Origin of the sequence: Bacteroides caecigallinarum (assembly GCF_021531075.1) — a bacterium.
Taxonomy (GTDB): domain Bacteria; phylum Bacteroidota; class Bacteroidia; order Bacteroidales; family Bacteroidaceae; genus Phocaeicola; species Phocaeicola caecigallinarum_B.
Map to the genome: position 1 here is coordinate 1 of NZ_JADYTJ010000016.1, position 56,055 is coordinate 56,055.

General features: G+C 39.1%; 48 protein-coding genes and 1 pseudogene. 29 read left to right on the plus strand and 20 right to left on the minus strand.

What is annotated here, in order from left to right; all coding sequences use genetic code 11:
* The 3 genes from I6E11_RS06095 to I6E11_RS06105 form a co-directional block, all read left to right on the plus strand.
* Positions 1–1,276, plus strand: a 1,276-nt coding sequence (locus I6E11_RS06095) for a DUF3078 domain-containing protein (protein WP_235337046.1), incomplete at its 5' end; no start/stop codon positions are given.
* 27 nt (positions 1,277–1,303) lie between these two features.
* The gene (locus tag I6E11_RS06100) at positions 1,304–1,927 is read left to right on the plus strand and encodes a trimeric intracellular cation channel family protein (protein WP_235337112.1); all 624 of its coding nucleotides are present in this window, start codon (positions 1,304–1,306) and stop codon (positions 1,925–1,927) included.
* A gap of 103 nt (positions 1,928–2,030) precedes the next feature.
* Positions 2,031–2,756 carry an N-acetylmuramoyl-L-alanine amidase-like domain-containing protein gene (locus I6E11_RS06105; RefSeq protein ID WP_235337047.1) on the plus strand — a complete coding sequence of 242 codons (726 nt, stop codon included), beginning with the start codon at positions 2,031–2,033 and terminating at the stop codon, positions 2,754–2,756.
* Positions 2,757–2,809: 53 nt separating this feature from the next.
* Here the strand turns inward: I6E11_RS06105 and I6E11_RS06110 are convergent, their stop codons facing one another.
* The 6 genes from I6E11_RS06110 to pyrB all read right to left on the minus strand — a co-directional run bounded on the left by I6E11_RS06110 (position 2,810) and on the right by pyrB (position 7,669).
* Positions 2,810–3,526: an OmpA family protein gene (locus I6E11_RS06110; protein ID WP_235337048.1), complete on the minus strand. Its 717-nt coding sequence runs from the start codon at positions 3,524–3,526 to the stop codon at positions 2,810–2,812.
* Positions 3,527–3,606: 80 nt separating this feature from the next.
* The gene (gene glyA, locus I6E11_RS06115) at positions 3,607–4,887 is read right to left on the minus strand and encodes a serine hydroxymethyltransferase (RefSeq protein WP_235328414.1); all 1,281 of its coding nucleotides are present in this window, start codon (positions 4,885–4,887) and stop codon (positions 3,607–3,609) included.
* A gap of 40 nt (positions 4,888–4,927) precedes the next feature.
* Positions 4,928–5,665 carry a porin family protein gene (locus I6E11_RS06120; RefSeq protein WP_235337050.1) on the minus strand — a complete coding sequence of 246 codons (738 nt, stop codon included), beginning with the start codon at positions 5,663–5,665 and terminating at the stop codon, positions 4,928–4,930.
* Between the two features lie 7 nt (positions 5,666–5,672).
* Positions 5,673–6,239, minus strand: coding sequence for a flavin reductase family protein (locus I6E11_RS06125; RefSeq protein ID WP_235337051.1), 567 nt, complete (start codon positions 6,237–6,239; stop codon positions 5,673–5,675).
* Between the two features lie 2 nt (positions 6,240–6,241).
* The gene (pyrI, locus tag I6E11_RS06130; RefSeq protein ID WP_204400978.1) at positions 6,242–6,700 is read right to left on the minus strand and encodes an aspartate carbamoyltransferase regulatory subunit; all 459 of its coding nucleotides are present in this window, start codon (positions 6,698–6,700) and stop codon (positions 6,242–6,244) included.
* Positions 6,701–6,727: 27 nt separating this feature from the next.
* On the minus strand, positions 6,728–7,669 hold the full coding sequence (gene pyrB / locus I6E11_RS06135; RefSeq protein WP_235337053.1) for an aspartate carbamoyltransferase: 942 nt from the start codon (positions 7,667–7,669) through the stop codon (positions 6,728–6,730).
* 170 nt (positions 7,670–7,839) lie between these two features.
* Between pyrB and I6E11_RS15195 the strand changes: the two are divergent.
* Positions 7,840–8,660: pseudogene (locus tag I6E11_RS15195) on the plus strand (alpha-L-rhamnosidase N-terminal domain-containing protein); the annotation flags it as partial.
* A gap of 235 nt (positions 8,661–8,895) precedes the next feature.
* Here I6E11_RS15195 and I6E11_RS06150 read toward each other — a convergent pair.
* The gene (locus I6E11_RS06150; protein WP_235337055.1) at positions 8,896–9,744 is read right to left on the minus strand and encodes a helix-turn-helix domain-containing protein; all 849 of its coding nucleotides are present in this window, start codon (positions 9,742–9,744) and stop codon (positions 8,896–8,898) included.
* 257 nt (positions 9,745–10,001) lie between these two features.
* Here I6E11_RS06150 and I6E11_RS06155 point away from each other — a divergent pair, with 257 nt between their 5' ends.
* The 9 genes from I6E11_RS06155 (at position 10,002) to I6E11_RS06195 (ending at position 22,361) form a co-directional block, all read left to right on the plus strand.
* Positions 10,002–10,820 carry a DUF4493 domain-containing protein gene (locus I6E11_RS06155; RefSeq protein WP_235337056.1) on the plus strand — a complete coding sequence of 273 codons (819 nt, stop codon included), beginning with the start codon at positions 10,002–10,004 and terminating at the stop codon, positions 10,818–10,820.
* Positions 10,821–10,830: 10 nt separating this feature from the next.
* Positions 10,831–12,171 (plus strand): DUF4493 domain-containing protein, encoded by a 1,341-nt coding sequence (locus I6E11_RS06160; protein WP_235337057.1) that lies wholly within the window; start codon positions 10,831–10,833, stop codon positions 12,169–12,171.
* Between the two features lie 89 nt (positions 12,172–12,260).
* Positions 12,261–13,874, plus strand: coding sequence for a DUF4493 domain-containing protein (locus tag I6E11_RS06165; protein WP_235337058.1), 1,614 nt, complete (start codon positions 12,261–12,263; stop codon positions 13,872–13,874).
* Between the two features lie 3 nt (positions 13,875–13,877).
* A complete protein-coding gene (locus I6E11_RS06170; protein WP_235337059.1) occupies positions 13,878–14,606 on the plus strand; it encodes a hypothetical protein in 729 nt (242 codons plus the stop codon).
* A 12-nt stretch (positions 14,607–14,618) separates the two neighbouring features.
* The gene (locus I6E11_RS06175) at positions 14,619–16,214 is read left to right on the plus strand and encodes a PCMD domain-containing protein (RefSeq protein ID WP_235337060.1); all 1,596 of its coding nucleotides are present in this window, start codon (positions 14,619–14,621) and stop codon (positions 16,212–16,214) included.
* A complete protein-coding gene (locus I6E11_RS06180; protein ID WP_235337061.1) occupies positions 16,207–17,979 on the plus strand; it encodes a DUF4493 domain-containing protein in 1,773 nt (590 codons plus the stop codon). Before I6E11_RS06175 ends, I6E11_RS06180 begins: the two co-directional genes overlap by 8 nt.
* 9 nt (positions 17,980–17,988) lie before the next feature.
* Positions 17,989–18,771 carry a DUF4493 domain-containing protein gene (locus tag I6E11_RS06185; RefSeq protein WP_235337063.1) on the plus strand — a complete coding sequence of 261 codons (783 nt, stop codon included), beginning with the start codon at positions 17,989–17,991 and terminating at the stop codon, positions 18,769–18,771.
* A 135-nt stretch (positions 18,772–18,906) separates the two neighbouring features.
* Positions 18,907–20,220, plus strand: coding sequence for an ATP-binding protein (locus tag I6E11_RS06190; RefSeq protein ID WP_235337064.1), 1,314 nt, complete (start codon positions 18,907–18,909; stop codon positions 20,218–20,220).
* A gap of 167 nt (positions 20,221–20,387) precedes the next feature.
* Positions 20,388–22,361 carry a M64 family metallopeptidase gene (locus I6E11_RS06195; RefSeq protein WP_235337065.1) on the plus strand — a complete coding sequence of 658 codons (1,974 nt, stop codon included), beginning with the start codon at positions 20,388–20,390 and terminating at the stop codon, positions 22,359–22,361.
* Between the two features lie 94 nt (positions 22,362–22,455).
* Here the strand turns inward: I6E11_RS06195 and I6E11_RS06200 are convergent, their stop codons facing one another.
* The 3 genes from I6E11_RS06200 to I6E11_RS06210 form a co-directional block, all read right to left on the minus strand.
* On the minus strand, positions 22,456–23,790 hold the full coding sequence (locus I6E11_RS06200; protein ID WP_235337066.1) for an NADP-specific glutamate dehydrogenase: 1,335 nt from the start codon (positions 23,788–23,790) through the stop codon (positions 22,456–22,458).
* 165 nt (positions 23,791–23,955) lie between these two features.
* Positions 23,956–24,135 carry a hypothetical protein gene (locus tag I6E11_RS06205; protein ID WP_235337067.1) on the minus strand — a complete coding sequence of 60 codons (180 nt, stop codon included), beginning with the start codon at positions 24,133–24,135 and terminating at the stop codon, positions 23,956–23,958.
* A 102-nt stretch (positions 24,136–24,237) separates the two neighbouring features.
* Complete coding sequence (locus I6E11_RS06210; protein WP_235337068.1) at positions 24,238–26,523, minus strand: NADP-dependent malic enzyme; 2,286 nt, start codon at positions 26,521–26,523, stop codon at positions 24,238–24,240.
* A 313-nt stretch (positions 26,524–26,836) separates the two neighbouring features.
* On the opposite strand from I6E11_RS06210, the gene I6E11_RS06215 reads away from it, so the two are divergent.
* The 7 genes from I6E11_RS06215 to I6E11_RS06245 all read left to right on the plus strand — a co-directional run bounded on the left by I6E11_RS06215 (position 26,837) and on the right by I6E11_RS06245 (position 37,425).
* Entirely contained in the window at positions 26,837–28,045 is a 1,209-nt protein-coding gene (locus tag I6E11_RS06215) for an efflux RND transporter periplasmic adaptor subunit (RefSeq protein ID WP_235337070.1), read from the plus strand.
* A gap of 51 nt (positions 28,046–28,096) precedes the next feature.
* Positions 28,097–31,321: an efflux RND transporter permease subunit gene (locus I6E11_RS06220; RefSeq protein ID WP_235337072.1), complete on the plus strand. Its 3,225-nt coding sequence runs from the start codon at positions 28,097–28,099 to the stop codon at positions 31,319–31,321.
* Positions 31,322–31,332: 11 nt separating this feature from the next.
* Positions 31,333–32,709 carry a TolC family protein gene (locus I6E11_RS06225; protein ID WP_235337073.1) on the plus strand — a complete coding sequence of 459 codons (1,377 nt, stop codon included), beginning with the start codon at positions 31,333–31,335 and terminating at the stop codon, positions 32,707–32,709.
* A gap of 23 nt (positions 32,710–32,732) precedes the next feature.
* A complete protein-coding gene (gene lpxA, locus I6E11_RS06230) occupies positions 32,733–33,500 on the plus strand; it encodes an acyl-ACP--UDP-N-acetylglucosamine O-acyltransferase (protein WP_235337076.1) in 768 nt (255 codons plus the stop codon).
* A gap of 104 nt (positions 33,501–33,604) precedes the next feature.
* Positions 33,605–34,981 carry an SGNH/GDSL hydrolase family protein gene (locus I6E11_RS06235; protein ID WP_235337114.1) on the plus strand — a complete coding sequence of 459 codons (1,377 nt, stop codon included), beginning with the start codon at positions 33,605–33,607 and terminating at the stop codon, positions 34,979–34,981.
* Positions 34,950–35,933, plus strand: coding sequence for a GDSL-type esterase/lipase family protein (locus I6E11_RS06240; protein ID WP_235337078.1), 984 nt, complete (start codon positions 34,950–34,952; stop codon positions 35,931–35,933). The genes I6E11_RS06235 and I6E11_RS06240 overlap by 32 nt, the downstream gene beginning before the upstream one ends.
* Positions 35,911–37,425 (plus strand): MBOAT family O-acyltransferase, encoded by a 1,515-nt coding sequence (locus I6E11_RS06245; protein WP_235337080.1) that lies wholly within the window; start codon positions 35,911–35,913, stop codon positions 37,423–37,425. The genes I6E11_RS06240 and I6E11_RS06245 overlap by 23 nt, the downstream gene beginning before the upstream one ends.
* Positions 37,426–37,491: 66 nt before the next feature.
* Here I6E11_RS06245 and rfbB read toward each other — a convergent pair whose 3' ends face one another.
* The 6 genes from rfbB to I6E11_RS06275 all read right to left on the minus strand — a co-directional run bounded on the left by rfbB (position 37,492) and on the right by I6E11_RS06275 (position 43,323).
* On the minus strand, positions 37,492–38,631 hold the full coding sequence (rfbB, locus tag I6E11_RS06250; RefSeq protein WP_235337081.1) for a dTDP-glucose 4,6-dehydratase: 1,140 nt from the start codon (positions 38,629–38,631) through the stop codon (positions 37,492–37,494).
* Positions 38,632–38,697: 66 nt separating this feature from the next.
* Positions 38,698–39,189 (minus strand): metallophosphoesterase family protein, encoded by a 492-nt coding sequence (locus tag I6E11_RS06255; RefSeq protein WP_235337082.1) that lies wholly within the window; start codon positions 39,187–39,189, stop codon positions 38,698–38,700.
* A gap of 11 nt (positions 39,190–39,200) precedes the next feature.
* Positions 39,201–40,148 (minus strand): M48 family metalloprotease, encoded by a 948-nt coding sequence (locus I6E11_RS06260; protein WP_235337083.1) that lies wholly within the window; start codon positions 40,146–40,148, stop codon positions 39,201–39,203.
* A 163-nt stretch (positions 40,149–40,311) separates the two neighbouring features.
* Complete coding sequence (gene recA / locus I6E11_RS06265; RefSeq protein ID WP_262911680.1) at positions 40,312–41,361, minus strand: recombinase RecA; 1,050 nt, start codon at positions 41,359–41,361, stop codon at positions 40,312–40,314.
* 17 nt (positions 41,362–41,378) lie between these two features.
* Positions 41,379–41,828, minus strand: coding sequence for a thioredoxin-dependent thiol peroxidase (bcp, locus tag I6E11_RS06270; RefSeq protein ID WP_235337084.1), 450 nt, complete (start codon positions 41,826–41,828; stop codon positions 41,379–41,381).
* A gap of 301 nt (positions 41,829–42,129) precedes the next feature.
* Positions 42,130–43,323 carry a saccharopine dehydrogenase family protein gene (locus I6E11_RS06275; protein ID WP_235326314.1) on the minus strand — a complete coding sequence of 398 codons (1,194 nt, stop codon included), beginning with the start codon at positions 43,321–43,323 and terminating at the stop codon, positions 42,130–42,132.
* 215 nt (positions 43,324–43,538) lie between these two features.
* Here I6E11_RS06275 and I6E11_RS06280 point away from each other — a divergent pair, with 215 nt between their 5' ends.
* Positions 43,539–44,324, plus strand: coding sequence for an META domain-containing protein (locus I6E11_RS06280; protein WP_235337085.1), 786 nt, complete (start codon positions 43,539–43,541; stop codon positions 44,322–44,324).
* Positions 44,325–44,511: 187 nt separating this feature from the next.
* On the opposite strand, the gene nadD is transcribed toward I6E11_RS06280, so the two are convergent.
* Genes nadD through I6E11_RS06300 form a run of 4 tightly spaced genes read right to left on the minus strand, consistent with a single transcriptional unit; the run spans position 44,512 to position 46,706 of the window.
* Entirely contained in the window at positions 44,512–45,099 is a 588-nt protein-coding gene (nadD, locus tag I6E11_RS06285) for a nicotinate (nicotinamide) nucleotide adenylyltransferase (protein ID WP_235337087.1), read from the minus strand.
* The gene (locus I6E11_RS06290; protein WP_235337089.1) at positions 45,081–45,263 is read right to left on the minus strand and encodes a hypothetical protein; all 183 of its coding nucleotides are present in this window, start codon (positions 45,261–45,263) and stop codon (positions 45,081–45,083) included. The genes nadD and I6E11_RS06290 overlap by 19 nt, the downstream gene beginning before the upstream one ends.
* A 1-nt stretch (position 45,264) precedes the next feature.
* Complete coding sequence (gene gmk, locus I6E11_RS06295; protein ID WP_235337091.1) at positions 45,265–45,828, minus strand: guanylate kinase; 564 nt, start codon at positions 45,826–45,828, stop codon at positions 45,265–45,267.
* Between the two features lie 2 nt (positions 45,829–45,830).
* On the minus strand, positions 45,831–46,706 hold the full coding sequence (locus I6E11_RS06300) for a YicC/YloC family endoribonuclease (protein WP_235337093.1): 876 nt from the start codon (positions 46,704–46,706) through the stop codon (positions 45,831–45,833).
* Positions 46,707–46,812: 106 nt separating this feature from the next.
* On the opposite strand from I6E11_RS06300, the gene tsaB reads away from it, so the two are divergent.
* From tsaB to I6E11_RS06340, 8 genes are all read left to right on the plus strand, one after another.
* Positions 46,813–47,502 (plus strand): tRNA (adenosine(37)-N6)-threonylcarbamoyltransferase complex dimerization subunit type 1 TsaB, encoded by a 690-nt coding sequence (gene tsaB, locus I6E11_RS06305; protein WP_235337095.1) that lies wholly within the window; start codon positions 46,813–46,815, stop codon positions 47,500–47,502.
* A 19-nt stretch (positions 47,503–47,521) separates the two neighbouring features.
* Positions 47,522–48,127 carry a DUF4290 domain-containing protein gene (locus I6E11_RS06310; protein WP_235337096.1) on the plus strand — a complete coding sequence of 202 codons (606 nt, stop codon included), beginning with the start codon at positions 47,522–47,524 and terminating at the stop codon, positions 48,125–48,127.
* A gap of 88 nt (positions 48,128–48,215) precedes the next feature.
* Complete coding sequence (murA, locus tag I6E11_RS06315; protein WP_235337099.1) at positions 48,216–49,520, plus strand: UDP-N-acetylglucosamine 1-carboxyvinyltransferase; 1,305 nt, start codon at positions 48,216–48,218, stop codon at positions 49,518–49,520.
* 98 nt (positions 49,521–49,618) lie between these two features.
* Positions 49,619–50,134, plus strand: coding sequence for a ribosome maturation factor RimM (rimM, locus tag I6E11_RS06320; protein ID WP_235337102.1), 516 nt, complete (start codon positions 49,619–49,621; stop codon positions 50,132–50,134).
* 12 nt (positions 50,135–50,146) lie between these two features.
* On the plus strand, positions 50,147–51,004 hold the full coding sequence (locus I6E11_RS06325) for a murein hydrolase activator EnvC family protein (protein WP_235337104.1): 858 nt from the start codon (positions 50,147–50,149) through the stop codon (positions 51,002–51,004).
* Between the two features lie 4 nt (positions 51,005–51,008).
* The gene (locus I6E11_RS06330; RefSeq protein ID WP_235337106.1) at positions 51,009–52,166 is read left to right on the plus strand and encodes a 1-deoxy-D-xylulose-5-phosphate reductoisomerase; all 1,158 of its coding nucleotides are present in this window, start codon (positions 51,009–51,011) and stop codon (positions 52,164–52,166) included.
* Positions 52,167–52,200: 34 nt separating this feature from the next.
* Complete coding sequence (gene rseP / locus I6E11_RS06335; RefSeq protein ID WP_235337108.1) at positions 52,201–53,541, plus strand: RIP metalloprotease RseP; 1,341 nt, start codon at positions 52,201–52,203, stop codon at positions 53,539–53,541.
* A gap of 14 nt (positions 53,542–53,555) precedes the next feature.
* Complete coding sequence (locus I6E11_RS06340; RefSeq protein ID WP_235337110.1) at positions 53,556–55,982, plus strand: S9 family peptidase; 2,427 nt, start codon at positions 53,556–53,558, stop codon at positions 55,980–55,982.
* The last annotated feature ends 73 nt before the right edge of the window (positions 55,983–56,055 follow it).

Sequence of the window (56,055 nt, forward strand, 5' to 3'; positions counted from 1 at the left end):
GTCTGTTTTAGACCTAAGGAAAATTTATTCTGATTACAGAAAATATTCAGAATGGGCACAGGAAAGATGGGATGATATTTATTTGTCTTTATCAGAAATAAAGATGAGTCCGGACTATTATAAATTTGTTGTACCATTAACATATTATTCAAAACCTTTTGTTGAGGCTTCGAGTGTGAATGAATGGTATCCAAAAGATATATTGGTGGAGGATTCTGTACGTAAAGCAAATATGCTTGAAAAAGGTATTCCACATATGTATATATCTTCGGAACTGGATAAAAAGATAAACCGACAATTATTGGATTTTTATGTTAATTATCCGGAATTGGTATTACAGAATGAAACAAAGCTTGACAGTCTTGAGTTTCTTTCTTTAGAAGACATGACATCTGCTCATAAAAAAGACAATATAATTGAATTTGTTCAAAATAATGCCGGCTTTGGACAAATGTCCGATTCGGAATTATTGGTTTTAAAACCTAATTTTTGGACTTATGGTGGTAGCGGATATCTGCAGTTCTCTCAAAATTATATATCAGAAAACTGGTATAAGGGAGGTGAAAGTACAAAATCGTTGTTGTCAGGTTTTACTTGGCAAGTAATGTATGATGATAAACAGAAAACACAATTTGAAACCAAGTTGGAGTGGAAACTAGGCTTTATAACAGCACCTTCGGATACTGTCCATACATACAAGGCTAACAATGATTTGTTGCGTTTAACGTCCAAGCTTGGTTATAAAGCTATACAGAACTGGTATTATACGCTTTCTGCGGAATTTCAAACACAGTTCTTCTCGAACTACGCAACTAATTCTGATGATTTGGTTTCAACTTTATTCTCTCCTGCTACATTGAACGTCGGTGTCGGTATGGACTATAAATATACCAAAGACGGAAAAGTCAATCTTTCTGTTCTTCTGAATCCTTTAAACTATACTCTTTATAGTGTTAGAAGTGACGAGGTAGACCCGACCAAGTTTAATATAAAGGAAGGACACAAAAAGGAGAATGTGCTTGGTTCTCGTATTAACGCAACACTTACATGGAAAATAATACCGACATTGTTGTGGGAATCTAAATTCTCATACACCACAAACTATGAGAAGGTATTGAGCGAATGGGAAAATACGTTCACTTTTGTGGTTAATAAATATCTGTCAACAAAACTTTTTATGCATGGAAGGTTTGATGATGGTGTATCCAAAGAACCGGATGACAGCTATTTCCAGTTTCAGGAATTATTTAGTTTTGGCTTGAATTATACATGGTAATTTTTTATTATAATATATATGTTTGAAATACCGTCTTTTGTAGAAATACTTGATTTTGTTGGAACATTTGCCTTTGCTATAAGTGGTATTCGTCTAGCTTCAGCTAAAAGGTTCGATTGGTTTGGTGCGTATGTTGTAGGGCTGGCCACAGCTATCGGTGGTGGAACATTGCGTGATTTGCTTCTAGATGTAACACCAGCATGGATGACCGACCCTATATATCTCGTCTGTACAGCAATGGCAATGGTTTTTGTGATATTGTTTCGTCAGTATCTTATACATTTAAATAACACATTCTTTATATTCGACAGTATAGGATTGGCTTTGTTTACGGTGGTTGGTGCCACTAAAAGTCTTGATTTGGGATATTCTTTTTGGGTTGCTATTATCATGGGAAGTATCACAGGTGCAGCAGGAGGAGTAATAAGGGATGTATTTATAAACGAAATTCCTCTTATATTCAGAAAAGAGATATATGCTATGGCTTGTGTAGTAGGAGTAATGGTCTATTGGCTGTGCGATTATGTGGGAATGGAAAACTATTTGTCCCAGATAGCATGCGGTGCCTCTGTCTTTATAGTACGTATTATTGCAGTGAAATATAAAGTAACATTACCAATACTGAAAGGTGAACCGGAAGATGTTAAATAGAGTTTTGTCTATATTATTGGGGGTATTGATAAGTACCCCTTTTTGTTTTTCCAGTCAATCGGATTCTTCGTTTATAGATAGTTTGTTGCAGAAATCTGTTCAAATGCATTTCCAAAACGGCACTGAACGTCTTATGTTTTTTGCCAAAAGTCTGATTGGAACTCCTTATAAAGGAGGAACTTTAGACGTAGCAGCGGATGAAACTCTTATTGTGAGAACAGATTCATTGGATTGTACTACTTTCGTGGAAACAGTATTGGCTTTGTATGTATCGTCAGAAAAAGTAACTCCTGAATATAAAGATTTTTCGGATGCATTGACAAATATAAGATATAGAAATGGTATTATATCCGGATATTCTTCCCGTTTGCATTATTTTTCGGATTGGGTGTCCGACAATGTTCAAAAAGGAATAGTATGTGAGGTTACGGAAAACAATGAACATGAACAGAGATGTTTATCGCTGAATTACATGACTGAACATTCCGATTTGTATAGAAAATTGAAAGATAACGACTCGCTGGTAAGTGAAATGCGGTGTAATGAGAAAAAATGGAAAAACTATAAAATGCCATATATCCCTAAAAGGCTCTTGAATTTACAGGATACGGATATTATAATTAGGGAAGGGGATATTCTTGCACTGACTACAAGTATATCAGGACTGGATGTCGTTCATCTGGGATTTGCTGTTTGGGTTGACGGACGTTTGCATCTTTTACATGCTTCTTCCACTCATGGAAGAGTTCTTTTAGATCCTTCGCCATTGTATGATTATCTTAAGAATAAGAAAAAACATACAGGTGTAAGAGTTATCCGCGTAAAATAAAGAAGAGTTGTACAGGGAGATTATCATGCCTGTGCAACTCTTTTTTATGTGTATTATTGCAGTGTTCCGTTTTCTGCTTGCTTTATCATTTCCGCACTGGCGTACATGTATATTTCCACACGTCTGTTTTCCTGGCGTCCTGCTTCTGTACTATTGCTGGCTACCGGATTCTCTTCTCCCAGGCCTTCAACAGTCTTTATCTGGTTTCCGGATACCCCACAAGCCATGAGATAACCGGAAACACTTGCAGCACGCTGTTTGGAAAGTTCTATGTTTTTCTGAACACTTTCTGCAGCAGTAGAATTCTTCCATCCTGTATTGTCTGTGTATCCATATATTGATACATCCATGTTAGGATTCTGTTTGAGTACGTTGTTTGCAAATTCTGTCAATGAGTTTTTTGCAGATGTACTAAGTGTTGAACTGCTGGTGCTGAACAATATTCCCGATGCAAATGTCACCTTTACGGCTTGCAGTCCATTGTTGTCTGTCACCTGTTCTACCTGTGCGTTTTCAATCTTGGCAGCTTCGGCAGCAGCTTTGTCCATTTTCTTTCCAATCAGCACACCGGCACCTGTTCCTACAGCTGCTCCTACAGCAGCACCTATGGCTGCTCCTTTGCCTTTTCCTGCTAGTCCTCCTATAAGAGCTCCAAGTGCAGCTCCGCTACCGCCACCTATCATACCACCTTTAGCTGTGTTTGTCATCCCACAGCTGCCCATCATCATTCCGGCACATAGGATTAATGCAACATGTTTGTAAGTTTTCATCTTTTAATTAAGTGTTTAGTTATATTTATGTTATTATTGAAAGTCCGGTGCAATTTACTTACACCGGACTTATAGTTTTATCAATAAGCGAAGATAGGATAATCCTTCATCTTGTCGTTTACTCTTGCTCTTACAGAAGCAATAACTTCTTCATTGTCTACGTTAGAAAGAACAGTTTCAATCATTTCTGCTATTTCGTACATCAAATCCTCTTTTGCACCGCGTGTAGTGATTGCAGGAGTACCCAGACGTATACCTGAAGTCTGGAATGCAGAGCGAGTGTCAAATGGAACCATATTCTTGTTTACGGTAATGTCTGCCGATACTAATGCCTTTTCAGCAACTTTACCAGTCAAATCAGGATATTTAGTTCTAAGGTCTACCAGCATTGAATGGTTGTCTGTACCTCCTGAAACGATAGTAAATCCTCTGTCCATAAGAGCCTGTGCCAATGCTGCCGCATTCTTCTTAACCTGCATCTGATATTCCTTATATTCAGGTTGCAGACATTCGCCAAATGCAACAGCTTTAGCTGCTATGACATGTTCAAGCGGACCACCTTGAATACCTGGGAATACAGCTGAATCCAATAACTGGGACATCATCTTGATTTCGCCCTTTGGAGTAGTTTTTCCCCAAGGGTTTGGGAAGTCTTTGCCCATCATGATAACGCCACCGCGAGGACCGCGCAAGGTCTTGTGAGTAGTCGATGTAACGATGTGAGCATACTTAACAGGATTGTCCAGCAATCCGGCAGCAATAAGTCCTGCAGGGTGAGCCATATCAATCATCAATAAAGCACCAACCTTGTCGGCAATATCTCTCATTCTCTTGTAGTCCCATTCTCTTGAATAAGCCGAGCCACCACCAACTATGAGTTTTGGTCTTTCTCTAAGAGCTATTTCTTCCATTTGGTCGTAATCCACTCTACCGGTTTCCTTGTTCAGGTTATATTCGCAAGGAGTGTATAGGATACCGGATGTGTTTACAGCCGAGCCGTGTGACAGATGTCCTCCGTGAGCAAGGTTAAGCCCCATGAATTTGTCGCCAGGATTTAATACTGCCAAGAATACAGCAGCATTGGCCTGTGCTCCAGAGTGTGGCTGTACGTTTGCCCATTCGGCTCCGAAAATCTGTTTCAGTCTGTCTATTGCTATCTGTTCGCTCTGGTCAACAACTTCGCATCCTCCGTAATATCTTTTGCCAGGATATCCTTCGGCATACTTGTTTGTGAGGCATGAACCCATAGCTTCCATAACCTGATCGCTTACAAAGTTTTCAGAAGCAATCAGTTCAATACCTTTAAGCTGACGCTGATGTTCTTTTTCTATAATTCCGAAAATCAAATCATCTCTTTTCATAGTTGTAATAATATTATATATGTTAATAATTGAGTTTCAATCAGAAAATTGCACCTACCGAAAAACTGAGAATGTTTTTTCTTCTTTTTAGAATCAGTTCCTTTTCATTGTAAGGCTCTATTGTCAGTTCCTTGTCGTAGGTTACGGATTTAGTTATGTTGTTGCATCCTATTTCATATCTGAAATCGAAAAAAATATTCGAGATATTTACTCCCAATCCGATAATGGCACTGTAATTAAGAGGTCTGATATATTCTTTTATTCCTTTTTGATAGAATCCTGAGTATTCGCTCGAAGATTGTTTCTTAATGGTCCATGCTACTTTAGGACCTAGAAAAAAGGACATCCCGTATGGATAAGAGTCTATGAATTTATAACCATATAGCAAAGGAATCTCCAATGACGATATTTTGGCTTTGATAAGTGCATTGTCTTCCAGTATGGTTGCATTCTCTCTTAGATTGCTCATGCTTATACTGCCTTGTGAAATGGCATACGAAACTTCCGGCTGTAGAAAATGTTTGTTTTTCACTGGAATTCTTACAAAGAGTGTAGAAATGTATCCTACTTTGTAGTTGTTTTGAATATCAGTTATTTCCTGTTCCCCATAGTAAAGCTCGTCAGTAAACATCATGGTAGAGTTAAATCCTGCTTTAATACCGATGCTTATTTTTTGTTTTTCCTGCTTGCTGTCATACAGCATAATATCCTGTGCATACAGATTAGCACTGCACGCAAGCAATAACACTGCAAGTATTGTCAAGCATATTTTTTTCATTTACGGATTATTTCTTTTTCTCAACTGACCATCCGAATTTACCTATTTTCTTTCCTGTTTCATAATATCCTCCATGTGTATATACCAGAAGGTTTGATTTTGCCAACTCAAATTTCCCTGTTTCAGAATCAAGGTATTTTTCGTCGGCCTTTACGTTTACTACCTCGGCAATGAACATGTCATGTGAGCCAAGCGATATAACTTCTTTCACTCTGCATTCTATGCACAAGGGTGATTCTTCTATGATAGGAGCATTCACTATCGAGGCTTTTCCGGGAGTAAGTTTCATCTCGCTGAACTTGTTGTAGTTCTTTCCGGATCTCACTCCGCACCAGTCCGTTGCATAAGCCATGTCTTTTGTAGTAAGGTTTATCACAAACTCCATATTCTTTTTCAGAATAGGATAGGAGTGCCGTTCCGGCCTTACCGATATGTAACACATAGGTGGGTTGGTACATATAGTACCCACCCACGCTACAGTTATAATATTATATTCTTCTTCACAACTTCCGCAACTCACCATAACGGCTGGCAGCGGATAAACCATTGTACCCGGTTTCCAGTCCTGCTTCATTATCAGATAAGTTTTATATTATCCTTCTGCTGTTCTTTTTCGCAGTAGTGGCATTTCAGCAGACCTTTCTCCTTGTCAGTCACATGAAACCATGTCTGCATAGGCTCATTGTTTGTGATACACTTCGGATTGTTGCATTTTACTATACCTTTCAGTTCGTCCGGCATGATTGCTTCTTTCTTTTCCACTACAGCATAGTTTCTGATAACATTCAGTTTTATATTCGAAGCAACTACTGATATGCGGTTTATTTCTTCGTCAGTGAAAAACTTGTCGGCTATCTTTATGATACCCTTTTTGCCAAGTTTCTTGCTTTCAAGGTTATATCCTATAGTTATGTTGCTATCCATGTCCTTTAGGTTCAGCAGTGAAACTACAGTAAATAGTTTGTCTGACGGTATATGGTCTATTACAGTGCCGTTTTCAAGAGCGGCCACCTGCAGTTCTTTTTTTTCGTTCATATTCATGTCAATGTTTATATTCTGTTATTATTTTTCTGTATCGGCTTTTACTTCGTTAAGTGTAATTCCCAATACGTCGCAAAGAATAGCCTGGCGGGCATACAGACCGTTTTGAGCCTGCTGGAAATAGTAAGCCTTTGGATTGTCGTCCACATCGTAAGCTATTTCGTTTACTCTTGGCAGTGGATGCAGGATACGCAGGTTTGGGCGTGTCTTGTCCAGCATCTTGTTGTTCAGAATATATACATCTTTTACTCTCTCATACTCCATCAGGTCGGTGAAGCGTTCTCTTTGCACACGTGTCATGTATAGAATATCTGCATCAGCTATTATATCCTCGTTGAATTCAGTGTGCTCTACATATTTAATATTATGTTCCTTACAGTAGATTTTATATTCTTCCGGCATTTTCAGTTCGTCCGGTGCAATGAAATGGAATGTTGGGTTGAAGTGGCGCATAGCCATCAGCAGCGAGTGTACGGTACGTCCGTATTTCAAGTCGCCCACCATATAGATGTTCAGGTTTTCCAGAGTTCCCTGAGTTTTGTATATGGAATATAAGTCCAGCATAGTTTGCGAAGGATGCTGGTTAGCACCGTCGCCTGCATTTACGATAGGCACTTTTGTTACCTCACTCGCATATCTTGCAGCCCCTTCCAGATAGTGTCGCATTACGATGATGTCGGCATAATTGCTCACCATCATAATAGTGTCCTTCAGCGTTTCGCCTTTCGAAGAGCTTGTTACTTTTGGGTCTGTAAAACCTATAACTTTTGCACCAAGACGGTTGGCGGCAGTTTCAAAACTAAGGCGTGTACGAGTTGATGGCTCAAAGAATAGTGTTGCCACAATTCTTCCTGCCAGAAGGCTACGGTTCGGCTTCTTCTCAAATTCTCTTGCCATCTCCAGCAGATATAGTATTTTCTCTTTGGAGTGTTCGGCAATAGTAACTAAACTTCTATTTTCCATATTAGCAGTTTTATGTTTATTTTTTAATACCGAAGTCCAAAGGTAAACAAAATATTTCAAAGTTCCGCTCAAATTGGGATATTTATGAGAAGTTTATGGAAAGAGATTGCAGTTATACGGATTTTGGTTATTTTTGCTTTATAACTGGAAAGATCTATATATTATCATTTATGAAAACAAAACTATTGAAAAGTATTTTATCATTATTAATGTTTGCAGGATTGATAGGCTTCTCTGTATGTTGTTCGGTAAAGCAGGATATGTCTGTCAGCCGTATTGATGCTTTAAGTGATTCTCTTTGGAATTATTCTTCTTGGATTTCGGTGGCCGATGCTGATGTGGTAACTGAAAAGGTAGTCGACGGTACTCGTTCTGCTGATGGTGCCAGCTGGTTTGTTGCGGTAATCAAGAACAATAAGGATATAAAGCATGCCCGGTGGATGACTACAGGTCTCGGCATATATGATTTATATATTAATGGTAAGCTGATAGGAGATGAAATTCTAAAACCAGGTTTTACACATTATGAAAAAAACTAAATTGTCCTTTACTTATGATGTTACCAATATTTATAATATAGGTAAAGGTGAAGAAAATGTGCTTTCTGCCCAGGTAACTCCGGGATGGTGGGCAGACAAGATAATCACACCTTATGGCAATGATGGAATGGTTGGTAAGAAATGTGCTTTTCGTGCTGTTTTGGAACTTACTTACACTGATGGAACTAAAACATATGTCGGTACTGGTACAGAGAACTGGAAAGCCGGAATAGCAGGTCCGGTTACTCATGCAGCTATTTTCGAATACCGTTTGGGGTATGCGTTCAAATTATCTTTCTGTACCTACAGATTGCCCTCAACGCAACGAGAGACTTGGATGGACAGCAGATACACAAGTATTTGCAGAAACCGGAACGTTTTTTGCAAATACAGCTTCGTTTTTCCGTAAATGGATGCGCGATATGATAGATACACAAGGTGAGAAAGGAGGTTCCTGCAACCTAAACAACAGGTATGAAGTTTTTCAGGAACAGAAATTCTTCATGTAAAGTTTATCAGGAAAGTTGAAGAAGTGTAGTGAACTTTTTTAGTAATAAACCAATAAAAGTGTAAAGTAAATTTAGGCATAGTCAAAGCTTGTTATATTAAGAAAAAAACATGGGCAAATTTCACTTAAAACGCGGCCGCATTTTAAGTGAAATTTGCCCATGTTTTTAAATCATTTTTTTATCCTTTATTTCTGTACTCCAACGGGCTCATTCCAACGTGTCGTTTAAAATACTTTCCGAAGAATGACATATTGGCAAAATTAAGAGAATCGGATATTGTCTGTATACTTAGTTGTGTGGATTTTAGTTGAGATTTGGCATCCATTATAACCATTGATGATATTATGTCGGCACATGTTTTTCCTGTTGACTGTTTCACTATCGAACATAAATGTGCATGTGTTATTCCAAGTTTTTCTGCATACCACGCCACATTTCTGTTGTCGTTATAATGCTGCATAACCATTTGTGTGAAAGCCTTGCACAGCTGTTCGCTTTTTGAAGTGGAAACAGTTTCGTTGGCCGATTTCTTCTTATATAATAATGAAATACCCTTGTGTGTGTCAGTAAATATGTTGTGTGCTATTTCCGACTTAATCTTTTCATCGAAATATTCGTACATTTCAATCATAAGGTTGTAGTATTTCTCTGCCATTCTCGCTCCGGTTTCACTCAAAGTCATTTTAGGTTTTCGCATAGTGGAGTATATCGTGTCGAGCAATGTTTTTGCCTTGTCTTCACGTTCTACGTATTTCGATGAAAATCCGATAAAGAATATTTTCAGTTCTCCTTTCAGGTCCTTAATCTGAAAAATACTTCCAGGCATAAGCGTTATTATATCCTTTTCCCTTACAGTAATATTATTCAGGTTTACCGATGCCTCTATTTCACCTCCCATGCATAATGCGATAATTTCGCATTTCAGTCTGACCGGATAATTTTTGTATAATCCCAGAAGTTCCTTACTTATGTCTGTTCCTGCCAGCCAGTCCTCAGGTAGGTCGAATTTTGGTAATGCCTTGTCCATCTTTGTATTCTTTTTATGATACTATACAAAGATAATAAATTTGAAGTATAGACCAATGCTTATATTAATAAAAGTCCATAAAATATTAAAAATAGACATTATTATGAATATGTGGGAAAAGCAAGATTTTAAGAATAGGCCAAAAATAACAAGAATTGACCTTGTGAGATATGTTAAAAAGCAGTTAATTTGCAACGTGAAAATATGTAATTGGCATATTAATGTGAAACGTAATTGGAATATAATATTAAACTGAAATGAAGAAGTTATTTAGTACAATTTTACTTGTTTGCGCATTATGCTTTGTAGCATCATGTTCTAAGTCTGATAATACAACATCGGACAAAACGCAGATTGTTGTAGATTTGAAGTCTGATATGTCGTTTAAGTCCTCTGGTGGAGGTGGCGCTTCGGCTGTTTCCCGTGCTATTGATGAGTCTGTTTATTCAGATATAACAAATTATACAGTCAAACTTACAAAGGCTGATACGGGTGAGGAGGTTTATTCGGCTGTATATAGAGATTGGGCGTTGGCATACGAGGTTATTCCGGGTCAGCAATATAAACTGGAGGCTTATTATGGTGAAGCTTCTCCGGCAAGTTATGACAACCTTTATGTTTATGGAAGTGAAACTTTCAGTGTTCAGGCTGGTTCTATAAAAAAAGTAGGATTTCAGTGCAAGCCGCAGGCTATAAAGGTTAACGTAGTATATTCTGATGATTTTTCGGAATATTTTTCTGACTGTATAGTAAGCATCAAGACAAAACATATGGAAACAGCTACTACAATGAGTGTTGCAGAAGTTGGTAAAGACTTGTATTTACAGTCCGATGCTCAGGAGACAGTAGAGCTGGCATTTGATATAAAAGATAAGAATGGCGAATCTGTTTCTCCTGAAGGGTTTACTAATACAAAACAGGTGACAGTTTCTTCACAAACTCTGTTGAAAATCAGCATTAGTCCGAATGTGACAGAGGTAGAAGGCGGTGAATTTGGCATTAACATCACAGTTAATACCGATGTTGTGGATGAAGATGTAAATATTGAAATACCAAGCGATTTATTAAATAATTAATATAAGGAATATGAATAAGTTTTTATATACATTAGCATACATATTTGCATCCGGTGTAATTGTTACTTCGTGTGCAATGAAAGATGAACTGACAGGAAAAAGTGAGCATTATTCATACGGGGATTTGATTCTTAATGTTTCCAATAATGCTAAAACAGATGTCGATACAAGGACTGAATCTGAATATAACGGAAACAGACCGGGTGTTTTCCCTGCCGAAGAAACTGATATCAATAATTATACACTTTTTGTGCTTGATAAAGACGGTGTGGAACAGAAAAGTGGTTTGATTTCTGAACTAGGAAAGAACGGAGTCGTATCTCTTACACTTAGTGAAGGTGAATATACGGTCAAGGCATATAATTATGATGGAAGCAATGTAAATGTGTCCGAAAAACCTTTCTTTATGGGTAGTAGTACGATGAGTATAAAGGCTGCTACTACAACAGAGGTTGCTGTTCAGTGTAAGTTGCAAAATATTGAAGTGGCATTCTCGTTGGGCCAGTCTTTTAAAGATAAATTTAAGGATGATTATACATTTACTGTTGACAATGGTGATGGCGTTTCTGTGATTATAAATAAGGATAATGTAGACAAGAAATATTATCTTAAAGTTCCTCAGGACAAGTCTGCACTTAATGTATCGGTGAAAGCAACGACTATAGCAACAGATTTGGCGGAGGAACAACCTATACAGAGAAACTATAAGATAACAAAACCAGCAGATGCTGAAGGTGGAACTACATTGGCTGCTGGAGATGCATTCCTGATTAATATTACAGAGGACGGTTCTTCTTCGTCTTATATAGATTTTACTATGACTGTGGATTTCACATTTACCGAACATGACGAGGTGATAACTATTCCTGTAGAAGAAATTACTTTTAATCCAGGAGAGCCTACAGATCCCGAAGAACCGACAGATCCTGAAGCTGCTATTACTTTTGAGGGATTACCGGCTGAATATACAAATCCTGCTCAAAGTGCGACTCCTGTTGTTGTAACTATAAAAGCCACAAACTCAATTGAAAACCTTTATGTTACTATAAGTAGTGATAATCAAGGATTTATGAGTACGTTGACAGGCTTTGGACTTGGACAAAAATTTGATATAGCAAATCCTGGAGAACTAGAACCTGTTCTTACTGGTTCGTTGGAAGACCAAACAGGTATAGGGTTGTTGAAACCAGGTCAAAGTGTAAAGGGTGAAACTCAATTTGTTTTTGATGTTACAGAATTCATGGAATTACTACCGCTATATGGCGCAAGTAATAATGTTTTTTCTATCGAAGTTGTTGATACCAAGGGAAATAACAAGGGTGGAGATCTAAAAATTATAATTACTGATTGATTAAACAGACTATGACTATGATTGCAAAAAAATATTTATATATAAGTATTGGCATGATGTTTTGTATGATTTCATGTCAATTTGAAGATATGAATATGAATCAAGGTGAAGGGTATATTCAGTTATCTTCTGTAGGTATTAATAAGTCCATTACATCCCGTTCCGGAAATGAAGTTATGTCTGTTAAAATAACAAGTGTTGATGGCATAGTCTTTAAAGAGGCTGATGATTGGACAGAGTTGCAAGGCGAATCATTTCTAGTTCCTGCAGGTGGAGAATATACTGTAGAGGCATATTCTGCTAATAAAACACTTGCTGAAGGTTTTGATGCCCAGCCATATTATAGCGGAAGTGAGAAACTTACTGTAAAAGCAAATACTTCATATACAGTAGAAGTGGAATGTAAGTTGGCACAAAGTTTGGTTAAAGTTTCATATTCGGATAATTTTAAGTCACATTTCTCGGATTATTCCGCTACGGTAACAGGAAGTGAAGGAACAAACATTGTTTTTGCCGGAGATGAAACTCGTGAGGCTTATGTAAAACCGGGACAACCATTGAATGTCAATTTGACTTTGACTCCAAATGGTGGTCAGCCGACAGAACTCAATAAACAGATAACAGAGAATGCTTTGGCTGCTTACAGGTATAATGTTAATTTTGATGTCAATACAGACGGTAATGGCAATATTACTGTGTCAGTTGATGTTAACCGTAATGAATACGAAGTGACACTGGGTGTTCCACTCAAACCGGATGGTGTTTCTACTGTTGCAGTTGCAGGAGATGCAACCAAAGTTTGGGGTAAATTTGCATCAGTGTCAGGATTGTGTACACTGGTTGATCCGTCAGATCCTATAGAATTTAAATATAAGAAAACTAATGATGCTGATTGGCTGTCTATACCTGCACAAAAAGTGGAGGGAACAGACTATGAATATACTGCAAAACTTACATCTCTTGATTTCGGTACAGAATATGAATATAAGATGGTATGCGGAGATAAAGAAGGAGAAGTTTTAACATTCACTACAGAAAAATATATAGAAATACCTAATTTGAATTTCGATACATGGAGTCAAAATGGTAAAAATTGGTTTGCCAATGCTGATGCAGCTGATAGCTATTGGGCTACTGGAAATACTGGTGTAACTTCTTTCTTGGCAGGTAGTAATGATCCTATAACAACTCGTTCTGATGAATCTGTTTCAGGTTATGCCGCAGAAATGCATACTATAACAGGAATAACTCTAGTAGGTGCTGCTTCTGGTAATTTATTTATAGGAAGTTACAAAACGAATATGATGAACCCTTCAGCAAGTGTTTCATTTGGACGTCCATATTCAGGGGCAAGACCAACATCTTTAAAGGGATATTATAAATATTATCCTAAACAAATTTCAAATGGTGGAACAGTTCCTGGTGATTTAACAACTGATGAATGTAATATTTATTTGAAATTGTGGGATTCGGATGGTAATGAAATTGGTTTTGGTGAGTTCGTTGGAAAGGAACAAGTTGATATTTATACTCCTTTTGAATTTAAAATTACATACTCAAAAACAGATAAAGTTCCAGCAAAGATTGCAATAGTAGCTACTTCAAGTCATTATGGTGGTGTATTTAATGGATCAAAAGTTGTGGGTCAGGTAGGTGCTGGAAGTCAACTTTTTGTAGATGAATTTAGTTTGTCATACGAATAATTTATGCGAAAAATAATATTGATTTTGTTGACCTTCATGTGCGTGGCTTATAGCCATGCACGTGGAGGTTTTGATAGAAATATTCAAGGCTCTCTTTTTGTACCGAAAGGAACATGGTCTAGCGGATTGTCTTTTTCATATATGGAGTTGGAAAGCGATAACTATAAGTTCCTTATATTGGATAAGGCAGGAGGAGAGGCCTATACATTTAAAATCAGCCCACATGCTTCTTATTTTTTTACAGACAATATAAGTGCAGGTTTAAGGGTACAATACAATAGAACTTTTGCTTATATAGGTAATATTGATTTGAATTTGGGAGATGATTTGAGTTTTGGTATAAAGGACTATGGATATCTGGAACATGGAATCTCAACCTCAGGTTTCATTAGGACATACATGGGACTTGGTAATAGTAAAGTTTTTGGTTTTTTCAATGAATTAGGTCTCACATATGGATATAGTCAAGGGAAGAACTATTCAGGAACAGGAAATGATTTGACTGGTACATACCAGAAAGTAAATAAATTCCAGATTAGTGCAACTCCAGGTTTGACAGCATTTGTTACTAACAATTTGGCTGTTGAGGTTTCAATAGATGTACTTGGATTGGACTTTCAATGGGTAGAACAGGTTACAAACCAGGTGGAAAAGGGTTCTTTCAGGAAAAGTTCCGCCAATTTTAAAATTAATATATTTTCTGTCAATATAGGCTTGTGTACTTATTTCTAAATATATATGTATATGGTTCATAGAATTTTAAAATTTGCAATATTCGGTTTTATAGCAATAGCAGCTTGTTCTTGTGTAAAGAATGACCTGCCATATCCATATATAGAAAGCGTCATAGAGGAAATAGGCGTTTATGATATGAAAGGTGAGCCGGTGATAGATGCGGCTTCCAATACGGTTAGTATTACTGTAGGAGAACTGGCAGATGTTTCGAAACTCCAGATAACAAAGTTGAAGGTGTCTGAAGATGCTGAAATTATACCAGATAAGGATGCATGTGCCAGTTTCGAACAATTTCCAAATAAAAGTTTTGCTTCGCTTGATGAGTTGCCTGCAAATGCAAATACTGTAGTTGATTTCACTAAGACTGTGAGATTTGTATTGAAAACCTATCAGGAGCATGTGTGGAATATAAAGGTAACGCAGGAAATTGACAGGGTAGTTGAAGTGGAAAAACAGGTTGGAAGTGCATTGATAGATCCACAAAGTAAGATTGCAATAATTTATGTGGAAAAGGAAACTTCTCTAGATGATATTCATATCAATAAATTGCAACTTGAGGGAGAGAGTGCTGAAGCTAGACCAGATCCGACTACAGTAACTGATTTTACGCGTCCACGTACGTTTGAGTTTTATAGGAATGACGTATTGGTTTCAACATGGATTGTAGACGTACAACCTTCTGTGGTTCTTTCAACTCCAGTAAGTGCTAATGCGTGGGCTACTAAAGTTTCTCTTTATGGGGAAATGAAAAGTGGTGCAACTCCTTCGGTGGAGTATAAGAAAACTACTGATTCTGAATGGAGCGTTTTGCCTGCAGAAAATATAGAAGTAGCCCAAACTTCTTTTACTGCTGAACTGGAAGGGCTTGAGAATGGTACAGAATATCAGTGGCGAATACTTGTTGACGGCGAATATAGCGAGACGGTAGCTTTTACAACTGAGAAGATTATAGAAATACCAAATTTGAATTTCGATACTTGGAGTCAGAGTGGAAAGAACTGGTTTGCTAATGGTGATAATGCTGACAGTTATTGGGCTACAGGTAATACCGGAGTGACATCAACATTAGCTGGTGGAAAAGATCCGATAACGACACGTTCTTCTGATGCTGTAAATGGATATGCAGCTGAGATGCATACAATAACAGGTATAACGTTGGTTGGAACTGCTTCAGGTAACTTGTTTATTGGAAGTTATAAAACTAATATGAGTAATCCTTCTGCCAGTGTTACTTTTGGAAGAGAATATGATGGAGCAAGACCTACAAAACTGAAAGGTTTTTATAAATATAAGTCAATGCCAATTACAGCCGGCACCAAACCCGGAAACCTGCAAAATGATGAGTGCCACATATATATGAGATTATGGGATGCGAGCGGTAAGGAGATTGCATATGGTGAGTTTGTTGGAACAGAAACAGTAACAGAATACACTCCTTTTGAGTTTAATTTGGAATACAATGATAACGTGACGAAACCTGCCAAAATAACAATAGTAGCTACATCAAGTCATTATGGAGGAGAGTTTGAAGGTGTTAAAGTAGTTGGACAGGTAGGTGAAGGTAGTACATTGTGGGTTGATGAATTTGAATTAAGTTATGAATAAAGAAAAAACAATTATACACATGAGAAGGATAGTACAACAAGTAATAGTGTTGCTCACTCTTTGTTGGATGATGCCAAGCTGTTCTGATGAAACTTTTAATTATGAAAGTGGAGAAGGAACTGGGTATTTGTGTCTGACATTAGGAAAGGTAGATGTGGAATTTTCATCTTCTACAAGAGCTGAAACTGTTTCCCTTCCGGATGAACTGATTCCGGCTACAGCTGATTTCATGGTAGATATTCAAAAGGATGGGAACTCTATTGAAGGATTCCCTAAAAAATATAGTGATATAACAGGAGAAATGGAGCTGGCAGTTGGTTCGTATACAGTTAAAGCTGAATTTGGAGAGAATAACCTGATACAGGAATCACCATATTTCTCAGGAACTTCCACTGTGCAAATCTTACCAGGTAAACCTACAACTTTGGATTTACAAGTGGCATTGGCAAATGCTATGTTAGTGCCTGCTGTAAGTGAAAGTCTGCAAAAGCATTACAATGCATGGACATTGAAAACTAAAGTAGGAGAAACTAGCATGACATTGGCTGATAATGATAATATTGATGGGTATTTATTCGTACAAGCAGGGCAATCGGTTAATGCTTTGTTTGAAGGCACTAACCTGTTGGATAAACAAACATCGCATGAGTGGACTGTTATTTCATCGGCCGAAGCTCGTACTAAATATGTTATTCAATGTGATCCGGACTTGTCGGTATTTTCTAATATACAATTGACTGCTACTGCTACACATACTTATACGGAAGAAATATTGACTGGTACAGATGTGGTTTTGAATATCAACTCAAATGGAGCTCCCCTGGAACTGATTGACAGTTGGGATATCAAACTATCATATAATGGTACTCCTATAAGAACATATACTGCAAAACCAGAAAATGGAATTTTAATGACTGTTACAGATGGATGGCCGTATGTTCCGCAGGGAAGTACGTTTTCGGCATCTATTCATTTGCAGACAGGGGAAACATTTGATCTTTCATCATCTATTTTAAATGAAATACCTCTACCTGAATTTACTACAACAGTATTTGGAAATACAAGTTATTCTGTTTATAAAAATTCAGGAGCTGAAACCGCTAATACAAAGGATGGTTCAAGTATTTTTGATATCAATGCAGAGCCAAGTATAGATTCAAAAATTTTGAATAATCCTAATTATTCTAATATTTTAAATGTTGAGTATAAGACTGATAGTGGTAAGAATTCAGGTGTATTGCCGTATGGAGAAGTTGCGCAGTTTAATTCTTTAGCTTGGCAACAGCATAATTTGTCTGCTATTGTTTCTTTTGATGGTGTAAAAAAAGAATCATCGCAGTTAGCATGTCATGTTACGGGATTGCCATATGTTCCTTCAGCTATGATTGAAGCAGACTGGGAATTTGCAAGTTGGAATTGTAAATTTGATAATGGTACAATACAATTAGGAGGTGTTAGAGGATCCGGAGAATGTACTGCGACATCTAAAATCGTATTTTATGTTCCAGACAATGTAAGTGTGAAATTAAATACTAATGTCACCATAAAGGCAACACAAATAATATGGTGGCAAAATACAACATTCACTGTTCGAGTTAATGGGACTGAAATAATATCACAAGGAAGTAATAAAACGGAAAAAAATTATTCGTTATCTGGAGTTGGAACATTTTCTCCGGGAGCATATGAGGTGAAGTTAAACAGTTCATACGAGGCTGCAGATCCTTGGTCAAAAGTTCATACTTTACATATATTATATAATTAATAATAGATTATGGGTAAACAGATCTTATATATTATATCTTTGGTCGGATTATTATTGTTTTCAGCTTGTTCTGACAGTGATAATCCAACACTTTCTAACGAAACCGGAGAGATTAGTTTCTCTGTAGTAGACACTACAGAAGTAAGCAATTCAACAAGGGCATCTCTTGATGTAGATGTAAATGAATTCAAAGTAAGCCTTACAAGAGGAAATTACTCTGTTTTTTCCAATAAGAGATATGGGGATATTGTAGGAACTTCATTTTTATGTGCAGCTCGACCGGATTATTCATTGATAGCCGAAAGTTGTTCAGAAGAAGAGGCGGAAAGCGCAAATGATGGCTGGGGACAGTTTCGTGTGGCTGGAAAACAGGCTTTTGCTGTAGTTGCTAATCAGTCAACGACTGTAACAGTGAACTGTGGTTTGATGAGTTCATCCGTGAATGTTGAATTGAGTGATTTTGTGATAGATACGAATTCAACTTATTCCATAGAGTTCCATGCAACTGATGATTTGGAGCGTAGTTTAACATTTGATGAAAGTAATTATAGCTCAAAAACAGCTTATTTCAATGTCGGTGAATCGGGACGTGAATTGTCGTATACTATCACATTACCTACATTAAAAGCACCATACACTGGAACTTTAGCTTTAACATCAGCCAAAAACTATAAACTTTCTGTTAAAGTTGAGAATGAAGGTTCTAATGAGACTGTTACACTAGGAATAACAGTAGATGGCACATTACTTGAAGAGAAAGTCCTGACAGAGAAGATAAATCCATATATGTAATTATTCAAGTCAGCCTTTTCGAAACTCAAGTAATATAATAAAAAGGAAATATTTGGATTAACTTATAGAAATGTGTATTTTTGCACAAAACACGTTGGAAAAATGTGATATTTGGACAATAAAGTTAATCAGAATATGGAAATTAAGAGAGAGGTGATGGATGCTTTGCTGGAATGGAAGCAACGTCCGGAACGAAAACCTTTGATCATTCAGGGAGCGCGTCAGATAGGCAAGACGTGGATTATGCAAAAATTCGGTGAGGAGCATTTTGAGTATGTGGCATATTTCAACTTTGATGCTTCCGATGAACTGTGCAGGGAATTTGAGAATACAAAGAATCCTGAGAGACTTATAGACATTCTTCGTCTTTATACACAATATCCTATAGAACCCGGCAGGACTTTAATAATTTTTGATGAGATACAACAGAGTAACAGGGCTCTAAACAGCCTGAAATATTTCTGTGAAAAGGCACCTGAATATCATATTATTGCCGCAGGGTCTCTTTTAGGAGTATCACTTTCGCAAGGCGATTCTTTTCCTGTAGGAAAGGTTGAATTCCTTAGGATGTTTCCAGTTTCTTTCAGGGAATTTTTGCAGTCGGATGCGCCTCAAATGTATGAGTATATAGAAAATATGAGTGAGATTGCTCCATTGCCTGAAATAGTTATGGGGCGTGTGGGTGAGGCATATCGCCGTTATATGGTATGTGGGGGAATGCCTGCGGCTGCAAAGGCAATGCTTGAAAAAAATAGTGTTCAGGAAATTGAGAATATTCAGAAATATATATTGACCGCGTACGCTCTTGATTTCTCGAAACATGCACCGGGTAAGGATATTCCGCGTATAGCGGCAGTATGGAACTCTATTCCTTCACAATTATCGAAAGAAAACAGGAAATTTGTCTATAAATTGGTTAAACCTGGTGCTCGTGCCAGGGAATATGAGGATGCCTTGCTGTGGTTGGAACATGCCGGGATGATTTACCGTGTATTTTGTTCCTCTAAGCCTGGTTTACCTCTGTGCGCTTATGACGATTTGTCTGCATTTAAGATATATATGTGCGACAGTGGTTTACTTCGTGCCATGTCGCATCTTCCAATAGAAGTGTTTTGGAGTGAGAATGTGTTGTACAAGGAATTTAAAGGAGCTTTGGCAGAAAATATGGTACTACAGGCTTTAGTGAACCAATTTGACGTACAGCCAAGATATTGGACTTCTGATGCAACAGCGGAAGTGGATTTCCTGTTACAGAAAGATGCTTCCATAATACCTGTTGAAGTGAAATCGGGGACTCGTATTGGAGGTAAAAGTTTGGGCATTTATATTGACAGGTTTAATTCGAACTTGGCATTGCGCTTTTCCATGAATAATCTCAAGAGAGATGGCGCAATAATTAATATTCCACTTTTTCTGGCGGATTGGACTGATAAACTTTTAGGACTGTAATCTGCTCTGAAAAGGTATAATCTTCAGGTGTGTTGTTAACAGCCGAACGGATTTCATACAAATTGCGAAATATACTTTGTTTTTGTTGTGCTATTGTATGAAATATTTAAACTATCTTTGCAGATGGAAGTTAACGGCTTATCCTGATTATTAATATGAATGACAGAATGAAACTGAAATTTGTTTGTTTTAGTGTACTTGTCTTTGTTTTTGCATTGATTGGTTGTACTCCCGAAGAAATATACAACGCACTGAAAGGCTACCCAACGATGAAGATAGACCCTTATATTATGAATAATTCTTCTGCTAGTAGAATAGTGGAGGAAGAGGGGAATTATTATTTCAGCGAGGGGGATTCGCTTGCATTGGTTGTCTTTACGGAAGGGTATAGTCCTAATCGCTATGAGGAAGGTTATATTCAGACCGCTTCTTTCGATGGAAGTGTGTGGAGGGCGGAATTGGCTTCTGATTTTCAACCGGAATCTGTTGAATGGAAAGAAATAAACGAATTGAAATGGAAGGCTTTAGGGGATAATTTCGAAATTTATGCGTATACACCGGATGTGAAACAGGTTTTGGAATGGCCTGTTTATCAAGGCAGTGTCTCTTTGGAACAGAATATTGAGAAGAATTTTTATAACAGTGATTTCTTGTTTGGGAAAGTTGTAACCCAAAGAACAAGTAGCTATCTGTCTATTCCTATGGAACATAAACTGTCTATGCTTACTGTGAAAATAGAGGCTTCAGATAGTTTGGATACAGGTGTAGAAGGTATAAGTGTGACTGCTTATCCTGATTTCTGGATGCATTTTCTCCTTGACGAGGTGTACTGCAGCAGAAATGAAGAAAAGGTTATAAATGCCTATTCCAGTGGGGATAGTATTTTTTCCGTTATTCTTCCTGCACAAAAAATATCGGAAGGTCAGATAGTTCTTTCGATGAATGATGGTACTGAGAAAACGCTTCAGGTGGATCTGAATATGGAATTTGAAAATAATCATATAATAAATGTATTATGTGAAGAGGGTGGATTATTTGAAGTGGTAGACATAGAAACAATTCCTTGGGGGATGCCTGTTGGGAGTGATGAAAATGGAACCGGAACTGCTGAGGTGTATGATACTGGAGATGTGATAGTTTACCAGAAAAAACGTATAGAAAATCCGGTTACAATGGTCGTTACAGGAGACGGGTATACGAAAGAGGATTTGCTTCATGGAGGAGAGTTCGAGAAACAGGCTCGGGCGGCTTTGGATTTTCTTTTTGACGTTGAGCCTTATAAAACATATAGGGATTATTTTAATGTTTACATTATACCTGCTTTGTCGAAGGAAAGAGGGGCTGATAATTATACTACAGGATCGGAAAGTGATACTTATTTTAATTCAGGGTGGAATGATGACTGTAGTGTGATGTGGGCGAATGATGTTGTTGTAACGAATTTCGTACAGACTTTCTGTCCGGACATTGTTGAAGGTAGGCTTACATTGGATGATGTCCCTGTGTGCCTCTTGGTAAATGATTCCAGATACGGAGGCATATGCTATTCATGGAGTTCCGGTAAGTCTTTTGCAATTGTCCCTACAACTGAAGGAACCTGGAAATTATCAAATAATGAGGAATTGGGAATAAGTGTTTGTGACTGGAGAAATACATTCCTTCATGAATACGGCGGGCATTCGTTTGGAAGACTTTTGGATGAATATTATGAGAAGGGGAGTGGTAGTAAGTTTGAGCAAACTTCTATAGAAAGTCATTCTTGGACAGTTCCGTTGGGGCTGAATATTACAGCAGATACTACAGGAGTAAATGACAAGGTGCATTGGGAAAGGATGATAGGAGATGAACGTTTTTCAAAAGTTGGATTTTATGAAGGTGCAAATACTTTTGAAAAAGGCATATGGAGATCTGAGGTGATAAGTGCTATGGATGATAACAGAAAGTATTTTAATGCTATTTCTCGTCAGATTATAGTGGAGAGAATAAAGGAAAAGGCTAACGAATCTTTTAGCTTTGATGATTTCTGTAGCAAGGATGTGGATTATGATGAGTTGCGTGATGATAAATCAAGAACTGTGGACAATACTTATGGTATACCGGAATTTCCACGTACACCTTCGCCGGTATTAATGAAACAGTAAAAATTATTTTATTTGTAATCAAAAAGAAGAGGCAGGAATTAAAACATTTGTTTCAATTCCTGCCTTAGATTTATTTACTAGTTATGACTGTTTATCAAACGATACCTTGAGCCATCATTGCTTTTGCTACCTTCATAAATCCGGCAACGTTTGCACCCTTAACGTAGTTGATATATCCGTCAGGTTCTGTACCGTACTGTACACAAGCTTCGTGGATATTCTTCATGATGCTCTTAAGCTTTTCGTCAACTTCTTCTTCGCTCCAGCTTAGTTTAATAGAGTTCTGAGTCATTTCAAGACCTGAAACTGATACACCACCGGCGTTTGCTGCCTTACCAGGAGCGTAAAGGATTTTAGCATCCTGGAATACGCGAATTGCTTCAGGAGTAGATGGCATGTTCGCACCTTCTGATACTGCGAATACACCATTTGCGATAAGTGCCTTAGCATCGTCACCATTGATTTCGTTCTGAGTTGCTGATGGAAGAGCAATATCTGCTTTTTCATTCCAAGGACGTGCACCTGCAACGTATTTACATCCGTATTTCTCTGCGTATTCGCGAATACGACCACGATATAGGTTCTTCAATTCCATGATGTAATCAAGTTTTTCGCGGTCGATACCGTCTGGATCGTAGATGTAACCGTCAGAGTCGGACATTGTAACTACTTTTGCACCCAACTGGATAAGTTTTTCTACAGTATACTGAGCTACGTTTCCTGAACCAGATACAAGACAAGTCTTGCCTGCAATGTCAATGTTACGTGTCTTAAGCATTTCAAGAAGGAAATAGATGTTTCCGTAACCTGTTGCTTCAGGACGGATAAGTGATCCACCGAACTCGCGACCTTTACCTGTTAATACTCCTGTAAATTCGTGAGCCAATTTCTTGTACATACCGAACATGTAGCCTACTTCACGGCCACCAACACCTATATCACCTGCAGGTACGTCTGTTTCAGGGCCGATATGACGCCACAATTCAAGCATGAATGCCTGACAGAAACGCATAACTTCTGCATTTGACTTACCGCGTGGAGAGAAGTCTGAACCACCTTTACCACCACCCATAGGAAGTGTAGTGAGTGAGTTTTTGAATGTCTGTTCAAAAGCAAGGAACTTAAGAATTGACAGGTTTACAGAAGAGTGGAAACGGATACCGCCTTTGTAAGGACCGATAACATTATTATGTTGTACGCGGTAACCCATGTTTGTCTGGATATTACCTTTATCGTCCATCCATGTTACACGGAACTGATATACTCTATCTGGAATACATAGACGTTCGATTAGGTTTACTTTGTCAAACTCTGGATGTTTGTTGTATTCTTCTTCGATTGTTCCTAAAACTTCTTCTACTGCCTGATGATACTCAGGTTCGTTAGGAAATCTTCTTTTGAGATCTTCCAATACTTTTGCTGCATTCATAATCTTTACCTTAAATTTAATTGGTTGTTACTATTTGTTGTTTTTTATCTCTATTATCAGTGACGCAAAAATATATTAAAGATTTTGTTTATGCAACATTTTGATTAAAAAAAATAAGAAAAATATCTTTTTTATGCTTTTATCGCGTAAAAAGTGTTGAAATGTTTATTTCTTTCTCTTGCTGATTGATTTACCTATTGGTATGAAAACCAATGCTCCTGATATTATTATGGTAACTATAAGAGGGCCATCTATTTTAGGAGAAGATGTGATAACTATAAAGCAAAGGGCTGCCCAAAACATGGTGAGCAGAATGCACTGGGTATTGGTTAGTGGTTTGCGCATGGTGTGTTGGTGATTTTTTGATAAAAAAACGAGTTGACAAGGTGTATATTATAGAAAAGAATACCTTGTCAACTCGTTAACTAAAATTTTCTTATTTGGTGATCAACATCCTTTTTTCTTTTTTTCTACTATGGCATCGATACATGCAATTGCTGTGATGTTGACGATGTCGCGCACAGAACTTTCGATGTCGGTAAAGTGGATTGGTTTGTTCAATCCCATTTGTATAGGACCTATCACTTCTGTTTCACTCATGTTCTGTATGAGCTGATATGTAGAGTTTGCCGAACTCAGGTTAGGGAATACTAAAGTATTTACCTGCTTGCCAAGCAGTTTTGTAAATGGATATTTCTCATCGCGTAATTTATCATTAAGTGCAAATTTGACTTGCATTTCACCGTCGATAGCCAAATCCGGGTAATTCTGGTGCATATATGTTACAGCATCGTGTACTTTTGCAGGACTTCCTTCCTGGTCGGAACCAAAGTTGGAATATGAAAGCATAGCCATGACCGGTTCTTGATTGAAGAAACGTACTGATTTTGCAGAAAGACGTGCTATATCTATCAATGTGTCTGTGTCAGGATGACGGTTTATTAGAGTGTCGGCAATGAAATATGTACCTTTCTTTGAGTTAAGTATATGCATTGTTCCGAAATGATTGTAACCATCCTGAATACCTATAACCTCTTTGGCTACTTTTATTGTATTGCTGTATTTGGTGTATAGACCTGTGATAAATGCATCAGCTTCTCCTGTCTCGACCATCATCATACCGAAATAGTTGCGTTCGAACATTTTGTCGTTAGCTTCAGCGAAATTGGCTCCTTCGCGTGCGCGCTTTTCGCAGAGTATCCGGGCATATCTTTCTCTGCGTTCAGCTTCATCGTCATGGCGAAGGTTAATTATTTCTATACCTTCAAGGCTGAGATCAAGTTCTTTTGCCAATTTCTGGATTCTTTCTGTATTTCCTAAAAGTATAGGATTACAAATACCTTCTGCTTTTGCTTCGACTGCAGCTCTTAGCATATTCGGGTGGATGCCTTCTGCGAAAACTACTCTCTGAGGGCAACTGCGGGCTGTTTCATAAAGCTTACGGGTAAGTTTGTTTTCTTGTCCCATCAGCTCTAGAAGATGATTCTTGTATTCATTCCAGTCGGTGATTTCCTTACGGGCCACTCCTGATTCTATCGCAGCCTTGGCAACTGCCATTGAAACCTCTGTGATGAGACGTGGATCGACTGGTTTCGGGATGAAGTATTCAGGACCGAAAGAAAGGTTGTTGACGTGATATGCTTCGTTTACTACGTCCGGAACAGGTTTCTTGGCAAGATCTGCTATAGCACGCACAGCAGCCAGTTTCATTTCTTCATTGATGGCTTTTGCACGTGTATCAAGTGCTCCACGGAAAATATATGGGAAACCTATTACGTTATTTATCTGGTTTGGATAGTCTGAACGTCCTGTTGACATCAATACGTCAGGACGTGCGCTCATGGCGTCTTCGTAAGAAATTTCAGGAGTAGGGTTGGCAAGTGCAAATACTATAGGATTTGGAGCCATGCTGCGTACCATGTCCTGAGAAAGTACGTTTCCTTTTGAAAGACCTAGGAATACATCTGCGCCCTTTATTGCTTCTTCCAGTGTGTGAACGTCACGACGGTCTGTAGCAAAGAATTTTTTGCTTTCTGTCAGGTTTGGACGGTCGCTTGTGATAACTCCTTTGCTGTCCAGCATTAAAATGTTTTCTTTACGAGCGCCAAGTGCGATATAAAGTTTTGTACATGATGTAGCAGATGCACCGGCACCGTTAACGACGATTTTTACATCTTCAATTTTCTTGCCTGCAACTTCAAGTGCATTTAGAAGTCCCGCACTTGATATAATGGCTGTACCATGCTGGTCGTCATGCATTACAGGAATGTCAAGTTCAGCTTTAAGTCTGTTTTCTATTTCGAAGCATTCAGGAGCTTTGATGTCTTCCAGGTTTATACCTCCAAATGTAGGAGCAATTGCTTTTACTGCTTCAATGAATTTCTCTGGATCTTTTTCGTTTACTTCTATATCGAATACGTCAATACCTGCATATATTTTGAAAAGAAGACCTTTACCTTCCATTACTGGTTTGCCACTCATGGCACCTATATCTCCTAATCCCAAAACTGCTGTTCCGTTTGATATAACCGCAACGAGGTTACCCTTTGCTGTATAGTCGTATGCTGTTTCTTGATTCTTTTGGATTTCCAAACATGGCTCTGCTACTCCAGGTGAATAAGCCAATGACAAATCGCGTTGTGTCTGGTATGGTTTGGTGGGGATAACCTCTATTTTCCCCGGTTTGCCCTGTGAGTGATAAAGCAGGGCGGCTTCTTTTGTTATCTTTACCATAAGTTATTACATTTTGTTGTTATTTGTTTGTTATGATGCACAAATGTATGAATAAAAATCTAATATTGATTTTATTTGTCATTAAAATCTCTAAATTGTTTCTTCTTTTTCTGAAATGCTTTAATGAAAATATCCGGATTTTTTGTCTAATAATCATATTCACTAGTACAATTTTAATATCGTTGTTTTTATTGGTTATTCTTAGTTAATTGTTAATTTTAGATGACTTGAATTTTATATCTTTGCACGTGAATTTTTATTGATAACAGTTCATGTTATAAGGATTTTAGAATAATATATCTTATAATTTTATATGAAAATGAGCGTGAAAAGTAAATTAAATCTTAGTTGTGGACGAGTTGCCATAACTATGTTGGGTGTTTCGTTTCTTACTGCTTGTGGCGGTGGTCAGAGTGGTATGAAAATGGGTGACAATGAGTTTACTGTTATGACTACAGTTGCTGGCGAAAGTCATCAGACAAAAACTTATCCTGCAACAATTAAGGGACTTCAGGATATTGAAATACGTCCGCAAGTTTCAGGTTTCATTGTGAAACTTTGTGTGGATGAAGGTGCAACTGTTAAACGTGGACAGGCTTTGTTCCAAATTGACCCTACCCAGTATAAAGCAGCTTACAATCAGGCAGAGGCTTCAGTTGAGGCTGCTAAAGCTAACCTTGAAACTGTAAAATCAACAGAGGCAAACAAAAGAATGCTTTATGAACAGAAAATCGTAAGTGATTTTGAGTATCAGACAGCTGTAAACAACCTTCTTTCAGCCAAAGCTTCGCTTGCACAAGCCGAAGCCATGCTTACTTCTGCAAAACAGAATCTCGAATTTTGTACTGTAACCAGTCCGTCGGATGGTGTTATAGGAACTTTCCCTTATCGTATTGGTAGCTTGGTTAGTCCTTCAGTGGTAGAACCTTTGACTACTGTATCACAGATAGGTGATATGTATGTGTATTTTTCTATGACTGAAAAACAATTGTTGGAAATGACAAGATCTGAACTTTCGCTTAAGGAACAACTGTCTGAAATGCCGGAAGTGAAACTTCAGTTGGCAGATGGTTCGATATATGAATCTTTAGGTAAGATTGACGCTGTAAGTGGAGTTATTGATCAAACAACAGGTTCTGTAAGTATGCGAGCTATATTCCCAAATGAAAAGAATATTTTGCGAAGCGGTGGAATGGCTAACATCATTTTCCCGTATGTGATGAATGATGTAATTATTATACCTCAGAATGCAACACAGGAAATTCAGGATAAGAAGTTCGTTTATGTACTTCAACCTGACAGCACATTGAAACATACTGAGATAACTATATCGAATCTGAATGATGGTAAGAACTACATTGTTCTAGGTGGTTTGAAGGCCGGTCAACAGATTGTGATAGAAGGTGTTCAGAATCTGAAGGAAGGACAAAAAATTGTTCCTATAACACAACAGCAGAGGGAAGCTAAATATCAGATGCATCTAAAAGACCAAAGAGAAGGTAATATTGCATCTGCTTTCTGATTAGATGAAACGGGAATTCTTTTTTGATAATCAATTTTGATAATTTAAACAATGAAACTAGATAAATTTATTACCCGTCCGGTACTGTCAACTGTTATCTCTATTTTGATGGTTATCTTGGGTGTGATAGGTTTGGCTACACTGCCTGTTACACAGTATCCGGACATTGCGCCTCCTACCGTATCGGTAAGGGCTTCATATCAGGGGGCCAACGCTACTACAGTGTTGAACTCTGTTATTGCACCTCTGGAAGACCAGATTAATGGTGTGGAAAACATGATGTATATCACTTCAACTGCTTCGAATAACGGTTCTGGAGATATTAATGTCTATTTCAAACAGGGTACAGATCCGGACATGGCTGCCGTAAATGTGCAGAACCGTGTGTCAATGGCTCAAGGTTTGCTGCCGGCCGAAGTAACAAAGGTGGGTGTGACTACACAGAAAAGACAGACTTCTATGTTGCTTATCTTTTCTATATATGATGAGTCTGATGAATATACTACAGAGTTTATTGAAAACTATGCACAGATTAACCTTATTCCTGAAATTAAGCGTGTAAATGGAGTAGGTGATGCCAATGTGATGGGTGTGGACTACTCAATGCGTATTTGGTTGAAACCTGATGTCATGGCACAGTACAATATGATTCCTACTGACGTGGCAGGTGTTTTGGCAGAACAGAATATCGAGGCTGCTCCGGGACAGTTCGGCGAAAGAGGTAATCAGTCATTCCAGTATACTATCAGATATAAAGGACGTTTGCAACAGATTGAGGAGTTCGAGAATATTGTTGTAAAGGCTTTGCCGGACGGACGAATTCTCAGATTGGGTGATGTGGCAAATATCGAACTCGGTCGTCTCTCTTATTCATTCAACAATAAGGTAAACGGACATAAGGCGGTAACTTGTATCGTATATCAGATGGCGGGTACCAACGCCACAGCTACTATCGATGACCTGGTAAGTGTTCTTTCTGAGTTTGAAGAAACTCTTCCTACCGGGTTGAAGATTAATATTGCACAGAATGCCAACGACTTCCTTTATGCTTCTATACACGAAGTTATAAAGACTTTGATTGAGGCATTTATTCTTGTGTTTATCGTGGTTTATGTCTTCCTGCAGGATATGCGATCTACACTTATCCCTGCAATTGCCATTCCGGTGGCATTGATTGCTACTTTCTTCGTATTGAAACTCATTGGTTTCAGTGTCAACTTGCTTACTCTCTCGGCAATGGTGCTTGCCATAGCCATAGTGGTGGACGATGCCATAGTGGTGGTAGAAGGTGTACACGCTAAATTGGATCAGGGATATAAATCTGCCAAAGAAGCGTCAATCGATGCCATGAGTGAATTGGGAGGTGCTATTGTTTCAATTACCCTTGTGATGATGTCAGTGTTTATTCCTGTAAGTTTCATGGGTGGTACAGCCGGTACATTCTATCGTCAGTTCGGTATCACAATGGCAATTTCTATCGGTTTCTCAGCGCTTAACGCATTGACTCTGTCACCTGCACTTTGTGCCTTGTTCCTGAAACCTCACACTGCAGAAGGCCATGAAGGAAAGAAACTTTCTTTGGTTGACCGTTTCTTTGTTTCGTTCAATACTGCATACGATACTTTGCTCAAGAGTTATAAAAAACGTGTTGTATTCTTCATAAACAAGAAATGGTTGTCTTTCGGACTAGTTGCCGCTTCAATCGTACTTTTGGTATTCTTCATGAAGATTACTCCTACAGGTATGGTGCCTAACGAAGATACAGGTACTATCATGGGTGCCGTTACTCTTCCTCCTGGCACATCTCAGGAAAGAGCTATCGAGGTATTGAATAAGGTGGACAGCCTTGTTGCTGCCGATCCTGCAGTTGCTTCACGTACTATTATTTCCGGTTTCGGATTTATCGGTGGTCAGGGACCTTCTTACGGTTCCGTTATCGTTAAGCTGAAGAACTGGGAAGAACGTTCAATGATGCAGAACTCTGATATTATCGTCGGTACTCTGTTTATGAGAGCGCAGAAAGTCATCAAGGATGCTCAGGTATTGTTCTTTGCTCCTCCTATGATTCCTGGTTATTCTATGTCTAGTGATATCGAGCTTAACATGCAGGATAAGACTGGTGGTGACCTGAACCATTTCTTTGATGTCGTTAAGGATTATCTGGCAAAATTGGAGAGCCGTCCTGAAATAGCACGTGCCCAGACCACATTTAATCCTAACTTCCCTCAGTATATGATGGATATTGATGCTGCAGCATGTAAGAAAGCCGGTATTAGCCCGAGTGATATCCTTACTACTATGCAGGGATATTTCGGAGGTCTTTATGCGTCAAACTTCAACCGTTTCGGTAAGATGTACCGTGTAATGATTCAGGCAGAACCGGATGCTACGAAGAATCTTGAATCATTGAACAGCATTAAGATACGCAACGGTAACACTATGGCTCCTATTACACAGTTTGTTACCCTTAAGAAGATATACGGTCCTGACATCATCAGCCGTTTCAACCTTTATACATCAATGAAGGTGATGGTTGCACCGGCTTCAGGTTATACATCAGGTCAGGCTCTTCAGGCCATAGCTGAAGTGGCCAAGGAAAATCTTCCTACAGGATTTGGTTACGAACTTGGAGGTATGGCACGCGAGGAAGCCGAAACAAGTGGTAGTACCACAGGATTGATATTTATTCTATGTTTCGTATTCGTTTATTTGTTGCTTAGTGCACAGTATGAAAGTTACATATTGCCACTTGCCGTATTGCTTTCTGTACCGTTCGGATTGCTTGGTAGCTTCCTCTTCGTAAATGGTTTCAGTGCTCTCGGAAGTATACCTGCATTGAAGATGATAATAGGTTCTATGTCAAACGACATATATATGCAGATTGCGCTTATCATGCTTATGGGATTGCTTGCCAAGAATGCCATCCTTATCGTTGAGTTTGCACTCGACCGTCGTAAGCAGGGCATGAGTATCGCTTGGGCGGCCGTTCTTGGTGCATCTGCCCGTTTGCGTCCTATCCTTATGACATCACTTGCCATGATTGTCGGACTTATTCCGCTTATGCTTGCAATGGGTGTAGGAGCTCATGGTAACCGTACTCTTGGTGCTTCTGCCATTGGTGGTATGTTGATAGGTATGATATTCCAGATATTCATAGTTCCTGTATTGTTTGTTGTTTTCCAGTGGCTTCAGGAAAAATTCAAGCCTATCGAGTGGGATAGCCTGGATGAAAGTGAGGTTGAGGCTGAAATCGAACAATATTCTCATACTAAATAATTAAGATTATAATGAAGAAACAAATCATATTGACAATGTGTGCAGCTGCTGCTTTGAGCAGTTGCCACATTTATAAAGCTTACGATCGTCCAGAGTCAATAGACGCTTCCGGTATATATAGAGATCCTGTATCGGCTACTGATACATTGGCTGCAGATACGGCCAATATGGGAAATCTTCCTTGGAAGGAAGTTTTTAAGGACGTAAAACTTCAGGCTCTTATAGAAGAAGGCCTTGCAAATAATGTTGACATGCAGGCAGCCGTTTTGCGTGTTAAGGAAGCTAAGGTTATGCTTACATCTGCCCGTTTGTCTTATCTGCCGTCAATCAATCTTGCTCCTCAGGGAACGATGACTACTATGGGAGGTAGTGATATGTCTAAAGCCTACCAGTTGCCTTTGGCTGCAAGTTGGGAAATCGACCTTTTCGGAAAAATTCTCAATGCCAAGAGAGGACAGCAGGCCATGTATCTACAGAGTCAGTATGCACAGCAGGCCGTACGTTCACAGATTATATGCGGTATAGCTAATGTATACTATACATTGCTGATGCTTGACCGTCAGGTAGAAATAACAACAGAAACAGCCGCTATTTATAAAGAGAATGTCCGTGCTATGGAAGCTATGAAATTGGCAGGATACGTTAATGAAGCAGCTGTTACACAGATGCGTGCTGCCAGTCATCAGGTTGAAGCTTCTTTACTCGATTTGAAACGTCAGGTTCGTGAGACAGAGAACTCATTGGCTGTACTTCTTGCAAAGGCTCCTCAAACTATTGAACGTGGAAGATTGGTCGATCAGGTTATGCCCGACGAACTTACGGCAGGGGTTCCATTGCAACTGTTGGAGAATCGTCCGGATGTTAAGATTGCCGAAATGACATTGGCCAGTGCATATTATACTACAAACCAGGCTCGTTCAGCTTTCTATCCAAGTATTAAAATCGGAGGTACTACAGGATGGACTTTCGATGAACTGCAGATAAACCCTGCGCAGTTTATGTTCCAGGCTTTAGCCTCTTTAACCCAGCCTATTTTCAATAACGGAAAGTTGGTTGCAAATCTGAAGGTTTCAAAGGCAGAAGAAGAAATTGCCCGTATGAACTACCAGCAGACTATTCTTGAAGCTGGTCAGGAAGTGAGCAATGCATTGTGTCTGTATGAAACTGCTGATAAAAAGCTTTTAGAAGACAAAGGTAGGGTAGAGCAGTTGCAAAAGGCTGTTACATACACCAAAGCCTTGTTCCAGAGTGCTGAGGCTACATATCTTGAGATTCTTACAGCGCAGCAGAATCTGCTGAGTGCAGAGTTGAGTGAGGTATCAGATAATTTCCAGCGTATACAGGCAGTAATCAATCTGTATAGTGCGCTTGGTGGTGGACGTGAATAATTAACCTTAAAACAGATAGACACATGATTAGTCCTTTAGCTTATGTTGATCCTTCTGCAAAGTTGGGCAACAATGTTACGGTACATCCATTTGCCTATATCGATAAGAATGTCGAGATAGGCGATAACAATGTAATAATGCCATATGCCAGCCTTATGAGCGGTACACGTATGGGCAATGGCAATACTGTATATCAGGGTGCTGTGGTAGCAGCTGTACCACAGGATTTCTGTTATACAGGCGAAGATACAATCGCCAGGATAGGTGATAACAATGTCATACGTGAAAATGCAGTTATCACCCGTGGAACACATCAGGGGCATGACACTATAATTGGCAATGGTAACTTCATTATGCAGGGAGTTCGTATCTCGCATGATGTGGAGATAGGAAATGAATGTATAATCGGCAATGGTTCTCAAGTTTCAGGCAATTGTAAGATTTTCGATCGTGCCATCCTCACATCAAATGTATTGATGCAGGGCAATACCCGCTTGGGAAGCTATTCCATTGTGCAGGGAGGCTGCCGTTTCACGAAGGATATACCTCCTTTTATAGTAGCGGCACACGAGCCTATATCATTCTACAGTATAAACACTCATGTATTGGAGCATGAAGGTTTTTCTGATACATTGATCAAGCATATAGCTCAAGCTTATAGAATACTTTATAAGGCAAATACATCACAACATGACGCATTGCTAAGAATAAAGGAACAAGTTCCAGGAAGCGAACAGATTGATATGATAATAGATTTTGTCGTTTCATCGAAACTTGGTATTATTCATTAATTGAAAAAATACAGCCGGTACTCCCTGTAATGAGGGTACCGGCATTTTTTTTATATGGATATAAAGATGTATATTTGCAACGTTTTTTATTCGTAGTATTATTCATGAGGAACAAGTTGCATTATACATTCTTTTTGGTGTTTTTGGTGACATTAGGACTTATACTTCTCCGCTACCTGCCCGATATAAAGATAGGCGAGAGAACATTAAGGAAGGTCGATTTGTTGTCTGATGTGCGTGGCGACGTATTTCAGGCAGATACAACACTAGCCGACACTTTACCTGTGTTGCCTGTCATAAAACCGGCTTTTATAGATTCATGTAAAAGTGGGATGGAATGTATTGAAGATTATTCAGATTCAACATCTCATGGAATGTCGCATTTCTATCAGGCATTATCAATGACAGGAAAAATGAATCGTCCTGTCAGAATAGCATATTTGGGCGATTCTTTTATCGAAGGCGATATACTCACTGCCGATTTACGTAATATGTTACAGAAAGAATTTGGAGGAAAAGGCGTAGGTTATGTTAGTGTAACCTCAAAGTTCCCCGGTTTCAGACCTACGGTAAAGCATAGTTTCTCCGGTTGGAAATCGCATTATGTAACAGACACAATAGGTTTTATACGCAGCAAACAGGATATTTCGAATACATATTCTTATGCATCGGCCGGAGCCTTTACCAGTCTTGAAGCTACCGGTAAATATGCATCTAATCTGGAATCATGTACATCGTCGTCAATATTCTATCTTACAGCCGATTCTTTACGTCTCTCTGCCAGTATAAATTCTGGTGCGGAACAAGAGTTTAGTGTAAAAGGAGATAGTTCTCTGCAATCGATAACAGTAAAAGGTGACATAAAATCGGTGAAATGGAGCATAAAGGATGCTTCTTCCGATGCACTGTTCTATGCCGTAACTATGGATTCTGACACAGGAGTGATACTCGATAATTTCAGTACACGTGGCAGTAGTGGCCAACAACTGTTGGGCATTCCATATTCCGTATTGAGGAAATACAATGAACTCCGCAAATACGATTTGTTGGTCGTTCAATACGGATTGAATGTAGCCTTCGAGGGAGGTTTGGATTATACCTATTACAAAGACGGAATGAAGTCTGTCATCTCTCACCTTAAGAAAGCTTTTCCCGAAACGTCCATATTGATTGTGAGCATTGGAGATAGGGAAACCAAGGATGAAAACGGAAATCTGAGAACAATGCCTGGTGTAAAAAGTCTTATAACAAGTCAGCAGATGCTTGCTGCCGAAACCGGAGTGGCATTCTGGAACCTTTATAATGCTATGGGAGGAGAAGGAAGTATGTCCAAATTAGTGAATACCAAACCGTCAATGGCCAATTATGATTATACACACATAAACTTCCGTGGAGGAAAACATATAGCCGCTTTGCTTTTTGAAGCAATAATGTATGGAAAGGAGCAATATGAGAAAAGAAAAGCATACGAGGCAGAATAACAGCCTTCGGTTAAAGTATATCATTATTCTTTGCATTACCATTTTGCAGGGATATACTGTACTGTCTGCACAAGACGTACTTCCCGTTAAAGCCAGACGGGATCATAACTCTGGTCCCGTATATTCAAGTGCGGCAATGGAGAAACTTATGAAATTCATTTCTGTTTCAAGTTCCATGCCATCTTACTTCAAGGATACTACAGAGAATGTTATAATCGACCCCACAGGTAGTCTTGATAGCTTTTGGGAGAAACTTTCCAATATGGAAAGTCCGGTAAGGATAGTTCATATTGGTGACTCTCATGTGCGTGGACATGTTTTTCCATATGTAATGCGTAAACTGCTGGAAGAAGATTTTGGTCATGAAGCCGTAATAGATTACAGCGTTAATTATAATACCACAGGATTGGCACAGGAAACCGGAAAAGCCGGAGTGGTTTATCATATACTGGGAGTAAACGGTGCCACATGTGAGTCTTTCAATAACCCGGAAAGAATAACAGAGATAACATCCCTTAACCCGGATCTGGTAATTATGTCTTTTGGAACAAACGAAGCTCATGGCAGAAATTACAGATCGGCCGAACATCGAATACAGATGATGAACCTTATCAAGGAATTGAAAAAAGGATGTATTAATTCAGAGTTTCTCATAACTACACCTCCCGGAGCATACGTCAGGTCTGGCAGAAGGAATAGAATAATAAATGTACGTACTCCCAAAGTTGTAGAAACTGAAAAGAATTTTGCCGCCGACAATAAATTGGCAGTTTGGGATCTATACGACGTGGTAGGGGGGGGGAAATTCGCATGTAAAAACTGGACATCGGCCGGCATGTATCAAAGAGATAAGATACATTTTACCCGCGAAGGTTATACACTTCAGGGGTTATTGTTACACGAAGCATTTATTAAAGCCTACAATGATTATGTTGCAACAAAAATTTATTGATTTACTCGGAAGCATAGGACTTGATTATAATAAAATATTGGATGTATTATCGTACGACTCCAGTCAGCCGCTGATATTCAGCAGTGGTCTGTTTGTTTTTCTTTTTCTGGCTTTCAGTCTTGTATACGTGGCCTTACGAAAACAGACAACAGCCCGGCTGTTGTTCGTATCTGTATTTTCTTATTATTTTTACTATAAAAGTAGCGGATTTTACTTTTTTCTGCTTGGAATTGTAACTGTTACCGATTTCTGTATAGCCAGAATAATGGAACATACTAAGGGTAATGTCAAGAGAAAAATGCTGGTCTTGCTAAGTCTCTTTGTAAATTTAGGGCTTTTGTGCTATTTCAAATACACCAATTTCTTTTATGAAATGCTTTCACCCCTATGGGGAGGCGATTTCAGCCCTTTGGATATATTCCTTCCTGTTGGAATATCCTTCTTCACATTCCAGTCTCTCAGTTACACAATAGACGTATATCGTGGCGATTTAAAGCCGTTGCACAATCTTCTCGATTATGTGTTCTATGTATCTTTTTTCCCGCAACTCGTAGCTGGACCTATCGTTCGTGCACGCGATTTCATACCCCAAATACGCCAGCCATTGTTTGTCAGCAATGAAATGTTCGGCCAGGGAGTATTTTTCATCCTTAGCGGTCTTTTCAAGAAAGCAGTGATATCGGACTATATAAGTGTAAATTTCGTAGAACGTATCTTTGAAAATCCGTCACTATATTCCGGCATTGAGAACCTGTTTGGAGTGTACGGTTACGCTCTTCAGATTTATTGCGATTTTTCAGGCTATAGTGATATGGCCATAGGCCTTGCGTTGCTTTTGGGCTTTAGATTTCCTATAAACTTCAATTCTCCTTATAAGGCGGACAGTGTGACCGATTTCTGGCACAGGTGGCATATATCATTGTCTACGTGGCTTAGAGACTATTTGTACATATCGTTGGGAGGAAACCGTAAAGGTAAGTTGCGCACTTACATCAATCTAATCCTTACCATGCTGCTTGGAGGCCTATGGCATGGTGCGTCATGGAACTTCATAGTCTGGGGCGGATTACAAGGTGCTGCTCTTGCAGTTCATAAATTTTTCCGTAGTCTGCTGAAGAGAGATAAGAGCTATAGAAGTACGGGCATACGTAAGTTCTTTGCCGTAATCATAACCTTCCATTTTGTATGTTTCTGCTGGATATTTTTCCGCAATACCACTTTCGAGGGCTCCATGTCAATGATAAACCAGATATTCACTTCTTTCCATCCTGAACTATTCGGACAGCTTGTTAGTGGCTATTGGAAAGTATTCCTGCTAATGGTAGTAGGATTCCTGCTTCACTGGTGTCCGGACAGATGGCAGAATTCATGCTCCGATATGGTAGTAAGAATGCCGTTGCCTGTACAGGCCATATTGGTTATAGCATTGATATTTATTGTCATTCAGGTAAAGAGCAGCGATATTCAGCCATTTATATATTTCCAGTTCTGACAAACAGACAAGCGGAGCAAAATCCTGTTATGGAAATTGCTCCGCTTGTCTGTCTATAATGTTTCGTTATCTGTTTTTATACATGTTTTCGTAATAATTCTGGTAGTCACCGCTTGTTACGTTTTTCACCCAATCCTGATTGTTCAGATACCATTCTATGGTTTTCACAATGCCATCTTCAAACTTGGTTTCAGGTGTCCATCCCAGTTCTTCCGAAATCTTTGTTGGGTCAATGGCATATCGCTGGTCATGTCCCAATCTGTCTTTTACATACGAAATTAGCGATTCGTTAATCCAGTCTATAGATATTTCACCGTTTTCGTCAAGTTCCTTTTTCTTCAGTATTTTTCTTAACTCCGGTTTTTCCTCCATCATCTGGTGAATGGTGCTGATAGTCAGTTTTACTATATCTATATTTTTCTTTTCGTTATGACCACCTACGTTGTATACTTCGCCGCATCTTCCTTTATTAACCACCAGGTCAATAGCTTTGCAGTGGTCTTCCACATACAGCCAGTCTCTTACGTTCGAGCCGTCGCCATATACAGGAAGTCTTTTTCCCTCAAGAATGTTTTTGATGATAAGTGGTATAAGTTTTTCAGGGAAATGATATGGTCCGTAGTTGTTAGAGCATCTTGTTATTGTAACAGGCATTTTGTACGTATCGTGATATGCCATAACAATCATGTCAGCACTGGCTTTCGATGCGCTATATGGGCTATGCGGGCATAGTGGAGTAGTTTCGGTGAAATAACCGTCTTCTCCCAATGAACCGTAAACCTCGTCTGTAGACACCTGATGGAATCTTACGTCTTTTCTCCATGTAGGATATCCTGTTTCGTCTTTTCCTGTAACCCATGCACTTTTGGCTGCATCCATAAGGTTTTGTGTACCCAATATGTTTGTTTGCAAGAACAGTTGAGGATTTTCTATACTACGGTCTACGTGGCTTTCTGCTGCAAAATTTACTATACAGTCAAATTTATAATCAGCAAACAGACGTTCTATCAATTCACTGTCGCAAATATTACCTCTTACGAAGAAGCAACGTTCATTGTCTATGTCGTTGGCTATTGTTGCAAGGTTTCCTGCATATGTCAAGGCATCTAGTATTACTACCTTAATATCATCATGTTTTTTCAAGATGTATTTTATGTAATTAGAACCAATGAATCCTGCTGCTCCTGTGACTAAATACGTTTTCATAAAAAGTGTTTATAATTCGAGTGCAAATTTGGGAAAGATTTCTTTAACAGACAAATATTTTAGGGATTAATCTTGCAGTTCTATAACCTCCAGGTCAGAAAATTTACCACAGTCAATATTGAATCTCACTAAAGTTCTTACTGTGTGAAATCCGTATTTCCCCGCTGCTCCCGGATTTATATGTAGCAGTTCATAATCTTTGTCGTACTTCACTTTCAGTATGTGCGAATGTCCGCATATCAGCAAATCGGGTGTGGCAGAACTTATTATCTTTTTTACCTGCATATCGTACTTTCCGGGGTATCCTCCTATATGTTTTATCATTACATCAGCTCCCTCAAGTTCGAATCTGTTTATTTCCGGCAAAATCTTGCGTATATCTTGTCCGTCAATGTTTCCATACACTCCTCTGAATGTCCTGAACTTCATAAGTCTGTCCAAGACATCCATCGAACCTATGTCGCCTGCATGCCATATTTCGTCGCATTCTTCGAAATATTTCAGATACCTGTCGTCCCAATACCCATGTGTGTCCGACAATAGTCCTATTCTTTTCATCCTTGTGGATATTACTTCAGTAGTTCTGCTATTTTTGTCAGTATTTCCGGATTAGGGAGATCTTTTTTCTGAATAAGTAGATAAGCAAAGTTGTCTGCCAGTATTTCTTCAGGATTGATTATATATTGAGTGTTTTTTCCTATTTTTTCGTAGAAATCTTCAGCCTGCTCTATATCGTAAATCACGGTTTTTCCATCGTTTTGAACAGGTATAAGATTGTCATTCAGTGGTATAAGTCCCACACTCAAATAGTCGGATAAGCTTTTTTCAGGCGAAAAAGGTATCTTGGAATATATAATCATCGAACATTTCTGCTTATTGCCGTTTATTGTAAATTCGGCATAGCTGTCGTAAAGTTCAATATCCGGATTTGATATTCTTTTTTCTATGATATCAATAGGGAAGAACAGTTCTCTTTCAGTGACATTGAAGCCTATTACAGAGTAAACAGATTTTTTGAATTCCTTATTGCTTCTTGTTAAAAGATGAAATATTTCATGAGCCAAAATATATTCCAATTCTTCATTTGTAGCTTCATTTATGTATTTTTCTCCCAGTGCAATCCAGTTCTTTCTTGTGTACGCAGCAACATTCATTTCCTCTTTCATTGATGTTTTTACCAATATAACCTCCTGAGGATATTTTATTTTCAGTTTCTGCTTGTCTATTTTCGATTGTAATGACTTGAATGTAGCTGTAATTTTCTTTTTCTCCTCCTCGCTCCAGTTCAGGGTTTCGTTCATAGCCAGTCTTAGCAATTCTGATTTTCTACCGTCTTCTTTGCCAAGTCTGAGGTTTATGTCAAAACTGTTCAGTTTGTTTGTAAAGTTGTCAATGTCAGTAATAAGCATTTGTGCTTCTGCTCTTGTTGCAAATCGGAATGGAATTTTTTTCTGCGCAAATACATTTATTGAAAGACAACATAATATTACGGATAAAAGCCAGTGCGATATTCTCATAACTTTGGTGTTTTGATGGTTATTGTGTTTTTGTTTATAATTTCACTGTAAATTTAAACAAAAAAAGCCATCCATGATTATTCGGGTAAATCTTTTACGTTTTTTTTGTACAGATACGTAAAAGAAATCCGTATCATGGATGGCCTTCTGTATGAAAATCGTCTTATTCTTTATCTTTCAGTGCTGCAAAAATCTGCGCTTCCAGTTCTTCTGCCAGTTCAGGATTATCCTGTATGCATACTTTGGCTGCATCACGTCCCTGGCCTAGTTTTGTGTCGTTGTAGCTGTACCATGAACCGCTTTTCTTGATAATTCCAAGTTCGGCGCCAAGGTCTATTATTTCGCCACTCTTTGATATACCTTCGCCAAACATAATGTCGAACTCAGCTTTACGGAAAGGAGGAGCAACCTTGTTCTTTACTACCTTTACTCTTACCTGGTTACCAATTATTTCTTCACCATCCTTGAGCTGTGTTGCACGGCGGATATCAAGTCTTACGGAAGCATAGAACTTAAGAGCATTACCACCTGTTGTAGTTTCAGGGTTACCGAACATTACACCTATCTTTTCGCGCAACTGGTTGATAAAGATACATGTAGTGTTTGTTTTGTTGATGGTAGATGTAAGTTTTCTCAGTGCTTGCGACATAAGTCTTGCCTGCAGACCAACACGGTTGTCGCCCATATCGCCTTCTATTTCAGCTTTAGGAGTAAGAGCTGCAACTGAGTCGATGACAATGATGTCGATAGCCGACGAACGAATCAGCTGGTCGGCTATTTCAAGAGCCTGCTCGCCGTTGTCTGGCTGTGAGATAAGCAGATTGTCGATATCTACACCAAGTTTGGCAGCGTAGAAACGGTCGAAAGCGTGTTCTGCATCGATGAAAGCAGCTATACCGCCAGCTTTTTGAGCTTCAGCTATGGCATGTATTGCCAGAGTAGTCTTACCGGATGATTCAGGACCATAGATTTCTATGATACGTCCTTTAGGATAACCTCCCACGCCAAGTGCAGCGTTAAGTCCTATCGAACCGCTTGGTATAACTTCAACTTCTTCCACATGGTCATCACCCATTTTCATGATTGATCCTTTTCCGAAGTTCTTTTCTATCTTGTCCATAGCAGCCTGCAGTGCCTTCAGTTTTTCCGAGTTGTTAGGTTTTGAAGGACTGTCAATACCACCTTCAAATTCCAGTTCGTCTTTTTTTGCCATATTTCTTATTTATTTTATTATTTCAAAATCTGTGCAGCGTGGTCTTTTGTCTTCACTTCTTTAGGAGAAATGATTCTTTCAATCACACCTTCCTCGTTGATAATGAAAGTAGTACGGAACGTACCCATATACTTCTTTCCACACATGCTCTTTTCTCCCCAAACACCGAATTCCTGAACCAGTTTATGTTCTGTATCGGCAATGATGGTGAAAGGCAGACTGTTCTTATCAATGAATTTCTGGTGCGATTTTGCATCCTGTATGCTTGCACCTATTATTTCGTATCCTGCATTTTGCAGAGTTTCGTAGTTGTCGCGCAAATTGCATGCCTGTGCGGTACATCCGCTAGTCATGTCTTTAGGATAGAAGTAAAGTACTACTTTCTTTCCTTTATAATTACTCAGGCGTATTTCTTCGCCTTTTTCGTTCAGTCCCAAAAAATCGGGTGCTTTGTCTCCTACATTCATAATATTAAGTCTTTTATTAGTTACCAAGTTTACAAGATGACAAGTTGACAAGGCTGTCCACGCTGATGGAAACCTTGTCAACTCGTAACTGTAACCTTGTTATTACTTAAATTTCTAATGTAATAAAGTAATATCAGTCAACAAGTTGACTTAGAAGGTAAAGGTAAAATGTCAAACAGTATTATACAATTTATTTACTAACTATTGAACTTTACATACTGAAGACCACCTTTAGGTGGAATGATACCTTCTTTATTACTTTTATATCACAAGATTTGCACTTGCGAAACTTATGTTTTTATTAAAGTTCCAAATCTCCGTCGAACACTTCATGCCAAGGCAATCCGTACATGTTCAATGCTTCCATAAATGGATCCGGATCAAATTCTTCCACGTTCCAAACTCCCGGACGTTTCCACAATCCTTTCAGGAACATCATAGCTCCAATCATTGCCGGAACACCTGTAGTGTAGCTTACTCCCTGCATACCTGTTTCCTTATAGGCTTCCTGATGAGAGCAGTTGTTGTAAACGTAGTATGTACGTTCTTTTCCGTCTTTCACACCACGTATGCGGCAACCGATAGATGTTTCACCCTCGTAGTTTTCGCCTAGATCCTGTGGATTAGGCAATACAGCTTTCAGGAATTGCAGAGGCACGATTTCCATTCCGTTGTAGTTGATAGGCTCGATGCTTGCCATACCTATGTTCTGTATCACTCTCAAGTGAGTCAGGTATTCCTGACCGAATGTCATCCAGAAACGTGCACGTTTGATGGTAGGGAAGTTCTTTACCAATGATTCAAGCTCTTCGTGATAAAGCAGGTATGAATCGCGCGGACCGATGTTTGGATAAGTCAAATCCTTGTGGAATTCCAGAGGTTTTGTAGTTACCCATTTACCGTCTTCCCAGTAACGTCCGTTCTGAGTGATTTCGCGGATATTTATTTCAGGGTTGAAGTTTGTTGCAAAAGCCTTGTGGTGGTTTCCTGCGTTGCAGTCCACTATATCAAGATAGTGCATTTCGTCGAAATGATGTTTTGCTGCATATGCAGTATACACACCGCTCACTCCCGGGTCGAATCCACATCCGAGGATGGCAGTCAGACCTGCATCTTCGAAACGTTTCTTGTAAGCCCACTGCCAGCTATATTCGAAATGAGCTTCGTCTTTAGGCTCATAGTTGGCTGTATCAAGATAGTTCACACCAGCCTGCAAGCAAGCTTCCATGATGGTAAGATCCTGATAAGGAAGAGCTACGTTAATAACGATTTCGGGTTTAAAACTGTTGAATAAAGCCACCAGTTCGGCCACATTGTCTGCATCTACCTTAGCGGTTTTGATGTTTGGGTTACCGATTGCTTTTACAATCGCGTCACATTTTGACTGGGTGCGGCTAGCAATCATTACTTCTGTAAATACTTCAGGATGCTGAGCCACCTTGTGTGCAACAACGGTTCCTACACCGCCTGCACCGATAATCAATACTTTACTCATTTAACTTATTAATGTGAAATTTTAATTCCCGGTAAACGTTACCGTTCAATATGCAAAGATAAGACTTTTTTCAAAACTGCATGCAGTATTGCTTAAATATCACATTTTTTATATTAGAACAGAATAATGGATACTATTGTTTGTTACTTTTGCGTGAACAATGGACTATTGCTTTTGTTATTGTAAGTAAGAAAAAACAAAAAAAGGGAAACAGTATGAAGAAAACATTAATCAGTGCTGCCGCTTTCGTGGCAGTTGTATTATCATCATGTGGAACAACAGGCAAATCTGTAGATATAGCAGGCGAATGGAATGTTGTATCAGTTGAAGGCCAGGAAGTAAAAGGCAATCCTTATATAGGCTTTGATATGGAAGAAGGACGTTTGTACGGCAATGCCGGATGCAACCGTATTATGGGTGGTGTAGAGTTGGACTCTATCAATCCGGGTAAGATAGGTTTCACTGGAGTAGCATCTACACGTATGATGTGTCCTGACATGGAAACCGAACAGAAAGTTCTTGAGGCTTTGCACGAAGTGGCAGGATATAAGGCTTCGGCTACTGGGGTTGAACTGACAGACAAAGACGGTAATGTAGTTATGTCGCTCGAGAAGAGAGAAGCACCAGCTGTGTCGGTGAATGACATTAATGGCAAATGGAATATAACCAGAGTGGAAGGTTGGGATGTCGAAGTAGCCGACAAGGTTCCGTTCCTTTCATTTAATGTTGCCGAAAATGCAGTACATGGCAATGGAGGATGCAATATTATCAACGGTTCATTCTCTCAGGAGGATGGCAATGCTTCATCTTTGAAGTTCGGTCAGATGATTTCTACTATGATGGCAGGTCCTGGAATGGAGACAGAACGCAAGGTTCTTGCTGCAATGAATAAAGTTGTTTCATTCGTTTTGAACGAGGACGGAACATTGTCGCTTATGGATGCCGGCAATACTGAAGTCCTACAGTTGGTCAAGAGCGAAAACGAAACAGTGTCAGAATAAGGTTTGAAACAACTAAAAAAAACGCGGGCAAATTTAAGGTAAAATTTGCCCGCGTTTTACTTTAAATTTGCCCGCGTTTTACTTTAAATTTGCCCGCGTTTTTTTATGCTTTGCTTAGCGGTTAAAGTGTACTGAATTTAGTTGTCAGTTTGTGTTTTAATTCCTGACCAAGTTGACTGGTTTATATTTATTTATATAATCCCTCACTATTTATTACCTCATATACCGAAGGATGCAAGAAATAACGTACATCTTTTCCTTGAGCAATACTTTCGCGGATAAAGGTGGAGCTTACTTCTATTAAAGGGGTATCAACAGCCTGTACGTTATGAGGTAGAGATTCAGTGTTTATTTCATAACCTAAACGCGGATATATTAGGATGTGATGGCGTGATATTATTTCTTCCGGTGATTTCCAACGGTCGAAAGCGGCCCAGTTGTCTGCTCCTATAATAAGATAGAAATTCCTGTCAGAAAATGTTTCGGACAGTTTGTTGAGTGTGGTTACTGTATACGATGGTTTTGGAAGATTGAACTCAAAGTCGGAAGCATGGAAGTGCGGATATCCTTCAATGGCTGCTTTTACCAGCTTCAAGCGCATACTGTCGTCAAGCAATGTCTGGTTTTGCTTGAAAGGATTCTGAGGCGATATAAGAAACCACACTTCGTCAATGTATCCGTTCTCGCACAGATAATTAGCCAATGCCAGATGTCCTATATGGATAGGGTTGAACGAGCCACCGAAAATACCTGTCCTTAGCTTTTTTTCTTCCATAATTTATAGTTTACCACTTGCCATGCAGCAACCAGTATCATTGCTGTGGCTATGATGTATTCTTCTTTAGCTACTGCCACAATGCCTACTGCCAAAGCGGCAAAACCGATGATGATGGTAAGAATCATCATCAGTTTCATTATTTTTTTCGGATTTCTTGCCATTTTACTTTTTCAGGAAATTACTGATGGTTTCAAGTGCTTCGGCTTGCGCTTTTTCAAGTTGGTCGTTTACTATCACTACGTCAAATTTATCGGCATAGCTTAATTCAAACTCAGCTTTGGCTATACGGTTTTCTATCACTTCAGGAGTGTCTGTGCCGCGTCCGTTAAGACGTTTGCGAAGCTCTTCCACAGAAGGAGGCTGGATAAATACTGATAGTGCACGTTCGCCATAGAATTTCTTTATATTGCATCCGCCCACTACGTCTACGTCGAATATCACATTCTGACCTTCCGATAGCTGTTTTTCCACTTGCGATTTCAATGTTCCATAGAAACGGTCTGTATATACTTCTTCGTATTCCAGAAATTCTCCATTTGCTATTTTCTGTCTGAACTCTTCTGGAGTGAGGAAAAAATACTCCACACCGTTCTGCTCTGTTCCTCGTGGAGGACGGCTTGTCGCAGATATTGAGAATGCAAGATTAAGATTCTGCTTTAGAAGATAGTTTATGATGGTTGATTTGCCTGAACCCGAAGGTGCAGAAAATATGATAAGTTTTCCCATAGTTACATTACGTTTAATACCTGTTCCTTGATTTGTTCCAGCTCGTCTTTCATCTGCACTACTATGTTTTGCATTTCTGCATGGTTCGATTTGCTTCCTGTGGTGTTTATCTCGCGACCCATCTCCTGTGCAATGAAACCAAGCTTTTTACCTTGACCGTGTCCGCCTGCCATAGTTTCACGGAAATATTTCAGATGGTTGGTAAGGCGTTGCTTTTCTTCATTTATGTCAAGTTTTTCGATGTAATATATCAGTTCCTGTTCCAGACGGTTCTTGTCGTAGTCCACACTTATTGTCTTTTCCAGTGCATCGGTGATTCTTTCTTTGATGCGTGCCACTCTTTCTTTTTCGAATGGTTCGATGGATGCAAGCAGGCGTTCAATATTGTCTATCTTTTCGTTGAACTTCTTTTCCAGAGCTGCACCTTCCTGTTTGCGGAAGTTTACCAGTGCATTTATGGCTTCTTCCACAGCTCCTTTTGCTACTTCCCATTCTTCGTCTTCCAATGTCTGCATATCAACTTTTGTCAGTACATCGGGCATACGGAGTAGGGTGGCAAACCAGTCGGAAGGTAATGGAATATTGCAGGTTTCGGAAATATTCTTGATTTGAGTGTAATAGTTTTGGAGGAGTGCGGCATTGATAGGTGTGGCTGCATCTGATGCTTCTTTTTCAATCCACAGGCTGAAATCAACTTTACCGCGTTCAAGACTTTTTGAAATCATATTTCGGATTTCCATTTCTTTTTCTCTGTACAGAGGGGCTATTCTGGCTGAGACGTCGAGAGCCTTGCTGTTGAGTGATTTTATTTCTACGACAATTTTCTTATCGTTGTAAGTAACGGTTGATTTTCCGTAACCGGTCATTGATTGTATCATAACAAATTCTATTTTTTTGCAAAAGTAAGGAAAAGTGAGGAAATTATAGAAAAGGAGTGGGATAAAAAGTGTATATTTGCAGACAATAATGTATTAAAAGTAAACTATGTCGTGCATTTTACATATTGAAACGTCTACAGAAGTTTGTTCCGTATCAGTAAGTCAGGACGGAGCTTCTATTTTTACTAAAGAGGATTTTAACGGACCGTCGCATGCAACAGTGCTTGGCGTGTATGTTGACGAGGCTTTGTCGTTTGTCGATAATCATGCTATTCCGCTTGATGCGGTAGCTGTCAGTTGTGGACCAGGTTCGTACACCGGTTTGCGTATAGGTGTTTCTATGGCAAAAGGAATATGCTATGGCAGGAATATTCCTCTGATAGGAATTCCTACACCAGAGGTTATGTGTGTTCCTGTGTTACTCAATCATGATTTGCCTGACGATGCTTTGTTGTGTCCGATGATAGACGCACGCCGTATGGAAGTTTATGCTGCTATTTACGACCGTTCTCTGAAGGTGTGCCGTGAGATTGGTGCTGACATAATAGATGAAAACTCTTATAAGGAATTCCTTGATGAACATCCTGTGTATTTCTTTGGCAATGGAGCCGCAAAATGTCGTGAAAAGATTACGCATCCCAACGCTCATTTTATAGAGGATATTCATCCGTTGGCAAAATGGATGTTCCCATTGGCTGAAAAGGCTGTGGCAAAAGAAGACTATAAGGATGTGGCTTATTTCGAGCCGTTCTATCTGAAGGAGTTTGTAGCTTCTACTCCTAAAAAACTACTTTGATAAACAAAAACAGGAATATATGGAATATAATACCCAGCAAAGACGTCTTCCTCTACCGGAATATGGAAGAAGTGTACAGAATATGGTAGACCATGCTCTAACAATAGAGGATAGGGAGGAAAGACAAATCTGTGCAAACACTATAATCAAGATAATGAAAGGAATGTTCCCTCAGCTAAAGGATAATGCTGAATTAAATCAAAGACTATGGGACCATTTGGCTATAATGTCTGATTTTAAGCTGGATATAGACTATCCGGTTGAGATTGTGAAGAAAGAAAGCCTTAATGTAAAACCTGAAAGGATTCCTTATCCGCAATCTAAACTTAAATACAGACATTATGGACGTTTTGTGCAGGATCTGATAAATGTTGCTGCAGGATATGAAGAAGGCGAGGAAAAAAGACAACTTATAAATCTTATTGCCAATCAGATGAAAAAGGATTATCAGAATTGGAATAAGGATGGAGTTGACAATCAGAGAATAATTGATGATTTATGCGAGTTGTCCGACGGTAGGATTAAAATAACTGTAGACGATGTGAAAATGGTAGACCATAAGGTGTTTACCCAGCGTCGCCGTCAGACTAACAACAATAATAATCAGCAGAAGCGTAAACAATAGTTTTTTAGTTCTTGAGTTTTTTAGTTCTTAAGTTTGCTGATGATAACAAACTTACAAACTTACAAACTCACAAACTTACAGACAAAGTATGAGTTCATTTGTAATAGAAGGCGGACATAAACTTCATGGAGAAATAACTCCACAGGGAGCCAAAAATGAAGTGTTGCAGATTTTGTGTGCTACGTTGCTCACAGCTGAAGAGGTTACAGTTCATAATATACCTAACATACTGGATGTTAACAATCTTATCCAGCTTATCAGCGATATGGGGGTAAAGGTGTCTAAGCTTAATGCCGATACTTATACGTTCAAGGCTGATAATGTGAACTTGTCATATCTGGAAAGTGAGGAATTTCTGTTAAGATGTTCCAAACTGCGTGGATCTGTAATGCTGGTCGGCCCTTTGTTGTCGCGCTTTGGTAAGGCCATGATTTCAAAACCAGGAGGTGACAAAATAGGACGCAGACGTTTGGATACCCACTTTATAGGTGTACAAAAACTTGGTGCATCTTTTGATTACGATGCAGAACGTGGTGTTTATACTTTGTCTGCTGATAAGCTGAAAGGTACATATATGTTGCTTGATGAGGCTTCGGTAACAGGTACTGCCAATATCGTTATGGCTGCTGTTCTGGCCGAAGGAACTACTACTATATATAATGCAGCGTGCGAACCTTACTTGCAGCAATTATGCAAGATGCTTAATAGGATGGGAGCCAAGATATCAGGTATAGCTTCTAATCTTCTCACTATTGAAGGAGTGAAAGAATTGAAGGGCTGTACACATACAGTATTGCCAGACATGATTGAAGTCGGCAGCTTCATAGCTATGGCAGCCATGACACGAAGTGAGATTACAATAAAGAATGTCTCTTATGAAAATCTAGGTATAATACCCGACAGTTTCCGTCGTTTGGGAATAAAAATAGAACAGAGAGGTGATGATATCTATGTACCTCAGCAGGAACATTATGAAATAGAATCGTTTATTGATGGTTCTATCATGACGATAGCGGATGCTCCGTGGCCGGGGTTGACGCCGGACTTGCTCAGTGTAATCCTTGTAGTGGCTACACAGGCAAAGGGTAGTGTGCTTATTCACCAGAAAATGTTTGAGAGCAGACTATTCTTCGTAGACAAACTGATAGATATGGGTGCACAGATTATATTATGCGACCCTCATAGAGCTGTAGTAATAGGTCATGACCATAATTTCTGTCTCAGAGGCGGAAACATGACATCGCCTGATATACGTGCCGGTATTGCATTGCTTATAGCTGCGTTGGGAGCCGAAGGAACAAGCAGGATACATAATATAGAACAGATAGACAGAGGGTATCAGAACATAGAACAGCGTCTGACTGCACTTGGAGCACGTATAACCAGAATCTGAGAATTGGTTTTTTTGTTTTTAGTTCTTAAGTATGTTAGCGTTTGCACCAGCCAACTTAAAAACTCAAAAACTTACAAACTTAAAAACTCACAATAGAAATGATAAAGAAAGAGGAAGTATATAAAATAGGAGTAATAAACAAGCCGCACGGTGTGAAGGGAGAAGTGTCATTTACTTTCACAGATGATATTTTCGACCGTGTGGATTGTGATTATCTTATATTGCTCATGGATGGAATTCTTGTTCCGTTCTTTATTGAAGAGTATCGTTTCCGCTCTGATAATTCTGCACTGGTTAAATTTGAGGATATAGACACTGCCGAAAAGGCCAGAATGTTTACCAATGTTGAGGTTTTCTTCCCAGTGAAATATGTGGAAGAGCAGGATGAAGTAACGTCTTGGAATTATTTTGTGGGATTTACTGTAGATGATGTAAATCATGGAACACTTGGGGTAATCACTGACGTTGACGATACTACAATGAATGTGCTGTTTGTTATAGAAGCAGAGGATGGAAATGAAGTGTTGCTTCCTGCACACGAAGAGTTTATCCTTGATATAGACCATAAAAAGAAACGTGTCAAGGTAAATATTCCTGAAGGACTGTTGGAATAAAGACTGATGAGTATGAGAAAGAAAGGACGTAAAGCATTTTGGCATAATATCAAGTTTAAATATAAACTTACTATTATCAACGAAAACACGTTGGAAGAAGTCGTTGGGATACATGTATCCAAACTGAATGGTCTTTCAGTCCTTTTGTTTGCTTGTACCATAATATTCATTGTTGCAGCATCTATTATTGCTTTTACTCCATTACGTAACTATTTGCCGGGATATATGAATTCGGAAGTGCGCGAAATGGTGGTTTCGAATGCACTCCGTGCTGATTCATTAAGGCTGGCGTTGGAAAGGCAGAACAGATACATAATGAATATTCAGGATATTTTCAGCGGTAAGATTCAGGTAGATACGGTTCAGTCCATAGATTCTCTGACAAATATAAGGGCAGAGCAACTTATGGAGCGAACTAAAGAGGAAGAAGAATTCCGTCAGCAGTACGAGCAGAAAGAAAGATATAATCTTCGTGAAATAGATAATAAAAATGCTGTATCAGGTCTGATATTCTTTAAGCCGGTAAATGGAGTTATGGAAGTGAATTTTGATCCTGATAAAAAACACTATGGAATAGATATACTTACCAAACAAAACGAAAACATAGTGTCTGTATTGGATGGAACTGTTGTAATGGCAACATATACTGTGAATGACGGTTACGTGATACAGGTTCAGCATTCTCAAAATTTTATCAGTATATATAAAAACTGTGGTTCATTGATGAAAGGACCGGGCGACAAAGTGAAAGGTGGAGACGTGATAGCACTAGCCGGAAAAGGTAATGATACTCAGAAAGGACCTTTTTTGCACTTTGAACTTTGGCGTAGGGGAACACCAATAAATCCTGGAAATTATGTAGTATTCTAAAGTTATGAAGAAACAGATAGCTATTTTAGGGTCTACGGGTTCTATCGGAACTCAGGCTTTACAAGTGATAGAGGAACATCCTGACTTATATGAAGTTTATGCTCTTACAGCAAACAATAGAGTGGATAAACTTATAGAACAGGCCAGAAAGTTTCAACCGGAGGCAGTGGTTATTGCCAATGAAGACAAGTATCAGCAACTCAAAGATGCGCTTGCAGACTTGCCTATAAAGGTATATGCAGGTTCGGAAGCTTTGTGTGAAATAGTCGAGTCGGGTCCTGTTAATATAGTTTTGACTGCAATGGTGGGATATGCGGGGTTGAAACCAACCATTAACGCAATCAGGGCAGGAAAGACAATTGCATTGGCAAATAAGGAAACTCTGGTAGTAGCAGGTGAACTTATTACTGACTTGGCCAGACAGTACAGAACACCTATTTTGCCGGTTGATTCTGAACATTCAGCTATTTTCCAGTGTCTGGAGATGAATAATCCGGTAAGCAAAGTAATTCTTACGGCTTCTGGAGGTCCTTTCCGTACATTCAGTATGGAACAGTTGGCTACTGTAACAAAGGAACAGGCTTTGAAACATCCTAACTGGAGTATGGGTGCGAAAATTACAATTGATTCTGCTTCTATGATGAACAAGGGATTCGAGGTTATAGAAGCAAAATGGTTATTTGGAGTTAAACCGGAACAGATTGAAGTGGTGGTTCATCCACAGTCTGTAATACATTCTATGGTGGAATATGTAGATGGTGCTGTAAAAGCTCAGCTTGGTGTTCCGGATATGCGCTTGCCTATACAGTATGCTTTCTCGTATCCAAAGCGTGAAACATTGTCAGGCGAACGTCTGGATTTTATGAAATGCAGCACTCTTACATTCGAAAAACCTGATACCAAGCGTTTCAGGAACCTTACATTTGCTTACGATGCCATGAACCGTGGTGGTAATATGGCTTGCATATTGAATGCTGCTAATGAAGTTGTTGTAGCTGCTTTCCTTAAAGATCAGATATCTTTCCTGGGAATGAGTGATGTAATCGAGAAAACTATGAGCAAGGTTACGTTTATCAGTAATCCTACATATAATGACTATGTAGAAACAGATGCTATTGCGCGTCGTATTGCAGCAGAACTGGTGATTAATTCCGGTTTTTAAATTATTAATCTAAAAAAACAAAGTAGAAAAACAGATGGAGACATTTTTAATCCGTGCCCTTCAGTTGGTGCTGAGTTTGTCAATTTTGGTTATAGTACACGAAGGGGGACACTTCTTTTTTGCACGTTTATTCAAAATCAGGGTAGAGAAGTTTTATATATTTTTCGATCCTTGGTTTTCTTTATTCAAGTTTAAGCCTAAAAATTCCGATACAGAATATGGTGTAGGATGGTTGCCATTGGGAGGTTACTGTAAGATATCTGGTATGATTGACGAATCAATGGATACTGAACAGATGAAACAGCCTGCCCAGCCTTGGGAATTCCGTTCCAAACCGGCATGGCAACGACTTCTGGTTATGATAGGCGGTGTCTTGATGAACTTTATTCTTGCTCTGTTCATTTATTCCATGATTCTTTTTACATGGGGCGACAAGTATATCGCATTAAAGGACATGAGCTATGGACTGAAGTTTAATGAAACAGCCCAGGAAATAGGTCTTCGCGATGGTGATATACTTTTAAGTGCGGATGGAAAGGAACTCGACCGTTTCGGTGTGGATATGATGCGTGATATGGTTGAGGCTAATGAAGTAAAAGTGCTGCGTGATGGGGAAACTGTCAGTATTAAAATGCCTGAATTGAGTCTTTTGGATGTAGCGCAGCAGGACCCTATGTTTGTGGATGTTTTCTATCCAAATGTGGTTGATTCTGTGTATGCTGGCGGAGGTTTTGCAAATGCCGGTATACAGAAAGGCGATTCGCTTATATCTGTCAATGGTAAAAGTATTAATTCCTGGAATGATTTCCAAAATCAAATGGCTGATTTGAAACTGAGAGCTGAAGTGGCTGAAAAGCCTACAGCAGAGTTTACTTTGGTATATTCGCGTGCAGGAGTCAGAGATACTGTTAGTGTGACAACAGACGAGCAGTTCAAGGTAGCTGCCATAGGTGGGGTATTGAATTATACTCCAACGGTACGTACATTCGGATTTTTTGAATCTTTCCCTGCAGGTATTACATTGGGAGTTAATACTTTAAAAGGATATGTAAACGATCTTAAGTATGTATTTACTAAAGAAGGTGCTAAAAGTGTTGGTGGGTTCGTAACAATAGGAAGCATCTTCCCTAAGGTTTGGGACTGGCAGCGTTTCTGGTCTATGACTGCTTTCTTGTCAATCATTCTGGCATTTATGAACATATTGCCAATACCGGCTCTTGACGGAGGACATGTTCTTTTCCTTATTTATGAGATTGTAGCCCGTCGCAAACCAAGTGATAAGTTCCTTGAATATGCACAAATGGTGGGTATGTTCCTACTTTTTGCTTTGCTCATATGGGCTAATTTCAACGATGTGCTTAGATTCCTGTTATAATTAAATACTTGTTTATGAAGAGAGTTTTATTTTCTGCAATATTGAGCGGTATTATGTTTTCTGCCACTATGTCTGTGGCTCAGGAAAGATTGCCAGAGTATTTGCAGGCAGAAAAGTTTACGGAAAGCAAGCTTAAGAATATGCTGTTTTCCACTATGGTGGACCCTCACTGGTTTCAGAACGGAAAAGGGTTTTGGTATGAATATAAAACGTCTGAAGGTACTTTCTGGTATGTTGTAAATCCTTCACAGAAAAAGAAAGAACAGCTTTTCGACAGAGATAAACTTGCTGCCCAGCTTACGGAAATACTACAGGATCCGTTCGAGGCAAGGCAATTGCCAGTGAAGAACCTGAAGGCTGATGCAGATGGAAAGACTTTCACTTTTGAAGTTGTATCGTCACAGGACGAAAAACAGGATAAGGACAAAAAGAAGAAAGCAGAAAAGAAAGTATTTTATTTCTCGTATGACTTTCCTTCAAAAAAACTGACGCATCTTGCAGACAAGGAAAAAGAACCAAAGAAACTTGACTGGGCATCTGTTTCTCCTGATGGACAGTCTGTGGTATATGCCAAAGACTGCAATCTCTATCGCATGAGTATTGCCGATTATCGTAAGGCACAAAAGGATGAGAAGGACAGTACAATAGTGGAAATTCAGCTTACCACCGATGGTATGCCGGATTTTGGTTATGGTATTCCATATAGTTTGCTTAATACTGACACTTTGTGTAATGGAAAGCGACGCAAAGCATGGGGATGCTGGTCGCCAGACTCAAAGCATTTTGTGACAATTGTTTCTGATGACAGAGCTGTAAAACCTTTGTGGGTAATAAACTCAATAGCAGAGCCACGTCCTACACTTGAAACATACAAGTATCAGATGCCGGGAGAGATGGAAGCACCAGAGGAACATCTTTATATCTTCGATATGACATCGAACACACGTAAGGAAATAAAAGTGTCGGCATGGAAGAACCAGTGGCTTGGGTTGGAACATAAGCCTATGGAGAAAAAACAGAGAGATATGGAGTTCCGTCCTTCTGTGTGGCAGGGCGACAACAATCGTTTCTTTGTGACCAGATACAGCAGAGACCTTCATCGTATAGACGTTTGTACATATACAGTAGGCGAGGATTCCATTGTTCCGATTGTGAAGGAACGTATGAATACATATCAGGAAACTCGTCCTATACACGTCATAAATGGAGGTAAGGAATTTATCCAGTGGAGCGAACGTGACGGTTGGGCACATCTTTATCTTTACGATGATAAGGGAAATCTTAAAAACAGAATAACCGAAGGACCTTGGCACGTAGAGCAGGTATTGAAGATTGACGAAGCTACACGTACGGTATATTTCCTTGCAAATGCTAAGGAGAAAGATGAAAACCCTTATTATGAACATTTGTATAAAGTAAACGTAAATGGTAGCGGATTGACCAGACTTACGAAAGGGGATTATTTCCATCAGATTTCATTATCAGATGATGCGCAGTTTGCTGTCGACAATTTCTCACGTGTGAATACAGTGCCATGTGCAGATTTGATTGACAGAAACGGAAATAAGGTAATGACAATTCAGGAAAGTGATTTCTCAAATCTTAAGGCTGCTGGATATAAATTCCCGGAACTTTTCAAGGTTAAGGCTGCAGATGGTGTGACCGATCTTTACGGAGTGATGTACAAGCCATATGATTTCGACTCTACAAAGGTTTATCCTATTATAGACTATGTATATCCAGGTCCACAGGTTGAGGCTGTATATTATCCGTTTACCCGTATGAGTGTCCGTACAGACCGTCTGGCACAAGCCGGATTTATAGTAATATCAGTAGGTCAGAGAGGTGGACACCCAAGCCGTTCAAAATGGTATCATAATTACGGTTACGGCAATATGCGTGACTATCCGTTGGCCGATCATAAGGCTGCAGTGGAACAGCTTGCTGCGCGACATAAATATATAGATATAAATAAGGTTGGTATCCACGGACATTCCGGTGGAGGTTTTATGTCGACAGCTGCCATATGTCAGTATCCTGATTTCTATAAGGCTGCCGTTTCTTGTGCTGGAAATCATGATAACCGTATTTATAACCGCTGGTGGAGTGAAACCCATCATGGAGTGAAAGAAACTATTTCAGAGAAAGGCGATACTACGTTTGTATACAAGATAGCTACAAATCCTGAAATAGTGAAACAGCTGAAAGGTCACCTTTTACTGGTACATGGCGATATAGACAATAACGTACATCCGGCAAATACCACGCGTGTGGTTAATGCACTGATTAGGGCAGGCAAGCGTTTCGATATGCTTTATCTCCCGGGCCAGCGCCACGGATTTGGAGATATGAATGAATATTTCTATTGGAGATTGGTAGATTATTTCTCGGAACACTTGAAAGGTAAGAAAGAATCATCTGTTGATATACCAAAGAGGTAGAATACCAATAAAAAAAGTTCAGGTTGCCCCGGTAGGAGCAACCTGAACTTTTTTTATTGGTATATTTTAATTA

Bases quoted from the DNA above. Each gene is read 5' to 3' on its own strand.
- rseP (WP_235337108.1), top strand. From the start codon at position 52,201: ATGGAGACATTTTTAATCCGTGCCCTTCAGTTGGTGCTGAGTTTGTCA.
- I6E11_RS06290 (WP_235337089.1), bottom strand. From the start codon at position 45,263: ATGGCAAGAAATCCGAAAAAAATAATGAAACTGATGATGATTCTTACC.
- I6E11_RS06330 (WP_235337106.1), top strand. From the start codon at position 51,009: ATGAAGAAACAGATAGCTATTTTAGGGTCTACGGGTTCTATCGGAACT.
- pyrI (WP_204400978.1), bottom strand. From the start codon at position 6,700: ATGAACGAAAAAAAAGAACTGCAGGTGGCCGCTCTTGAAAACGGCACT.
- I6E11_RS06215 (WP_235337070.1), top strand. From the start codon at position 26,837: ATGAAAATGAGCGTGAAAAGTAAATTAAATCTTAGTTGTGGACGAGTT.
- tsaB (WP_235337095.1), top strand. From the start codon at position 46,813: ATGTCGTGCATTTTACATATTGAAACGTCTACAGAAGTTTGTTCCGTA.
- I6E11_RS06180 (WP_235337061.1), top strand. From the start codon at position 16,207: ATGAATAAAGAAAAAACAATTATACACATGAGAAGGATAGTACAACAA.
- I6E11_RS06125 (WP_235337051.1), bottom strand. From the start codon at position 6,239: ATGAAGCAGGACTGGAAACCGGGTACAATGGTTTATCCGCTGCCAGCC.
- I6E11_RS06220 (WP_235337072.1), top strand. From the start codon at position 28,097: ATGAAACTAGATAAATTTATTACCCGTCCGGTACTGTCAACTGTTATC.
- gmk (WP_235337091.1), bottom strand. From the start codon at position 45,828: ATGGGAAAACTTATCATATTTTCTGCACCTTCGGGTTCAGGCAAATCA.
- I6E11_RS06185 (WP_235337063.1), top strand. From the start codon at position 17,989: ATGGGTAAACAGATCTTATATATTATATCTTTGGTCGGATTATTATTG.
- I6E11_RS06165 (WP_235337058.1), top strand. From the start codon at position 12,261: ATGAATATGAATCAAGGTGAAGGGTATATTCAGTTATCTTCTGTAGGT.
- I6E11_RS06105 (WP_235337047.1), top strand. From the start codon at position 2,031: ATGCATTTCCAAAACGGCACTGAACGTCTTATGTTTTTTGCCAAAAGT.
- I6E11_RS06195 (WP_235337065.1), top strand. From the start codon at position 20,388: ATGAAACTGAAATTTGTTTGTTTTAGTGTACTTGTCTTTGTTTTTGCA.
- I6E11_RS06170 (WP_235337059.1), top strand. From the start codon at position 13,878: ATGCGAAAAATAATATTGATTTTGTTGACCTTCATGTGCGTGGCTTAT.
- I6E11_RS06190 (WP_235337064.1), top strand. From the start codon at position 18,907: ATGGAAATTAAGAGAGAGGTGATGGATGCTTTGCTGGAATGGAAGCAA.
- I6E11_RS06205 (WP_235337067.1), bottom strand. From the start codon at position 24,135: ATGCGCAAACCACTAACCAATACCCAGTGCATTCTGCTCACCATGTTT.
- I6E11_RS06340 (WP_235337110.1), top strand. From the start codon at position 53,556: ATGAAGAGAGTTTTATTTTCTGCAATATTGAGCGGTATTATGTTTTCT.
- nadD (WP_235337087.1), bottom strand. From the start codon at position 45,099: ATGGAAGAAAAAAAGCTAAGGACAGGTATTTTCGGTGGCTCGTTCAAC.
- I6E11_RS06110 (WP_235337048.1), bottom strand. From the start codon at position 3,526: ATGAAAACTTACAAACATGTTGCATTAATCCTATGTGCCGGAATGATG.
- I6E11_RS06175 (WP_235337060.1), top strand. From the start codon at position 14,619: ATGGTTCATAGAATTTTAAAATTTGCAATATTCGGTTTTATAGCAATA.
- bcp (WP_235337084.1), bottom strand. From the start codon at position 41,828: ATGAATGTAGGAGACAAAGCACCCGATTTTTTGGGACTGAACGAAAAA.
- I6E11_RS06200 (WP_235337066.1), bottom strand. From the start codon at position 23,790: ATGAATGCAGCAAAAGTATTGGAAGATCTCAAAAGAAGATTTCCTAAC.
- recA (WP_262911680.1), bottom strand. From the start codon at position 41,361: ATGGCAAAAAAAGACGAACTGGAATTTGAAGGTGGTATTGACAGTCCT.
- I6E11_RS06245 (WP_235337080.1), top strand. From the start codon at position 35,911: ATGTTGCAACAAAAATTTATTGATTTACTCGGAAGCATAGGACTTGAT.
- murA (WP_235337099.1), top strand. From the start codon at position 48,216: ATGAGTTCATTTGTAATAGAAGGCGGACATAAACTTCATGGAGAAATA.
- I6E11_RS06210 (WP_235337068.1), bottom strand. From the start codon at position 26,523: ATGGTAAAGATAACAAAAGAAGCCGCCCTGCTTTATCACTCACAGGGC.
- I6E11_RS06225 (WP_235337073.1), top strand. From the start codon at position 31,333: ATGAAGAAACAAATCATATTGACAATGTGTGCAGCTGCTGCTTTGAGC.
- rfbB (WP_235337081.1), bottom strand. From the start codon at position 38,631: ATGAAAACGTATTTAGTCACAGGAGCAGCAGGATTCATTGGTTCTAAT.
- I6E11_RS06300 (WP_235337093.1), bottom strand. From the start codon at position 46,706: ATGATACAATCAATGACCGGTTACGGAAAATCAACCGTTACTTACAAC.
- I6E11_RS06155 (WP_235337056.1), top strand. From the start codon at position 10,002: ATGAAGAAGTTATTTAGTACAATTTTACTTGTTTGCGCATTATGCTTT.
- lpxA (WP_235337076.1), top strand. From the start codon at position 32,733: ATGATTAGTCCTTTAGCTTATGTTGATCCTTCTGCAAAGTTGGGCAAC.
- I6E11_RS06150 (WP_235337055.1), bottom strand. From the start codon at position 9,744: ATGGACAAGGCATTACCAAAATTCGACCTACCTGAGGACTGGCTGGCA.
- pyrB (WP_235337053.1), bottom strand. From the start codon at position 7,669: ATGGAAAATAGAAGTTTAGTTACTATTGCCGAACACTCCAAAGAGAAA.
- I6E11_RS06325 (WP_235337104.1), top strand. From the start codon at position 50,147: ATGAGAAAGAAAGGACGTAAAGCATTTTGGCATAATATCAAGTTTAAA.
- I6E11_RS06120 (WP_235337050.1), bottom strand. From the start codon at position 5,665: ATGAAAAAAATATGCTTGACAATACTTGCAGTGTTATTGCTTGCGTGC.
- I6E11_RS06260 (WP_235337083.1), bottom strand. From the start codon at position 40,148: ATGAGAATATCGCACTGGCTTTTATCCGTAATATTATGTTGTCTTTCA.
- I6E11_RS06255 (WP_235337082.1), bottom strand. From the start codon at position 39,189: ATGAAAAGAATAGGACTATTGTCGGACACACATGGGTATTGGGACGAC.
- I6E11_RS06240 (WP_235337078.1), top strand. From the start codon at position 34,950: ATGAGAAAAGAAAAGCATACGAGGCAGAATAACAGCCTTCGGTTAAAG.
- I6E11_RS06160 (WP_235337057.1), top strand. From the start codon at position 10,831: ATGAATAAGTTTTTATATACATTAGCATACATATTTGCATCCGGTGTA.
- I6E11_RS06280 (WP_235337085.1), top strand. From the start codon at position 43,539: ATGAAGAAAACATTAATCAGTGCTGCCGCTTTCGTGGCAGTTGTATTA.
- I6E11_RS06310 (WP_235337096.1), top strand. From the start codon at position 47,522: ATGGAATATAATACCCAGCAAAGACGTCTTCCTCTACCGGAATATGGA.
- I6E11_RS06235 (WP_235337114.1), top strand. From the start codon at position 33,605: ATGAGGAACAAGTTGCATTATACATTCTTTTTGGTGTTTTTGGTGACA.
- rimM (WP_235337102.1), top strand. From the start codon at position 49,619: ATGATAAAGAAAGAGGAAGTATATAAAATAGGAGTAATAAACAAGCCG.
- I6E11_RS06275 (WP_235326314.1), bottom strand. From the start codon at position 43,323: ATGAGTAAAGTATTGATTATCGGTGCAGGCGGTGTAGGAACCGTTGTT.
- glyA (WP_235328414.1), bottom strand. From the start codon at position 4,887: ATGAAAAGAGATGATTTGATTTTCGGAATTATAGAAAAAGAACATCAG.